The following is a 57671-nucleotide window of genomic DNA, read 5'->3' as shown; positions in this document are numbered from 1 at the left end:
AGTTCAGTTTCTCTTGGGGCAGGCTTTTCATCGAGATCCTGTAATTCTTAAGATTCTAGAAGCGGAAAAACCAAAAGTCCGGTCTGGAGCTCTGAATCCAGGAACCTTGGCAAAGTCCTTGATTCAGATTTTCCTTTCAAAAAAATAAAACAAATGAAGATTCTTTCCTTTGCGATACTGGTAGTGATGATTTCCTGCGCCCAAAAATCCGGAGTCGAAGAAAGCGTAGTCGATCCGACCCTTTCATTTAGGACTGAAACAGTCGTAAGGGAATCCTGTGTTGGAGAAAATTGCGCCAAACTCAGACTCTCTTGGCCGGTTGCCTCAGGGCCGGCAGCGGCTGACAAGATCAATCAATATATCCGGGATCAGATGAGCTTATTCGTGCAAACGGGCGAAGACGCAGCGCTTTTGGATACCATGATAGTAGCGTACTTCAGATCGTTTGATGAGTTTAAAAGTGAATTTCCGGACTCCTATGGAGGATGGGAAATCGAAGTCGAGGCAAAGGTTTCTTACCAGTCTGACAGGACCTTAAGTATTTATTTTTCTCAGTTCAGCTACCTGGGTGGTGCCCATCCCAACAGTGCAGTGTCTTTTTTAAACATTGACCCAAAGTCCGGCGAGGCCTTAAGTCTCGATCAGTTGGTTTTGGATGAAAATAGCCTTTTGAAGCTTTCAGAACAGAAGTTTAGAGCATACCATGAAGTGGAAGAAGGGCTGAGCTTATCGGAGGATGGGCGGTTTTTTCTGCCTGAGACCGGGTTTTTCCTGGCGAATGCGATAGGCTTCAAGGAAGGAAAGTTTTGGGTGATCTATATTCCCTATGAAATCGGGCCGTATGTGATGGGTTCCACGGAATTGGATTTTTCCAAAGAGGAACTTTCAGGTGTGGTGAGATGGTGAGATGGTTTTGGGGACCTTAAAAATTATAAATCATCCGAAATCCTTCTAAATCCAATCGATTTCGGAATTAATCAATCCGCTTTCTTCTATTTAATCTCGAAAGAGACTAAGTTAGAGTATGCGAAAATTGGCTGCCCTTATCCTGCTCTTACCACTTCTGCTGGCTTGTCAAAAGCCCGAATTAGAAAGTTTGAAAAATCGATTTCAGGAGGATTTTTTTATAGGAGCAGCGGTAAATCTGGCTCAAGTCACAGGAAGGGAAGTGGGGGCGGATTCGCTTTTAGAGCTTCATTTCAGCTCCATTACATCAGAAAATGGGTTAAAATGGGGCCCGGTACATCCCAAAGAAGGTGAATACAATTTTGAGTTTGGGGATGCCTATGTTGCAATGGGAGAGAAAATGGGTGCATTCACCATTGGGCACACCTTAGTTTGGCATCAGCAGACTCCTGCTTGGGTTTTTCAAAACGGAGAAGGACAGTTTCTTAATCAAATGGATTTGATCCGGCGGATGGAAGATCATATTGCGACTGTAGTGGGAAGGTATAAGGGAAAAATTGACGGTTGGGATGTGGTGAATGAAGCTTTTGAAGACGATGGAAGCTGGCGTAAGACGCACTGGTATAACATTACCGGAACGGAATTCATCAAGGCTGCTTTTCGCAAAGCAAATGAAATCGATCCGGATGTGGAGTTGTATTACAACGATTACAATGTTTGGAAACCCGAAAAGCGAAAAGCGATTCTAGCCTTGGCAAAAGAGCTCCGTGCCGAAGGGATTCGGATTGACGGGATTGGGATGCAAGGGCACTATCGCTTGAATTCACCGTCGTTGGACCAAATCGAACAAGCAATTGTTGAGATTCATGATGCCGGATTTCAGGTGATGTTCACGGAACTTGATGTGGATGTTTTGCCACGACCCAGCGACAGTGAAGGCGCTGATCTGAATATCAACTATGCCGAGTCTCCGGAGTGGAATCCATATGCCGATAGTCTCCCTCAGGCTGTAGCACAGGAATTGGTAGCTCGATACGTCTCACTTTTTCAGTTGTTCCGCAAGCATTCGGATAAGATCAGCCGGGTGACTTTCTGGGGACTCCACGATGGTCGAAGCTGGCTAAATAACTGGCCTGTCAGAGGACGGACGAACTATGCCTTGATTTTTGATCGGCAAATGAAATTGAAAGCAGGATTTCTCGAGGGGATAGAAAAGCCCTGAGTTATCGATTTTCCAAATTGCCACCTTTGAAAAGCTGCCAAGACGGCTACCTTCTTTGCTTTGTCAAGGCTGTAAATCACACTTTCTACTAGCTTTAAGTAATCAGGAAAAAAAACTCAAATTTCACTTCCATTTTTCCAGCTTTCCGACCTTTTCTTTGAGGTAAAGCATGCTTTCCGGTAGCGTTTCTACACCATGTCCCGCAGGATAAACCTGAATATCTTTCAGATTTTGGATTAAAGCTTTGGCCTTGCTGATACTTTTCCCAAAAGGAAAAAGCAGGTCATGATCTCCTAGTACCAAATAGACGTTTGATTTTACCTTTTTCAATTCTTGGTTCATGAAATAGGGCTTCTGGGTTTTGTCAACATAGCGAGTCAATGCAAACAGTTCGTAGTCCACCAATAGCTTCCAAGCCTTTGGGGAAAGGAAATGGTCTGGTTTGAGGAAAATGGCCTTTTCAAGAAATTGCTCCACATTTTTCCGCTTTGGACTGAAAATAGGCAGAAGGTTGTAATAGAGATTCTTTAGTGAAAGTGAAAATGGCTGCAAACATCCAGGATTATAGAGAAAGGCAACTTTGATTTTTTCAGGATTGGTGATGCTGAGTTTCATGCAAATCGATCCTCCAAAAGAGGCTCCCGCCACGTAGCTGGACTTGAGATCCAACTTATCCATTATATCCGCTGCCCAATGCCCGTAATCCAAGGATTTGATGTCCGGTGTATCGCCATCGCTGAGATTTGGAAGGCCGTTGGTTTCGACCAGGTAAATCCGAAAGCGGTCGAGGAGATGATCCAGATTTCGGTCAAAGTCCCAAATCAAAGCTGTTGTTCGTGCCCCGGGAAAAATCACCAAAGGTTCTAGGGTCTTATCAGAAGTCTGCAATCCGTAGATCATCGTCTTTCCCAAACCGGTTTCTACCTCGATTTTTTCATAAGTTCGGGCATTGATTTCTTCGAGTTGGTCTACCCAATTTTCGAACCATTGCCGGTCTTCGGTGGGGGATTTGAAGGCAGAGGAGAATTTAATTTTCATTGTTGAAAAGGGTGGGGCTTGGAATTGGGTTTTAGGTTTTCGGGAGCAGTTTGGTTGAAGGCGGCTGTGATTAAATCTCTGATTATTTCCTCCTTCAACTCTCCGATTTTGGCTAGGGTCCAACCCTGTTTTCCCCACTTATTCGGAACCGGGAAAACCAGTTTGGAATCGAAAAGTGAAAAGAGATCCTGATCTTTTTCGGAGAGTTTCAGGCAGGCCAATTGGGTCTTGAAATCGAAAGTTGCGAAGATCTTTTTGCGGACCCGAAAGGAGATCTTATCGAAGTGTGGGACTTCCAATGTTTCTGGAAATGAAAGGGCGAAGGAGCGAAAAAAATCAAGCATAGATTCCGGCGATTATTTTTGAAAATAGTCATAATTAATGAAATCAACCAGCTTAAGCTGCGAGGATCAAGCATTCTGAAATTATTCATTTTTGAGGACATTCTCATTTATCCGCAGAAAGAATGTAACCTGTGTATTGGATGTTTTTGGAGGAGATTTGCATCGGAAATTAAAATTTAGACTCATCTAAAAATACAACTTTATTAGCTGGTATTTGAAGAGAATGGTTTTCCTCAGGAAAGAGACTGCAAGTGCAGTAATTCGGGTAAATTTTACGAAACCAAATAATATTCTGCTTTTTGAAACTTCAAAAAACCTGCATCTAATCAGTGAATAGATGCAAATCAAAATATTTAAAATCAGTTGATTATAAGTTGGATTAATTTGAAGAAAAAGGAAAATTCAGGACTTGACTTAAGTGGTTTTTGGGTGAAAAGTGAATTTCCAAAAGCATAAACAGAATCTCGATTCAACGTTAAACAAAACTTAAAAATGATCTTTTCCCGCAATTAAATTGTCAATAATCGTACCTTAATTTTTGACTTTGACTTTGTGGGTTTCATGTAGTTTGTGCTGAAACTAGTAATAGGTGCTTTGCGAAAGAAGAACCTTAAATATCAAACCTAAATTGGGTAGGAAGCAGGGATATCATCCCATGCAGACTTCAATTTTTTGCTGGTGATGAATTTGGACTTTTCTCAAAGTATCTCCTTTTTGGTTTAAAAAAATCAAAGCGAAATCACTCCAAAAAGTCAAGGAACGAAAGCATCGGAAGGCTTTCCCTGTGGAGGATAATTTGATTTATTTTGTGCTTTTTGGAACTAGGCTTTTCCAACGAAGCGAAGCAAATACAAGGTGAAATGGGTTGCTTTATAAATCTATATTCAACTCATCTAACTCGGTAGTTTTGGAACGAATTGGAGTGTGGAATGGAGGTTCTAAATCATCAGGATAAAAGCATGAACTGCCCCTCAATCTGTCGGTCGAATGCCCAGCTTTTCCAGATCTCTGAACTGGCTTATTTGATGAATCCTGCTTCGGAAATCAAGGTCAATAAAGCAAGTTTGATGGCGTCCGTTCCCTTGTCATCCAGCCACCATTCATCGAGTGAGTGAGCTTTGTCGCTCTTCCCGCCCCAACCCAAAGTCACTGCGGGAATGCCTTTTGAAATAGGCCAATTTGCATTGCCCGACATAATAAATAAGGTAGGCTTAATACCGAAAGATTGAATGGATGCCATCGAACGTTGAACGAGGGAAGTTTCGGTAGAAGTTACTCCTGAAGGTCTAAATCCGATTTGATCGATTTTCACGGTTAGTGCTGGGCTTGTCTTTCGGTTGCTGTTGTATTCTTCCAGTCCCTTTTGCATTGAAGCATTGAAAATTGAGTCCATTTTCTTGAGGCTTTCATCGTCTTCCGAACGCATGTCTACCTCCATCCAGGATTCGAATGGAATTGAATTGACCGATGTTCCTCCTCCGATTTTGCCAACATTGAAACTGGTTTTTGTCTTGGCAACAGCAGAAAATTGAGCAGCATTATCAGAAAAGTAATGGATCATTTTCCCAAGAGCATGATGGGGATTTACCAAACCGAAATCACCCCATGAATGTCCACCCGGTCCTAGGACGGTTACTTTATATCGGATAGATCCAGTTCCTTGGTTTGAGATTCCACCGGTACCATCGGAGTCAATGGATAGCGCTTGGGCGAAGGAAATCCGAATTACAAGAAAACAGGCTGCAAACAGAATGAATTTCATGAGTTTATAATTGTTTTTTATTTTATTGGCCACAGGGAATCTTCGCATGGATAATAATCATCCCAGTGTGTGACGTTTTCGTCATGCCTGTCTGCCCCAGGCAGGCCTGCTTATGGCAGACAAGCTCGATTTCATGGTAAATTTGATTTAGGGCTTGATGGGTCAGCCTATTCCGGATTTCGTTTTTAAAGCTAAAGATTTATCAGGTTTTTTTGACAGGAGGCTCTTTTTAAACACCGCACAAGTAAATTGGTTAAATCAAAAAATACAACCATGAAGCAATACCCGATATATAGTCTAATGATCGTGAGTTTTTTGCTTATCTTTTCCTGCCAAGGTCAAAGCAAGCAGAATTCTACTGATTCTCCCTATTCTTCCAAAAAGTCCAGTTACGATGGCATAGGCAAGGTATATATGGGAAGGGAAATATCATTCGTCATGGGATTCGAAGGTAGAGGCTGGTTAGAGCGTCAAAGTCGGGAACAGGAGGAAAGCGTATCACTAGCGATCGAAAACCTTCCCTTAACTACCGCAAGCGTAGTGGCAGATTTAGGTGCCGGTTCTGGCTATTACACATTTAGAATTGCACCAAAAGTCCCGGATGGAAAAGTCTATGCCGTAGAAATTCAGGATGACGCTATTCAATACCTCGAAAACCAAAGTAAAGAACTTGGCTTTGACAATGTAATCCCAGTAAAAGGAACAGAGACCTCTCCTAATCTTCCTGAAAATTCAGTGGATTTGGTCATCCTGGTGGATGTCTACCACGAACTTGAATATCCTGTTGAAATGTTGGCAGCTATTCGGAAATCATTAAAACCGGAGGGGAAAATTCTTTTGATCGAATACCGAGGGGAAGATCCAGCAGTGGCAATCAAACCGCTTCACAAAATGACGGTCAAGCAAGTAGAAAAAGAGTTGGAAGCCAATGGTTTTAAACTGGTTAAAAACGGCCAATTCATGAAAATCCAGCACTTTTTGGTTTTTGAAAAAAGAAATTAGGCGTAAAGTTTTTTTTTAGCCTAGTTAAATCCTCTTCTGTAGTTAAATTAAAGTTTTGTCAGTTTGTTGAAATAAAGAATAAAATTCTTATTATAATTTATTTTTTAATATAAAAGACTGTTTTTATATCTATAAATCAATAATTCGATATAAAATTTTAAATCATCATTTTTTTTGAGCTGTAGTAAATCATGGCCTTTACTGATTTTGATCATCTTTTATACGGGGTTTAGTGTGGACTTTTGACTCATCAAATTACTCCAAAAGATGATGAAACTATCAAAACTTCCCCCGTTTTACCTGCTGGCCTTCCTGCTTTTACTGGTTTCGGTTGACAGTGTTGCACAGACTAAATATGTGATGTCTGGCACTCCCATGTTCAAGGTGGATGGTGGATCATCTCTTCACGATTGGTCCATGACCTCCCAAAACGGAGTGGGTGAAGGGTCCTTTGTGATTGCAGATGGCAAACTTAAAACTGTAAGAGCTCTGACGGTCAATTTTGTCGCAGAAACATTAAAGAGCGGTACAAAAGGACTCGACACCAATGCTTACAAGGCGCTCAACACCGGTAAAAACAAAGAAATCAGATTTGATCTCAAAGAATTTTCAAGTAGTGGTACATCCTACCTTGCTAAAGGCGACCTCACGATTGCCGGAGTAACCAAGGCAGTAAGTTTTCCGGTAAAGCTGACTACCTCAGGAAACAAACTGACTTTTGAGGGAAGCTTTGACACCAAACTGACCACCTTCTCGGTGACTCCCCCCACTGCCCTTTTGGGTACAGTCAAAACTCACGATGACATAAAAATTTCTTTCAAGTCTACATTCCAACCAATCCTCTAACCCCAATAATTATGAAAAATTATCTATTATCCGCAATTCTTGCTGCGGGAATCTCTGCCACAGGTTTGGCACAGGGATTACAGCGAGACGTTCAATATTGGAGACCTTATGACCAAAGAGGTATCAATGTCTTTGAGACAGGCAAAGCCGATACCGTAGCTTTCGAAGGTATGAAAGTAAGAATCGGAGGACACTTTACACAACAATGGCAAAACCTCAGCCATGAAAACACAGCATCACCGGTATTGAATGCGCAAAATGTGAATCTCAATCAACTAATTGAGATTGGCGCAGGTACCAACCTTGCAACTGCCAACCTTAACATTGATGTTGAATTGGCAGATGGTTTAAGATTAAACCTGACGACCTATCTTTCCTCTAGACACCACCCGGAAACTTGGGTAAAAGGTGGATATCTTCAGGTTGACAAGTTGGGCTTCTTGAATTTGGGAAATACAGACTGGTTTGACAAATACCTTACTGTCCGTGTTGGCCACATGGAAATCAACTATGGTGATGCTCACTTTAGAAGATCTGACAACGGTAATGCCATGTACAACCCTTTTGTAGGTAATTATATCATGGATGCATTTACAACTGAAGTTGGTGGTGAAGTCTTCTTCCAAAGCAACGGATGGTTGGCGATGGTGGCTGTCACAGGAGGGGAAATCCAAGGTGGTATTACAAGTCCAGACAATAGAAAACCAAACTTTATCGGAAAATTCGGGTACGACAAAAATCTGTCTGATGATTTGAGAGTGAGGTTGACTGGTTCAGTTTACACAACATCAAGTTCTCAGAGAAATACACTTTGGGGAGGAGACAGAGCCGGTTCAAGATATTATCTGGTCATGGAGAACACGCTCGCTACTACCGCTGCAAACTTTACTTCAGGTAGATTCAATCCTAATCAAACCAATAATATTACAGCGTTTGTCTTCAACCCATTCATCAAATTCCATGGCTTGGAGTTCTTCGGTAACTTTGAAAGATCAACCGGAAAAGCCAGAAATGAAACCGTGGACAGAACTTGGAATCAGACAGGTGCTGACTTGGTCTACAGATTTGGTACCCACGAAAAATTCTACATGGCTGGCAGATACAACAAAGTCAATGGCCCATTGGCCGGTTCTGGACTTGAGGTTAGTCTCGATAGAATCCAAATTGGCGGTGGTTGGTTTGTGACTAAAAATGTGCTGGCCAAATTGGAGTACGTCAGACAAAACTATAACGACTTTGCTGCCGCAGATAGATTCAACGGCGGTAAATTCAACGGATTGATGATTGAAGGAGTCATAGGTTTCTAAATCAACAAAATTATGCAAGTCCTCATCCTAATGATCTTTCTCTTCTTCTCAGCTTTGGCACAGGACAGAAGCGAACTGATCATCACCGACCAAAGAATACAGGTAAGTGGATACACCTCCTTAGGTAAGTTCAACTGTGATTTCTCTCGGGTGGGTATGAAGGATACGCTGAAATTAAATTCCACAGGGGATCTCAGAAAATTGGAGTTTATTATTCCCGTAAAAAGCTTCTCCTGTGGAAATTTCCTCCTCAACAATGACTTTCGGGCTACCCTGAAGGAAAAGGAATATCCAAATGCTTTGGTAACTGTCTCCAATTTTCGACAGAAATCAGGCAAGGTTTATTGTACCATGGTCTTAGACTTGGTGGGGCAAAAGCTGGAGTTCCCGGATATCATTCTTGAGAAAAATAAGGAAGGCCTCAGTGCCAACTTGATTCTCAATTTTGACATGCTCAAGTTAAGTCCACCCAGCAAATTTGGAGGACTGGTCAAGGTAGAAAATCAACTCGATCTCGAGCTTCACTTGGGGATGTAAAGTGAAATTTGCTCTTTGGATTTACAGGAGCAACCTTTTCAGCAAAGATTTTTACCACGGAGAGCTCAGAGAAATTGGTTTTGAGTGGAATAGATTTTTAAAAGAACCACAATTGTTATTGATATTTCAATTCTTTTTCAAGGTCACAGAGGGGAAAAGCTAAAGCTTTTTTTCAGAAACAGTCAGTGTAAAAGTGCCAAAGGCACGTTCCGTAGAAGCCCAGTATGCAATGCTGGGCAAAATGAGAATAATCAAATTTCGAGTGCTGAAGGCACGACCTGTTTTTTAAGCCACAAAGCACGCAAAGGCACGCAAAGGTTTTTAACAAGAAAGGATTTTACCACAGAGTTCTCAGAGGAAAAGAGATTTAGGGAGCAGGCCTTGATTTGGACTTTATAGCTAATTGGCTAGATTGGCCTTTTTCAAGGTCACAGAGGTGAAAAGCTAAAGCTTTTCTTTGTGAATCTTAAAAGTGCCAAAGGCACGTACTGTAAAAGCCCGGTATGCAATTCCGGGATTAGAGGAGATCATCCAGTTTTGAGTGCTGAAGGCACGATCTGTTTTAAAGCCGCAAAGCACGCGAAGTGACGCAAAGATTTTTCACCACAGAGGACACAGAGAATTTGAGTTTAAGTGGTTCAGGATAATAAAAAGAACCTCAATCCTTTTGGCTTTCTGAGAATTTTCTCAAGGTCACAGAGAAAAAGCTGAAGCTTTTTGTAATTACCGCTGAGGCTGTGGAGGTTTTAAACCACATAGAAACTTAGGGACACATAGCTTCCATTTCTCAACGGTTTTATGCTATGGTTTCTATGAGCCTATGTGGTTTTCAATAAAAACTTTTGGCTCAAATAACCTTTTTCAAGACTAAAGAGGTTTATAAGCCTACCAAATTGCTGATTCTCTTATTTTTTGAACTTGTATGCCCGCATCATTTTGTGAAAAATCTCATTGTTTTCATAAAATCCCGCAAATCTCTCAGAACCCGGACCATAGGCAAAAACAGGAATCATCACCCCGGTATGACTGCCCGTGGTGAATTTTCCCTCAACCATGCCAGTTTTGGTATCTCCCTTGTTGATGGAGAATCCCCCCGTCTCATGATCTGCGGTGATGATGACCAGCGTGTTACCGTCTTTCTTCGCAAACTCCAAAACCTTACCGATGGCATTGTCAAAGTCGATCATTTCGTCCACAATGTATTTGGTGTTGTTCGCATGTCCGCCCCAGTCGATTTGAGAGCCTTCGATCATTAGAAACATCCCTTTTTTATTCGTTTTCAGGAGATTCAGCGCCACTTCGGTTGATTTCACCAATTCGTCTCCCCGTCCTTCGGAAAATTTGGCCTGCTGCTCTTCGGCAAGGAAAGCTGCCAATTTTCCTGATTTGATCCGCTGCACCTCTTCGATGGTATTGGCGATTTGATAGCTTCTGTTTTTCAGGGAATCAACCAGATTTAAACCATCGCTTCGATTTGCGAAAAACTTCCTGCCTCCTCCGATAAATACGTCAATATCGGTATTGAGAAAATCCAAGGCGATATTTTCATCCAGAGAGCGGGAAGCTTGGTGGGAGATAAAGCTTGCCGGGGTTGCATGCGTGATCGAACAGGTGGCGACCAAGCCTGTAGCAAGACCATTTTGTTCTGCAATTTCGAGGATCGTAGGAACGGCTTCACCGTTGGCGTCAACTCCGATTGCACCGTTATACGTTTTTACACCGCAGGAAAAAGCCGTGGCACCGGCTGCAGAGTCAGTTACAAAGGCGTTTGAAGCTTGATTTTTGTGAAAACCGATGACGGGAAACTGTTCGAGATGAAGACTGCCGAAGTTGCCAACCATTCCGGCGTAAATCTGGGAGACGCCCATGCCGTCACCGATCATCAGGATGATGTTTTTTGGGTGTTTGGCTTTTTTTTGAGCCCAGACAGGGCTAAAGCAGATTAAAAGACAGAGGACTATCAGTGATTTTTTTATCATGTGATTAGCTGGGTTAAATTATTAGCGAAAAGCTAAAATAGGAGAGATTGCCCGGTTTATAGATTAGCTGCTCCAATTCTTAATCTAAATTTCACTTAATAGTGGCAGTTTGTACCCCATTTTCGGAAATGATCTTTTCACCGGTATTTTTTACTCGAATGGATTTAGACAAAAAATCCAGAACAATAATTTCTGTCATAATTATCAATTCATCAGTTCAGAATGTATCATCCGGAAAGTAAGTTTTCTAAATCCTTGTAAAACTGTATTTCAGGGTAATGGAAACGATTTTTTAAGATTGGGCAGCAGCGTTCCTCATTTTGGATTTTGCTTTTTCCAAGTATTTGCCCGGTGAAAAGGAGCTGTCGTTTTTATTCAGAATGAATAAGTCAATTCAATATTTGCCAAATGCTTTGCTGGCTTGATTACTGCAATTTGAAAATCATGTACTTGATAATCAAAACCAATTAGTCATGAACACTGCAAGCAAAGGATACAACTTGATTGTACCAGTCAATACCATCAATATTTCCTATGATGACCTGGGGGAAGGAAGCGTTCCGATCATTTTTTTGCATGGCTTTCCCTTCGATAAGTCGATGTGGAAAGTGCAGCTTGAGTATTTTTCCTCATCGCAACGTGTAATTGCAGTTGACATCAGAGGTTTCGGAAAATCCACTGATGAAGATTCTGCATTAAGCATTGATCTTTTTGGTAATGATCTGATCCATTTTATGGATGCTTTAGGTTTTGAAAAAGCAATAGTCTGTGGGCTATCTATGGGAGGATATATTGCGCTCAATGCGCATGGACGATTTGCCAATCGATTTGAAGCATTGATTCTGTGCGACACCCAATGCATCAATGATTCCAATGAAGTCACTGCCAAACGCCTGGAGGCAATCACCAAAGTGGAGGCAGAAGGGCCCGGAGAATTTAATGAAGACTTTGTGAAGAAAGTTTTTCACCCGGATTCTTTGACGGAAAAGAAGGAATTGGTAGAAGAATTAAAAGCGGTCGTTTCTGCCAATTCACAGCATATTATCGCAGAGGGATTGAGAGTGCTGTCCGGCCGCTCAGAAACCTGCTCAACGCTGGCTGATATTTCTGTCCCTACGCTTATTATCTGCGGCAGAGAAGATGAGGTGACTCCCCTTGCTCAGTCAGAATCCATGCAGGAAGCCATTAAGGGTGCCGAATTGCAGGTTATCGAAAAAGCAGGGCATGTATCAAATCTTGAGCAGCCCGAAGTATTCAACGGCTATTTACAGGATTTTCTCTTCAGAATTTCCTTGGATTGAATCGGATGATGAATGAGTGAAAAAGCCGCTGAATTCAGAATTTAAAGGGGGTGGAAAAAAAGCCCCGAAGGTTTGATTTACCCTTCTTCAGGTCCTGATTCCTCATCTTCTTCCACCACACTATCCATTGCATCCTCAGCCCACTGCACAATCAGTTGGCGCTGGGCATCGGAGAGTTTGGCTGATGTGTGAATAGCCGTGTAAATGGGCATAGGCATTTCACCTTCCTTCACTTCTATGGAAATATCGTCCAGTTTTTCCAGCTTTTCCATCATGTCGTAATCTTGCCATACAGAGAAATTGAGTTCTTTGCGGGCATCCTTCACGTCTTTTGCAACCAGCCACGAAAAGGGAGCTACATAAGAATACCATGGAAATTTGGTCTCGTTGCTGTGGCAATCGTAGCAGGAGGTTCTCAACAGCCCTGCTACTTCGATACTTACGATTCCACTTTCGATCAGATCTCCAGGATTGTTGATTTCCGTGGAAGGCAGTTCGCTTGGGACTAATTGAATGACTAAAACAATCAAAACAATCCCTGACAAAAGGTATTGCCAGCCCTTCATCAATTTGATTTCTTTTTGCCCGCGCTCCATTCCAACAGCGTTGCCAATTCCGCTTCGGTAAGTTTTCCCTCCGGTTTATTTTCCAGGAATTTAGCGGGGGGCATTTCGCCTGCTTCCAAGGCTTCGGCTATTTTGCCTTTTGTCGCCATTTGCTTTGCCTTTTTAGAAGCTTCGAAGGCATCCCAATCCAGTTTGGCTTTGCCTTTTTCATTTTTAGACTCAGAATTGTGGCAGCCGTAGCATTTTTGGTCGACAATCGCCTTGATATTGGCCGGCATGTCCGGGGAAAAAGCAAGGTGAGAAGAGGTGGTCTTGTCCTCTGGTTTGGTGGTTCCCTGAAAGAATAAGAGGCCGAGAAGTGCGGCCATCGGAAGGAATGTTAAATTTTTCATAGTGAGTGAGTTGTGGGATATATCAGGAATTTCAAAAAGTTTTTAGAAAAGATCAATTTTTTCAAAAAAAATCAATTGAAAATAGGGTTGAAATATCATAAAAAGCGAAAATAGAACAGAAAAATCGCTAAAAACGAAATAATATTTCAAACAGAATCATCTCTGCTTAGGTGTTTTTGGATCAACTCACTCCGAAGACCGTTCGATTAAGAAACTCATTTCTAAACTTGCCCTCTGGATCGTGTTTGCTAAGCAGGGCCTTGAATTCCTCAATTTTTGGATAGCGTGATTGTAAGGTTTCAGATGGAATCGTAAACAACTTGGCCCAATGTGGTCTTGGGTTGAAGCGGTTTAGCCTTCCTTCCATTTGAGGCAAAAAAGCCATCACCTCGGGAATTTCCTGCTTCCAAGTCGTGTGAATCGCAATCGAATCCCGCTGATAGCAGGTGCTCATCCAGAGTTCATCCGCTTTGATACTCCGGATTTCTGAAATGAAAAGATAGGGATTGATTTGTTCAGCCATTTCCGATACGGCAAGAATCGCCTCGTAGCCATTTTCGAGGGGAACAAAAAACTCCGACTGGAGCTCTTTTCCGGCACTGGGCTGGAATTCCATCTTGAAATGTGGTAGTCGATCAAACCAAGGACCCGGTACTCCAAGTTGCTCAGAGCAACTTTCGGGATCTAAGTCTGGAACAGGATGCATTTTTACATCCGCTTTTTTCCCACCAAAGAAATCCTCAGGAAAATCCAGTTCTTCTCCCGGTACCACTTTCTTTTTGACCCATACTTCAGTGATTTTGTCAGTTTTCCAGTCAATAAATAAGCTGACGCTGTAGCCTGCACCCATGATTTCCTTAAAGTTATCTTTCAGGGATTCCATGGGCATGTCGAGGTAGACTACCTGGGCTACTTCAAAAGTCGGAACAAGGTCCAAAGTCACCTTGGTCACGGGGCCTAATCCTCCCAAAGCGACCACAGCGCCGTAAAATTCAGGATCAGATTCTCGGGACAGGTTGACGATTTCCCCGCTTGCATTGACAAATTCAATAGCAGCGACACTGGTGGATAGGTTTCCATTGCCAAGGCCTGAACCGTGAGTGGCCGTGGCTATAGTTCCTGCCACTGAGATATGAGGAAGTGAGGCAAGGTTGTGAAGTGCAAAACCGTTTTCGTGGAGGTAGGCAGAAAGGTCTCCGTATTTTATTCCTCCTTCGACGGTCACCCGACTTTTTTCCCGATCCAAGGAGATTACTTTATTCAGGTGCTGAAAGGAAAGGAGGTTTTCTGTGCTGTCAGCAATCCGGTTGAAGGAGTGACGGGAGCCTAAAACTCTCAGCTGATCGCATTTAATGACAAGGTCTCGAACCTCTTCTACAGTTTTGGGATAATGGACATTTGCCGTGCTGAACTCAAAGTTTTCAGCCCAGTTTTTCAATCGTTCAGGAGTTATAGTTTCCACAGGTTTTTTGGGAGTGCAGGAGAGTATTGGGTGAAGAATAGCGGTTCCAACCAAAAGAGAAGAGTTTTTGATAAAAGTTCTTTTGTCCATGTTGATTGGGGTTGATTTCAAGCGAATTACAAATTCGTTTTGATATAAAGGGGTAGATTATCTTAACTTACTCAACTCCGATCACATTTTGAAACAGGAAGTAATTTTTAAATTGAAAATCAATGCGCTTAAGAACTTTTGAATCATTCTGGCTGGTAAAAAACGGTATTCTTTACAGCTATCCCTCCCTACAATCAGATTCCAAAACTGAGATTCTGGTAATCGGTGGAGGCATCACCGGGGCATTGATCAGTCATGCGCTGATGGAAGCGGGACACAAGGTCATGCTGATCGACCGTCGGGATATCGCCATGGGCAGCAGTTCTGCCACCACCAGCATGCTACAATATGAAATTGACGTGCCGATGTATCTTCTGAGCGAAATGATCGGAGAGGAAGCAGCGGCGATCTGCTATCAGGCCGGAATTGAGGCGATTTTGGAAATGAAAAAGCTGGTGGAAAGCACCAAGATCGACTGCGGATTTGAGATGAAAGAAAGTCTTTACCTCGCCCACAGTAAGAAAGCTTCGGTTTGGCTTAAGCAGGAGTTTGCCATTCGGGATAAGTACAAGCTGGGAGTGAAGTGGCTTAGCGCTTCTGAGGTGAAAGCCAAATACGGGCTGATCTGTCATGGGGCGATTTTGTCGGAAGTGGCGGCAAGTGTGGATGCTTACCAGTTGGCCCATGAACTCATTCAACTGAATGTGAAGCGTGGCATGAAGGTCTACGATCAGACCGACATTGATCAGATTGAGACTTCTGGCAAGAATCCCAAGGTCATCCTCAAAACCGGACATAGCATCGAAGCCAAAAAGATTGTGTGCTGTACCGGTTTTGAAAGTACCAAGTTGCTAAAGGAAAAAATAGCTGATCTGTTCTACACCTATGCGACGGTCAGCGAGCAGGGAATCAAGCTCAACAAAAACATCCAAAACACGCTGATTTGGAACACCGGTGATCCTTACCTCTACATGCGAACCACAGACGACGGACGATTCCTCGTTGGCGGCGAGGATTCCGGGGCCAACTTTCAGTTTTTCCAGCAAAAAATCAAAGAGCGAAAAGCAGAAAAGCTTGTTAAAAAGTTAGAGGAAATCATGCCTGAAGTCAATTTCATCGAGGATTTCAGTTGGGGCGGGACTTTTGGTACGACCAAAGATGGGCTTCCTTATATCGGAAAAAGTCCGGAGTATGAAAACACGCTATTCGTGTTGGGTTTTGGAGGAAATGGAATTACGTTCTCTGTTCAGGGAATGGAGATGATTCAGAATTTTCTTCAGGGGAAAGATCACAAACTTGCCGAGTATTATCGGTTTGGGCGGTGAGTTAGGAGAAAAGGGGAGTAGTGTTAGGGGGATTACACTGAGTATCCCGTCTACTCGACTGACAGCTGAGCATTTTTATTTTAATTAAATCTGCTCTATTGATTTTCGGTACATTCGAAAAAACAGGAAAGGCAGAAATCCGAATGCAATTATTAATGTCCCTATAACAACTAATAAAGAACCGTATTGCATTCCGCTTGTCCGTAATAGGATACCCAAACCAGTTACAATTGCACCACTGAGGCCTAAAATGATTTTAAGATTTTCAGATAAAGCTTTACCCGAGGTCATTTTATAGCTATTAATAGCTAGCATTGGCAAAAAGAGCAGTAAAAAGCAAATCATTCCATAAGTTACCATGTCTCCTCCGCCTTTCCAGTTTAAATACTTAAATAACCACCCAAGGGTAATGCTCATAGAGGCTAAAAGACCAATTAAATACCACTACTGTCCGAGAAACGGTTTTAAAATTTAGGGTAAGCTTCTTAGGAGAAGCCTACCCTTTTTGCTGTATTTTAGGTTTACCACAACTTCAAATTACAGCGGATGAAAAATACACATTTCTTCGGACAGCCGATTTTTTCTCAACTTCTTTCTTTGGTCGATAAGAGTATTGTGTCCAAAGTGGTTTCCAAAAACCAATCAGATCGGTATTACAAAAGCTTTGATACCTGGCAGCATCTGGTCACGATGTTGTACTGTTCTTTCAGTGGAGCCACCTCGCTTAGGGAGCTGTCCACGGGCCTTTTGGCCTGGCAGAACAGGCTCATTCATATCGGAATACCCAAAGCCCCACGTAGGTCCACCATCTCTGACGGGAACAAGCGACGGCCCAGTGAAGTGTTCAGGGCCCTTTATCTGTCACTTTTTGAAAAGTACAGGGGTCTTTTGCCGGACAGCCGACTCAAAATTGAGGTGATTCAGAAGCTGTTTATTGTCGATTCGACAGTCATCAGCCTTTTCAAAGACATCCTCAAGGTAGCTGGAAGACCCCGAAAAGATGGCAGAAGCAAAGGCGGTATCAAAGCTCACGTGATGATTCATGCAGCTGAACTGATGCCCTGTCTAGTTAGATTTACAGAAGGAAGTCGCCACGACCACACCTTCCTCAAGTATCTCAATCTACCTGAAGGTTCTTATCTGGTGATGGACAAGGGATACACAGACTATCACCAGTATGCCCAATGGACAGACAGAGGGATTTTCTTTGTGTCCAGAATGAAGAACAATGCAAAGTTCGAAAGTCTGGAAGAAATAGAACTGCCCGAAGACCGAGATCATGAAATCCTCAAGGACGAAACCATCACTGTCCAGTACAGCGTGGACAAGGAAAAACATCCGCTCAAACTCCGCAGGATTGCCTACTGGGACCAAAAAAACCAAAAGCTGCTCATCTTCCTGACCAACAATCTGGAACTGGAAGCATCCACAGTGGCCGCCATTTACAAGCACCGATGGCAAATCGAGCTACTTTTCAAAAAACTCAAGCAAAACTTCCCACTCAAATACTTCTTGGGAGACAACCAAAACGCCATCGAAATCCAGATCTGGTGTGCCTTGATCTCACTGCTACTGATGGAGGTAGTACGAAAGCAACTCAAAAAGTCCTGGGCTTTTTCCAACATGGTCGCAGTAGTCAGATTCCACCTAACCAGCTACGTTCACCTGACAAACTTCTTAAACAATCCGGAAAAAGAACTCCAAGAAAACCTCGCAAAATCCTCCCAAATGAACATTTTCCCACCATAGGGGGCTTCACTTACCAAATTCTACCTGAAAACCCCCAAATTAGACGAATAGAAAAAGAATTAACCGACTATTATATTTTAGTCGGACAGTAGTGCCCTAAAATACAAAAACTTTCCAAGGGATTTGAAACCCTTGGAGAGTTGCGTAACCAACCAAAAAAAGAGGCCGAAGCCTCTCTTATTTGTTCAATCTGAGTTCTTCCGGCCTTTAAGAAACCGAATAACTAAATAGGTCATATATACCAAAAAAACGAATCCGAAGATCTGCCAAAAGAATAAGCCGAAACCAGGGGAATTTAAATTCATAGTTATCATGTCAAATTATTTATTGTTCAATAAAGTCATAAGTAACTTCTCCAGTGCAGCCAACCACTCTGATATTAACCTTTTTATTTTGATAAGTCCAAACTTCACCAACTCCTCCAAAAAACAGAACTAGTTAAATTGTAAAATGATTAGCTCTTCTGAAAAACGCAGGGAAATCGCTTTTATCACTTTCGATAAAAATGATGTCACCCCTTTGGGGTTATCTTACCTGATAAACACGTCTAAAGCTATAATCCTTTCATCCCTTCGGGATTTAAAAGCCAGTATGGCTGAAATTATTATAAAATAGATTGGGCATGCATGTAATAAAACCCCGCAAGGGGTGATATAGATTTTAAAAGCGATTTCCCTGATATCAAGATAAGAAATTCAATTAACCGTTAGGAAGTAACTAACTTTGAAAATCAATAAATCTGCGGAAAATCAGCGAATTTTTCTGCGTAAATCAGCGGGAGCCCAGCCAAAAAAAAGGCCGAAGCTCTTTCATTTATTTCCACAAATACGAGGGATATTCTCCAGCATCATGGAGCTTTTTCAAGGAATCGATCACCAAAGGCCGATCTTCAGTATAGATCACTCCAATCCAGTCCTTTCTGCCTTCTAAGATTTCAAAAGCTGCCGGAATGGTTTTCTATTTCCTCGGTCTAATTGATTGATACCTTCTTTAATTTCTGCTTTCTCTTCCGGAGTCAATTCATGCCAAAAATCAGCGTTCTCTTTATTGACAAAGTCGATAAGCCTTGAAATGAATTCCTCATCATTACTATTCAGGATAGCTTTGACCAGATGTATTTTTGAAGTTTCAATATGCATGATTTCTGTTTTTAAGGAATCTACAAATAAAAACGCTTTAATCTTCAAAAATGATTCATTCTTCTATCCCCACAATTCCCCAGGATATTCTCCCGCATCGTGCAATTTCTTCAGTGATTCGATCACTACAGGCCGATCCTCGGTGTAGGTGACCCCAAACCAGGTTTTGCCACCAGGCAGAATTTCAAAAGCAGCGTCTCCGGCCTTGATCAGATTATTGGCTACGGTTGGGATATAGAATTCTGATTTAAGGTTATTCAAATTAGCTGGCAAGAATTCATTCCACATTTTCTCAATATCTGAGAAGACATCCTGATGAAAACCCCAGAAATTCATGCTGACAGGCGTGTTTTCAGCGATTTCAAGGATTTCATTTTCACCTTTGCTCAGGATTTTGTCCCCTTCGCGGGCGATGGATGTGCGCTCAACCATTCCGATCAGTTGCCCTTTTTCATTGGTTTCGCAGACTCCCCGGCTGACGGTACCATTTTCAGACAGCACATTCTGGATCGCATAGCCTACCATGGCATGCAAGTCAGGGCGAACTTCCGTCGAAAGGAATTTGCCCAAGACCTCAAACGCCTCTTTGCCATAGAAGTCATCCGCATTGATCACCGCGAAAGGCTCGTGAACGGCATCCTTGGCGCAAAGAACGGCATGGGCAGTACCAAAAGGTTTTACTCGCTCAGCCTGCTTCAATTCTGCAGGCACAAAGCTGTCCAAGGACTGGATGACCCAATCCACTTCAATCTTGCCTTCCAGTTTGGGAAGGAATTTTTCTTTGGCTACCTCCAGGATTTCCTGTCGAACGATAAATACCACTTTGCCAAAACCTGCCCGGATGGCGTCAAAAATCGAGTATTCCAAAATGGTCTCGCCACTGGGGCCAAAACCGTCAATTTGCTTATTTCCTCCGTATCTGCTGCCCATTCCGGCTGCCAATACTAAAAGTGTTGGTTTGTTAGTCATAGTCTTATTTAAAATCGCTGGCAAAATTAAGTTTTTATCCTCCGCTGGCAAATTGCGGATAATGAAACCAACCTCGTTCAATAAAAAGCTTATTTTTTAAATTTTATTACCAAAAAAGTCACACAAGGTTTGTTTTATTTCCAGAAAATCGATTTTGATTAATGTTTTTATTACGAATAGGTATTTTTTTAACCCATTTAATCAGAAAGTTTAATATTTCCCTTACTTTCATGCCATAATTTCAATGAAATCTTAAACCTGTTGTAAAAAATGAAAAAAATAGAAGCGATTATCAGAACCTCTCGCTTTGACCAAATCCACGCTTGCGTTTCCAAGCTTGGGGTCAAGTTTCTCTCGTTTTACGAGATCAAAGGGATGGGTTTTGAGCATGCCCGTCAGGAAATGTACCGCGGCGTCTCTTACGAACCTGCCTACATCCCCCGCACCAAGCTGGAAATCGTTGTGCCTGATGAATTGGCCCCCGGAGTAATCCAATGCATCCTTTCCGAAGGAAAAACAGGGGAAGTTGGCGATGGAAAAATCTTCGTCTACGACGTGCAGGAAGCTTACCGGATCAGAAACAGCGATACCGGAGAGTCAGCGCTTTAAACCTTACACCACACATCACACCTATTCAGACCTATGCAAGAACCTGTACAAGACCTTTTCACGGTCAATAATCTTTGGATGATGATTGCCACCATATTGGTTTTCATCATGCACCTTGGCTTTGCCACACTGGAAGCCGGCCTTACCCGGTCAAAAAACACTGTAAACATCCTCTTTAAAAACACTATTATTCCTGCAATTGGGATTCTAACCTATGCCCTGGTCGGTTTTAACCTGATGTATCCGGGAGCTGATTTTGCAGGAAGCTTTTTCGGCTTCGGCGGATTGGGACTCAGCCTGCCAGAAGGTTGGGACAGCAGCAATTACAATGCTGGCTATACCTATTTCACCGACTTCATCTTCCAGGCCATGTTTGCGGCCACAGCGGCGACCATCGTATCCGGTGCTGTAGCAGAACGCGTAAAATTGGGACCTTTTATCACCTTCTCCATCTTATACGTAGCCTTCATCTATCCCATTGTCGGCATGTGGAAGTGGGGTGGAGGATTCCTGAATACGCTAGAAACTCCCTTTTATGACTTTGCCGGCTCCACGATTGTTCACTCCGTAGGTGGCTGGGGAGCCTTGGTTGGAGCCTATCTATTGGGCCCAAGAATCGGTAAATACACCGCTCAAGGCATGAAAGCCATTCCGGGACATAATATTCCCATGGCCACCATCGGCGTGTTTCTACTTTGGTTTGGTTGGTTTGGCTTTAATGGCGGATCTGTATTGAGCGCTTCTCCAGGCTTGGTTTCCAAAGTTTTTGTCACCACCTCACTGGCGGCAGCTGCGGGAGCTTTTGGAGCCCTGATTGTTTCCTATGTTAAGTTTAAAACCTATGACATCACTATGGTGCTCAATGGGATTCTTGCCGGATTGGTTGGAATCACAGCCGGTGCAGACCAAATGGGCGTGTTGGATTCTGTGATTATTGGCTTTGTAGGTGGGGGATTGGTGGTATTCGGCGTGGTATTATTTGACAAAATAAAAATCGATGATCCTGTTGGAGCTATTTCAGTTCACTTGGTCGGAGGAATTTGGGGAACCTTGGCTGTAGGTCTTTTTGGGGACTTAGCCGGAATGAGCCAAGTGATTTCCCAATTGATCGGAATCGGATCCACTGCAGTATTTTGCTTTGGAACCGCATGGCTGATTTTCTTTACACTAAAGAAAACAATCGGTATCCGTGTCGATGAAAAAGAAGAAGTCGAAGGGCTTGACATCAATGAACACAGCATGCGGGCCTATCCAGACTTCATGACCAAAGATTAATACCAATCAACCAGATTAATGAAAAGCCCCAGAGTGTTAATCTCCGGGGCTTTTTCTCTTTGTGTGAAGTATATTAATAAGCTGGTCTAAAATAACGGTTAAGAATGGGTTGATGACTTCGTCCAAAATTAGCATAACACCAGTCTTTGAACTCCTCAATCTCTGTCGGCATCAAATATTTTATTCCCTTTCTCAATTCTCGCTCAAACAAATAGGCGTTAAAGCTGACTTTTTGCAAAATGGTCTTCACATATTCTAGCATGGCTGTCTTCATTTGGGTTTATTAACTGATTTTAAGGTAGGATACGCAGGCATTTCCAAGGATGTTACGTTATTTTTGAAAGTCCTAAGTATAGAATTATTCCTATTTTCGCATCCATGTTCAAAACGTTACTTTGCCTTTCTTTCGTATGCCTTTCTTTTCTGGTTGTGAACTTTTCACATGCCCAAGAAGTCCAGATAGAATTGGGGGCAGACGAAATCGGGCTAAATGAAACATTTACAATCAAAGTCACTCTGGCTAACGATAAGATCAAATCCTATGATCAGTTTCCGGAAATCCCGGGATTCCAAAAGCAAGGAATTTCTCAGTCATCGTCCATGAATATCATCAATGGACAAATGAGCAGCTCAAACAGCATCATTCAATATTATAAGCCAAGCCGAAAGGGCCAATTTACTTTAGGTAATTTCTCCGTTTTGATCAACGGTGCATTATTTGATTCACCCGGAAAAAGGATAACCGTGACTGACCCTGTCAGTTCCCGGGGATTTGGAGGGAATGTTACAGACCCTTTTGCTGATTACTTCGGAAGGGTAGCTGAGGAACCTGAATTCATCGAACTGGAAGACGATGCGTTTTTCTCAGTTTCGGTGGATAAAAAGGAAATTTTTGCAGGAGAAGGATTAAATCTCAACGTGGCATTTTACATGTCAGAGCAAAATCAGGCCCCATTCCAGTTTTATGAAGCGGGAAGACAGCTGGATGCGATTTTGAAAAAACTCAAACCCAACAGCGTCTGGGAAGTAAATTTCAACATCACCAATATTGAACCTGAGATGGTCAATATTAACGGTAAAAAATGGATTCGGTACAAGGTTTACGAGGCTTCATTTTTCCCTTTTTCCGAAGGAAAAATAGAAATTCCCCGCGTCCCTTGGGAAATGATTAAATACCGAGTTGCAAAAAACCCCAGCTTTTTCGGGGCCAGCCGGCAGGAAGACTTTAAGACATTCTACTCCAGCCCACAAACCATTACTGTCAAGCCACTCCCTCCCCATCCACTCAAAAATGAAGTGAGTGTGGGCGTATTTCAACTGCGGGAAAATATCAGCACGCTTGAGGTGGAAACCGGGCAGGGATTTGAATACAATTTTGGCGTTAATGGAGTTGGAAACATCAATTCGGTCTCTCCACCCAAGCGAATGACAGGCACAAATCTCAATACCTTTGACCCCAATGTCAGGCAACAAATCAACCGTGGTTACGGACGGGTCTCGGGGATCAAAGAGTTTAATTACTACATCACCATCAATGAAGCCGGGAATTATGAACTGGATGATCACTTCCAGTGGATATATTTTGATCCGGTGAGGGCCGTCTATGACACCCTTATGCCAAGTGCAAAAATTATCGTATCCGGCGAAAGCAAAGTAAATCAGGCACTTTCAGGCCAGCGATTGGGGGGAATCTACGATCGGATCGGAACCGAAAGCAATCAGTTTTTAAACGAGCAATATAAATATTACTTTACGACCGTAATTAATCTGCTACTTCTGGGAGCAATTGCCCTTCTCGCGGTCCTGATAATCAAGAAAAAATAATGGGAAATTCATTTGGAAAGCTTTTCAAGCTAACCACTTTTGGTGAATCACACGGAAAAGCTTTAGGTGCGATCGTAGAAGGTTGTCCGGCTGGTTTGGAATTGGATGAGTCCAAAATCCGTCTAGAAATGCAACGCAGAAAACCCGGTCAATCCAAAATCACCACGCAGCGAAAAGAAGAAGATGAAATCGAAATCCTTTCAGGAGTATTCGAAGGAAAAACCACCGGTACCCCTATCGGCATTGTCATTCAAAACGCGGATCAGAAAAGTAAGGATTACTCTCATATCGCTGATAAATTCCGCCCTTCACATGCGGACTATACCTATTTTGAGAAATATGGCATCCGGGATTATCGCGGAGGTGGCCGGTCCAGTGCCCGCGAAACTGCCGCAAGAGTAGCAGGTGGCGCTATTGCAAAGCAATTTTTGGAAGCCAAAGGAATCAGTGTGCAGGCGTTTGTTTCGCAGGTAGGAGATTTGACTTTGAATAAAAACTATTCGGAACTCAACCTGGACCTCGCAGAAGAAAATATCATCCGCTGTCCCGATCCGGAAATGGCAGAAAAGATGATTTCGCTAATCGATCAAGTGCGTCTTGAGCGAGATACGATCGGTGGCGTGGTGACCTGTGTGATCAAAAACACCCCTCCCGGACTCGGAGAGCCTGTTTTCGACAGACTGCATGCAGAACTTGGCAAAGCCATGCTTAGCATCAATGCGGTCAAAGGCTTTGAATATGGGAGCGGCTTTGATGGGGTTAAAATGCGTGGATCACAACACAACGACACTTTTTTCAAAGAAGGCCAAAAAGTACACACCTTAACCAACCATTCAGGCGGAATACAAGGTGGAATCAGCAACGGCGAAGACATCTACTTCCGCGTTGCCTTCAAGCCTGTGGCCACGATCATGCAAGATCAGGAATCTTTAAACGAGGCTGGAGAAACTGTCACGGTCAGCGGAAAAGGGCGACATGACCCCTGTGTGGTTCCCCGCGCGGTACCGATTGTGGAGGCAATGGCTGCATTAGTCATTGCAGATTATCTTTTGTTGGCAAAAAGCAATAAACTGCAGGAAATTTAATCCTAAGAAGATGTTGAAAAAATTACCCCTTCATACCCAAATAATCATTGGACTTGTCTTAGGACTTATTTTTGGATTGGTTTCCATACAGTTTGGTATCCCAAAATGGATCACATTGGACTTCATTAAGCCCGTAGGGACGATATTTATCAATGGACTGAAAATGATTGCCATGCCATTGGTTTTAGCGTCCTTGATTATCGGAGTCTCCAATTTGGGAGATATTTCCAAGTTGAGCAGGATAGGTGGCAAAACACTTTTTGCTTTCCTGATCACAACCATCATCGCAATTTGTACAGGTTTGGGCTTGGTTAATCTCTTTAAACCCGGCGAAGGTCTTCCGGATTCTACACGGGAAAGCTTGATGGCCATGTATGAAGGCGATGCCGGACAGCGTGCCGAAGCTGCCGCAGAACTTCAGGATCAAAGTCCGCTTCAGCCTATAGTAGACATGGTACCTCAAAATTTATTTCAGGCTACCACCGACAATGCCGCAATGCTACAGGTTGTATTCTTCGCGATTTTAGCCGGAATTGCTCTGCTCCAAATTCCAAAAACAAAAGCAGAACCGGTGATCGCTTTCTTTGACGGATTCAATGATTTGATCATCCAAATAGTCAATTACATCATGGTCATCGCACCCTATGGGGTCTTTGCTTTGATGGCTTCCTTGATTGTAGAGATTGCCGGTGACAATCCTCAGTCTGCCGTAACCTTGCTTCTAGCCCTATTAAAATACAGTTTGATTGTATTGGGAGGCCTTTTCTTTATGATGCTTGTCATTTATCCCCTTCTTTTAAAATCTTTCACCAAGGTCAAATATGTTGACTTCTTCAAAGCAATTCGTCCGGCGCAGTTGTTGGCATTTTCTACCAGTTCCAGTTCAGCTACACTGCCTGTAACCATGAAGTTGACAGAGGAGGAATTAGGGGTTTCTGAAAATATCACCAGCTTTGTCCTTCCCCTCGGAGCGACCATCAACATGAACGGGACTAGCCTTTACCAAAGTGTTGCGGCCGTTTTTATCGCGCAAGCCTTGGGAATGGATCTTACTTTTTCCCAGCAAATCATGATCGTGCTAACATCTACTTTAGCAGCAATTGGATCTGCGGGAGTTCCCGGTGCAGGATTGATTATGTTGATCGTAGTCCTGGAGTCCATCGGAGTTCCTGCGGCAGGCATTGCGCTGATCATGGCTCCTGATCGAATCCTTGACATGTTCCGAACAGTGGTAAACGTAACCGGAGATGTAGTAGTCACAACAGTGGTCGCCAGTACAGAAGGCGAACTTCCTGAGGGAATGCTTCGCAAAGGGAATCCATTCACAGCCAACGAAAGCGTCCAGGAAGAAACCCCATAGCAGCAAAGCCCAGAATTGACTCCGGGCTTTTTTTCGTTCAAATCTTGCCCTATCCTTAGCTTCCCGCAGGGCTGATTCCCGTATTTTAAAACTTATAAAGTATTAAAATTCAATTTTCAGTCACTTTCTTTTTCTTCGAGAAAAATTAAACCGGATGTCTGCGGGGTCAAATGAACTGAATCTTCAATTTACTTTTTGCCGAAAAGTGCCTTGATGCCCAAAAAAATCTGTTTGAATCCTTCCTTCATAAATCCTTTAGATTCCTGAATCCTGGGTTCTAATTCTTCTTTTTTCTCCTGGAATTCGCGTTCCAGCATTTCCTTGCCTTTGCGTAGTTCCTCTTCCAAGGAGGTTTTGTTGTCTTTTAGGTCTTTGATCTTTTGCTCAATTTCTTCCTTGACATCCGCGCCTGCTTCAGCACCTTTTTGAATGAGGTCCTCAATTTTGTTTCCTATTTCCTGGAGAACATCTTCAATATCCTGGGTTGTTGATTTCTTATTTTTCATGGCCAAAAGTGTCTAATTAGGTGATCAAGTTAGCGGAAAATATTGAAAACCAGAGACGTTCTAAAAATCAGCCTTCAATCGGCTCACCGGATTGAGTTTGCTTTTCATACAGGTCTGCATAAACTCCCTTTTGACTCATCAGTGAATCATGATCTCCCCGCTCTATGATTTTACCATCATGCAGCACAATGATGTGATCTGCAAGTTTTGCCGAAGAAACCCGATGGGAAATGATCACTGAAGTTCTGTCTTTCATGATCTTCCTTAGCGCAGTCAATATGGAGTTTTCGGTTTTAGTGTCTACTGCAGAAAGACAGTCGTCCAAAATCAGAATTTTTGGTTCTTTTGCAATAGCCCGAGCAATAGAAACCCGCTGTTTTTGTCCCCCTGAAAGCGTTATCCCCCGTTCCCCAAGCATAGTTTTGAATCCCTTTGGAAAGTCGACAATATTTTGATAAACATCGGCGTCTTTCGCTGCTTTTTCAATTACTAGCTCATCTGCATGGTCCAAGCCGAAAGCTATATTATTTGAAATAGTATCCGAAAATAAAAATACATCCTGGGGAACAAATCCGATTTGCTTTCGCAATCCAGATATGTTGTAATTGCGGATGTCCTGACCGTCAATCTTGATACTGCCTGATGTTGGGTCATACATTCTCATCAACAAATTGGCTATTGTGGACTTGCCCGAACCTGTTGTGCCGATTATTCCCAAAGTTTGGCCTGCCTTGATTTCAAAGGAAACCTTATCCAAAGCCCTAATTCCTGATTCAGGATATTGAAAAGACACATTTTCAACTACGATTCCACCGTGGATATCCGCCTCCAGATTCTGAGAGCTCACGATGTCATTTTTGATATCCAGAAACTCATTGATCCTGGTCTGCGAAGCAGCAGCACGCTGCACAATACTGGTCACCCACCCGAGAGAGGTCACCGGCCAAGTCAAAATACTGACGTAAAGAATAAATTCTGCTATAACTCCATACCCTATTTCTCCCTGTATCACTTGGATACCTCCTACATAAACGGTGATGATCGTAGAAATTCCTACCAAAGCCATGATCAAGGGAAAGAATAAGGCATTCACCCGTGTCAACTGTATGGATTTGTGTTTGTATTCCTCACTTGCTATTGCAAATTCTCTCGCAGAATCCTCTTCGCGTACAAAGGCCTTCAAAACCCGAATTCCGGAGAACGCTTCCTGAACAAAAGTGCTCAATTCAGATAAACTGCGTTGGATTTTCTCAGACCGCTCGTTTATCAGATTGTTTACAAAATAGATGCTGATGGACAAAATTGGTAATGGGAGCAAAGAGTAGAGCGTCAATTCAGCATTCACCGATATCATATAAAAAATGACCAAAGGGAAAAGAATCAACAGATTGAGCCCATACATGATTGCCGGCCCCAAATACATTCTCACGCGACTTACATCTTCGGTGATCCTGGCCATAAGGTCTCCGGTACTATTTTTTCTGTAGAAGCTTAAGGGAAGATTTTGGTAGTGATTGAAGATTTCATTCTTCATGTCATATTCCACTTTTCTTGACATGATTATGATGGTCTGCCGGATCAAAAAGAGGAAAAATCCTCGAAGCAAGGCCATTATTATGATTAGAATTCCAAAAATAAAAACGAACTCCAAAAAATTTTCCCGTGCCAGTTCACCCATTCCTCCCTGCATTAATGGACGATAAATCGAGAAACTCTCCACCACATAATCTATGGCTATTCTAACAAGTTGCGCGGGGATGATTACGAAAATGTTGGATATGACGGTAAATAGTATCCCCAACAACAGCAAACCCTTGTATTTATATAAATACTTATTGATTCTCCAAAGTGACTTCACCAAATAAAAATTTTAAAACCGAGGATAAACTTATAGAAACTGCGGATGTAATTCCTTTGTGGGCTGATAAAAGTATTTAATTTTGTACCAGCCTATCACAGTTAGGCAACAACCCAAATATAACATATTCTAAAAAGCTAAGTTCAGATGTTGGAGATTAAAGCAACCGAAAGCGTGCGAGAAGGGTCTATTTTTGGACAAATCAGCACGATGGATCATGAGCAGCTGGTCGTTTGCCACGACCAAGCCACAGGCCTTAAAGCCCTCATTGGAATTCACAATACCGTACTTGGTCCAGCCTTGGGAGGCACCCGGATGTGGCCCTATGCTTCAGAAGCGGAAGCCATCACTGATGTGCTTCGGCTTTCCAGAGGAATGACTTTTAAAAACGCCCTCGCCGGACTTAATCTCGGAGGAGGCAAAGCTGTACTCATCGGTAATCCAAGTTTGAAAAATGAAGCTTTCCTGAGAAGATTCGGCCGATTTGTGGAGAGCCTGGGCGGACGCTATGTCACTGCCGAAGACGTGAACATGAAGACTTCAGACATGGAATATATCGCCATGGAGACCCGTCATGTCACCGGATTGCCACAAATCAAAGGCGGTGCCGGGGATCCTTCACCGGTGACTGCATTCGGAGTGTATATGGGGATGAAGGCCGCTGCGAAAAAAGCGTTTGGAACTGATTCATTAAGCGGCAAGAAAATCGGCGTACAGGGTGTGGGTCAAGTAGGCAAATACCTAATCGAATACCTCGTCAAAGAAGGTGCAGAGATTATCATCACAGACATTTTCGAAGATAAATTAAAGGAAATAGCCAATGCCTCCGGCGCCACCATCGTGGACCCGAATGTAATCTATGACCTCCCGATGGACATTTACGCTCCGTGTGCGCTAGGTGCTACCATCAACGATCAGACCATTGAAAGGCTGAAGTGTGCTGTGATAGCAGGTGGGGCCAACAATCAGTTAAAGGATGAAGACAAGCATGGGAAAATACTGATGGAGAAGGGAATCATCTATGCTCCTGACTTCCTGATCAATGCCGGCGGCGTAATCAACGTTGGCGCCGAGTACTATGGGGATTATCACAAAGAGTCAGTCTTCGCTCAAACAGAAAAGATTTATGATACCTGCCTTGGCATACTGGATAAGGCTGAAAAAGAAAAGATCCCAGCACAACAAGCTGCAATCGAAGCTGCAAAAGCCAGAATTGAAGCCATTGGGAGAGTAAAACTTCCATTCTAAGCTTAAATTCGAAATTCTAAAAAGCCACTGAATTTTATAATTCGGTGGTTTTTTTTGTCCACTACCAGATGGCTATACCCCATGCAAATTCCCTATATTTGCATCACATTACCAATCTCTATGCTAAACAGAAGAATCCTCAGGGTCAAGGCATTTCAAAACCTCTATGCCTTTGAACAATGCAAAGGATCTAATATCAATATTGCCAGAGACTTCATACGGGAGTCATTTTTACCGGATCTCAACAGTATGGAAATTCAGGACAAGCCTGCTTTAATCAAAGATTCGGACGAGGCTGTCAAGCTATTTGACCAAAACCTTGAAAATGAGAGTATCCTAAAGTCCTCCACGGCAAAACCCAAAATCAAGCAAGTAGTGCTCGAGGCGATCAGGCAATTTCACGCAGCAACTGAAAAAGACCGTCAGTTTATGCTAAAGAACATGATCGTATCAGCAGAAAGAATACCTCATCTGTATTTACTGGCCATAGAACTCTTGCAGGCATTTGCAAAGCATGTGGAAAAAGAGATCGAAAAGAAGAAAAAACTGGCTGGCGACAATCCCATTGCTTTTGCAAATGAGATGAACTTGGCCAAAAATCAGGTTTTGAAAAACATCCGGGAATCCGCTACCTATAGGGCAGCGCTCGCACGTAACAACGTCAACTTAGATGATATCGAACTTGAACTTAAAGAATGGTTCCGAGATTACATCAAAACTTCAGAAACCTATCAGGAATATCTGCTCCTGGTCAATCCTTCCATAGATCAGGATTATGAGGCGGCAGATGACCTTCTGAAAAAGGTTATATTTAAAAACGAGGTGTTTTTAAACTTTTTCTCGGAAAAGGATCTGAATTGGACAGAAAACAAATCAGTAGTACGCAGTTTGGCTTCAAAAGTCCTAAAAAATGCGTCCCAGCCTGAGCAGGTAGAATTGGATTCACTGCCCGAAATAGCAATCAACTGGGATGAGGATAAGGAGTTTTTTCAAAATATATTTAACTTCACCATTGAAAATATTGATTCGAGTAAAGCAATGATTGCTCAAAAAACCAAAAACTGGGACATTGAGAGGCTTGCATTTACTGACAAAATCATCATTTCGATGGCCATTGCCGAGATGAAGAATTTCCCGAGCATCCCGGTGAAAGTGAGCATCAATGAGTACATTGATATTTCCAAAACATACAGCACACCAAAAAGTAAGCAATTCGTAAACGGATTGTTGGATGTTTTGGCAAAAGAATTAACCGATAGTGGCCAAATCCGTAAGAGTGGTCGAGGACTTTTAGACAATAAATAAGGAAACCATGAGTAAAAGTACAAATTCACTGATAGCATTTGCAGTAGGCGCAGGAGTAGGTGCGGTATTAGGTATTTTGTTTGCACCTGATACAGGTGTCAACACCCGTGACAAACTTTCTTTCAAACTTTCCAAATACAAGAAAGAATTGGAAGAGCTAATCGGAGACCTGGTCGAAGGAAAAGAACTCCATCTCAATGAGGCTAAAACAGAAGGGAAGAGAGTCATCTCTGAAGCAAAAAATAAAGCAGAAAACCTGCTCAATGATGTCAATAAATTAATCGATCAAATAAACCAAGGAAACAACTAATATGAAAATCAAATTGCTAAGCGTTTTCGCTTTGGTGTTGGTTTTGGCCAGCTCTTGCGAACAAAAGAATGATCAGGCGGCAAAAATTCAAGCATTGGAGGATAAAATAGCCCAACTTGAAAACAACAATACTGCCATAACCCCTGTAAATGCACAGACAACTACTTCTGCAGATCCTAGTACCTTGGGTGCATTCGGTTTTTCTGAAGAAGAGTTTGACTTCGGGACTATCAATGAAGGACAGGTGATTGAACACATTTTCAATTTCACCAATAACGGTCAATCTCCATTGGTGATTTCTAACATTACTGCTTCATGTGGCTGCACAAGTCCGGAGTGGACAAAAACACCGGTAAATCCGGGAGAAAAAGGTTTTGTGAAAGTGGTGTTCAACTCCACCGCAAAGTCAGGTGCACAGGCACCTACGGTGACGATCCAAGCAAACACAAACCCTACGGTAACCCGATTGAGAATGAAGGGTTCTGTTACCCCTAAATTAGTAGGCGCATCAGCTCCAGCTGGTCCATTGAAGCGATAATTATGAACGAATCAATTCTTGGCCAAGTATTTCTTTTTGGATCGATCATTCTGATCATGTATTTCTTCATGATCAGACCCCAGCAAAAGAAACAAAAAGACACTAAAAAATTTATTGACGAAATCAAAAAAGGAGATGATGTCGTAACGATCGGCGGACTTCACGGCAAAGTGTACAGTGTTGACGGGGATACCGTTCAGATTGAACTGGATCGTGGACTTAAAGTGAAAATTGAAAAATCCGCTATCTCACTCGACTTCTCCAAAAAGTCAACCACAACAAAATAAACTGAGCTTTGCCGGAAACAAAAAAATCCTCCGGAAGGATTTCTTCCAGAAAACTCTCTAATCTAAAAGTGGTAGTCCTCTGTATCGCAGCGGCTGCCACTTTTTGGATTTTAAATGCCCTCAATAAGGACAATTACACCACCATTGTAGACTACCCTATCGCTTGGAGTTTTGATGAGGACAAGTATATGGCCGTTCAGCCCCTGCCCGAAAGTTTTCCCATTCAAATCTCTGGAGATGGCTGGGATCTTCTACGCAAATATTTTAAGCTGAATGAACCTCCCTTTGTCATTAATTTGGCTGATCCTGCATCCAGAAGCTACATCCTTACTGCCGACCTGAAGCGGCCATTGGGAGATTTCATCACCCCTACCACCCTGTTGGGAGCTTTGGAAGATTCGATTCATTTTAAAATAGATAAAATTGAAACACGAAGTTTAGACTTGGCAGTAGATTCAACCAGTTTTAGTTTGGCCAAAAACGTGGAAATCGATGGCGAGATTATTTTTTCTCCCAAGAAAATAACACTAACAGGTCCATCCTCCTTATTGGATTCTTTTGAAGGAAAATTTCCTGTTTCTTTAGCTGAAAACCGAATCAGTGAAAACTTCAAAAAAACAGTTCCGGTAGGAATTGACAAAAATCTAGCTGATTTCGTCAGACTAAAAGAGCAAACTGTCGAAGTAAGCTTTTCAATAATCCAATATTTGGAAGGAAATAAGCGGCTCAAAATCACTAAAATCAATTTCCCGAAATCAGTGAGTTTGGAAAGGGAAGACATCACTCCGATGATGACTTATTTGGTCGACGAAAATAAAGTCGCCGATTTAAAAGAATTGGAATTTGAAGCATTTTTGGATTATGGAAAGCGAAACCGCGTGGATAGTACAATTTCCATTGAGGTTAGACCGATTCCAAAATACATTAAAAACATCACGGTGGAACCGGCTATTTTCAAGCTGAAATATGATTAATTCACGGCCATTGTGGGTGGGAATTACAGGTGGAATAGGCTCTGGCAAGTCCACTGTATGTCAACTTTTCAAACTTTTGGGAATTCCGGTTTATTCGGCTGACGACAGGGCAAAGGCGCTCATGGCAGTCGACCCAACTCTAAAATCACAAATTCTTGAAGAATTTGGAGAGGACTCATATCTTCCCAATGGAGGTGTTAATCGGGCCTATTTGGCACAAAAAGTATTTTCTGATCCGGAGAAAGTGAAAAAAATAAATTCCTTTGTCCATCCGGCTGTGGCAAAAGATTTCAAGCAATGGGCAGAAATTCAATCCGCTCCATACCTGATCAAAGAAGCCGCATTACTTTTTGAAACCGGTGCTGCAGAAGAACTGGATCGGGTGATCAATGTCAGCTCCCCGTTAAAAATCAGAATGGCTCGAGTATTGGCCCGGGATCCACACCGAAAGGAAGACCAGGTAAATCAAATCATCAACCAGCAGCTTCCCGATGAACAGAAAAACGAACGGGCTGATTTTGTCATCAAAAATACCGACAATAAACTGCTGATACCCCAGGTGCTCGAGATTCACAAGAAGTTATCAACTTCCGAATAGAAAGGGGGACGGTATTATTCTGACTGGGAAAACGGAAGAACCTGCTTGGAGCAGTGCCTATGACCGAGTTTTGAAAAAAGCGCTGAAAACATTCATGTCATTTTTCTAAAATTTAAATCTGAAACAGGAATTACCTTAGTTCCTCATACCAGGTCTTGTGAACAATTTTCCACTTCCCTTCCACCTTAATCAAAGTCAAAAAGTCATAATAATAAATCCCCGGCCAGTGAAGTTCTGTCTCGACTGAAGCAGTATAGCCCGCTATACGCAAAGACTTTATGGAGTTTAGATATTGGGCAGGATCACGCGGATCACCTTTTACGGTTCCGTTTGCCCAGGTTTCAAATGCAGTCACTGTGAAGTTTTCCCCCCGATACCCAATCAATCTTGCCTCAGGGTGAAACGCTTCTTCTAACATAGTCCGGTCTCGTTGGATCATTCCTTCAAAATAGAGGTTGACAGTTTTGGTGATTGCTTCGATTTCATTTTGCTGTGCAAAACAAAAAATTGGAAAAAAACTGAAAACCGCCAAAAACAGACTTTTCATGTGTTTATAATTTTTTCTTTAAGGCCACATGGAATCTCGCATGGTCGATAATCATCCCAGTGTGTGACTTTTTAGTCATGCCTGTCTGCCGCAGGCAGGCTCGATTTCATGTGTTTATTATTTGATTTTCTATAGCCATCCCAGTGTGTGACTTTTTAATCTTGCCTACATACCTTTCGGCTATCAGGCTCGAATTCATAATGTATGAGGGAATTAAAAAAAGCCGTTGGCAAAACCCCAACGGCTTGAAATTTAAGAATCTTAGATCGATTCAAACCCAAGATAAGCGTGCAGAACTTTTGGCATTTTTATACCTTCCGGCGTCTGATTATTTTCCAGGATTGCAGCTACAATTCTCGGCAATGCCAAAGCACTTCCGTTGAGGGAGTGAGCAAGTTGAGTTTTTTTATCCTCTCCTTTGAATCGGAGTTTGAGCCTGTTGGCCTGATACGTTTCAAAATTGGAAACGGAACTTACCTCCAACCAACGCTCCTGTCCTGCAGAATACACCTCCATGTCATAAGTCAATGCTGAAGTGAAACCCATGTCCCCCCCGCAAAGTCTTAAAACACGATAGGGTAATTCAAGTTTTTGTAAAAGTCCTTGCACATAGCTGCTCATACTTTCCAAAGTCTCGTAAGATTTATCCGGATGCGTGATTTGAACCACCTCCACTTTGTCAAACTGATGAAGTCTGTTCAACCCCCTCACATGCGCACCCCAACTGCCGGCTTCTCTGCGGAAGCAAGGGGTGTAGCCCACGTTTTTTATCGGAAGATCTTCTTCGGACAAAATCACATCCCGGTACAAGTTGGTGATCGGAACCTCCGCTGTTGGAATTAGATAAAGTTGATCTGCTGTCGCAAAATACATCTGCCCTTCCTTATCCGGAAGCTGACCAGTGCCATATCCAGAGTCTTCATTGACCAAAATCGGAGGCTGGATTTCCATATAGCCTGCGGCCAACGCCTCATCCAGAAAGAAGTTAATCAGTGCACGCTGAAGCCGGGCACCTTTTCCTTTATATACCGGAAAACCCGCCCCGGTGATTTTTACTCCTAGATCAAAATCTATGATGTCGTACTTTTTGATCAATTCCCAGTGTGGCAGCTTTCCATCGAATAGTGCTGGAATTGTACCATATTCTAAAACCACTTCATTATCCTCAGCAGATTTTCCGGCAGGAACAGAACTATGCGGCACATTGGGAATAGTGTAAAGCAGAGCCTTTAGATCCTCCTCCGTTTTGGAATACTGCTCTTCCAAATCCTTGATCTGTTCTTTAATTTGGGTAGTCCGCTCACGAATCGCAACGGCCTCCTCAGCCCTGCCTTCTTTCATGAGGATTCCGATTTGTTTGGATATCGTATTGGCTTCGGCTTGGATCTGATCCCGTTGCGCTTGCGTCAATTTCCTCAAATCATCTAATGCGATGACTTGATCAAGAATTGACGGGGCATTGTGAACATTTCTTTTTTGTAAACCGGCAAGAACACCGGCATAATTTTCCCGGATTTGATTAACTAAAAGCATGAATAAATCATTGATTTGGTGTCCAAAGATAAGGACTTATCGGACATAGACCGTCTTGGTCACAGAGGAGAAGGGTCCTTCCAGCTCTTTTCCATCTGCTCGGGATAGTTTTACACTTACACGATAGTCACCTTTGGGTAAGTTGGTAACCCGAACAGGTGCCATGTGATCTATTTCGTAGGCGTATTCATTTATTTTAATTTGGACTTTGAGCCTATCGAGCTTCATATCCCCGCCCAAAACCAAAAAATCAATGATCAATTCTTCACCCGAAACCAGTACTTGTCCATTTCGAGGAAAATTCAAAGCAAGATATGGCTCTGCAGAATAGGGGAAGGGTCTTGAGTCTCCTACAATAAAATCACGATCAACATAATTGCCAAAGCTTTTCAAGACATGACCTTCAGCATCGACCAAGTATCCTACTACTCGATACGTTCCCTCTGTGAGTTCGCGCTGAAATATTGGAGAAAAAAAACCTATCGGATCGCCTCCATTGAATATCAGAAAAAGCTGCGGATTTGAAGGAAGTTGTCTTAAGTCTGGAAAATTCTTGATATTGAATTCAAATGGGACTTTGCCCGGCCTAAATACTTGATTGCCTAAGGGCGTATATAACTCAAGAATGGCGTCAGGAAATGCAGTAGAGTCTTCATATTGGAAAAATGTAACTTTAGGAGTAGTTGAATCAATAGCCAATGAATCTCCTGAATGATCCACTACCGACTCATTTATTTTCCGCTTGCTTTCGGAACAAGACAATGAAATTAAAGCGACAAAAAGACTTAGAAATAGGATTTTCTTCATAATTCAATCCAAATTGAGTTTAAAGATATTTAATTTTGAAGAATTACATTGACAATTCAACTAAACAATAAAATAAATGGACATCCTATTTGATGAAATCCCAAGTCTGGACCTGGCAGATTTTACCGCTGGAACCCCAGAACAAAAAACAGCTTTCGTGAAAAAATTGGGTGAGGCCTATCAGAACATCGGTTTTGTAGCTATAAAAAACCACGGGCTCTCCAAGGATTTGCAAGACAGACTTTATAATTCAATCAAGGCTTTTTTTACACTTCCTGATGAAATAAAAAAGAAGTACGAAAAACCCGAGATCGGGTATCAAAGAGGCTATACCGGCAAGGGAAAAGAACATGCAAAAGGTAGAAATACAGGAGATTTGAAGGAGTTTTATCATGTGGGACAAGAGACAAGTCTTATCCCTGACACGGATTCTGTCAAAAACGAATATCCTGAAAATCTTTGGCCTTCCGAAATTGCGGGATTCCAGAATGATGCAATAGAAGCCTATCAAACCTTGGAAAATGCAGGTAAAGCCATGCTTCGGGCTATCGCCTTGAACCTGGAATTACCAGAAGATTACTTTGAAGATAAAGTAGCCTACGGCAATTCCATCTTGAGACAAATCCATTACTTCCCAATCGAAAATCCGGATGAGGTACCTGCGGATGCGGTCCGTGCGGCAGAACATGGAGATATCAACCTGATCACGCTTTTGATGGGTGCCAGTGCTGATGGATTACAAGTGTTGAGAAAAGACGGCAAATGGATCCCAATCACTGCTCTTCCCGACCAACTAGTCGTAAACGTAGGAGATATGCTGGAGCGTCTGACAAACAAAAAACTGAAATCTACCATCCACCGTGTGGTAAATCCACCACGGGAAATGATGCACACGAGTCGGTATTCCATTCCGTTCTTCATGCACCCAAGATCTGAAATGGATCTCACCTGTCTGGAAAGCTGTATTGACGAAACCCATCCAAAGCAATTTACTGACGCGACTGCAGGTGAGTTTTTGGATGAAAGACTTCGTGAATTGGGTTTGAAAAAATAACATGTCGGTCCGCCAAGTCCGATACTATGTGTTCCTAAAGGACATTCTCACGCTCTCCATCACGGCATTTGGAGGACCACAAGCCTTCTTGGCCATGCTGTTGGAGCGAATGGTGAAAAATCGGGGATACATCACTGAAGAAGAACTTTGGGAATTGAATGCCCTGTGCAATATTCTCCCGGGTCCTTCTTCTACTCAGTTGGTCTCTGCAATTGGATTTCGGGTTGGCGGACCCAATTTAGCCTATTTGGCACTATTGGTTTGGATTCTTCCTGCCACACTCCTCATGATAGCCACGGCTATAGTGATCAACTTTTTACAGGAAAATACTCCCGGTGCATTGGACTTCGCACGGTTTATTCAGCCGATGGCTATCGGATTTATCATTTTTGCTGCGCAAAAAACAATCAGTAAAATGGTTAAAAGTTCCGAAGCGATGATTTTGATGTTGATTTCGGCCTTTGTCTCTTTCTTTTACAGCTCTCCATACATTTTTCCCATAATGCTGATTCTTGGGGGGCTGAGTACTTCCGTCAAATACAAAAACCAACCTAAAGTAGAGGAGGAAAAACCCCTGAAGATTAAATGGGCAAATTTCTACCTCTGGGCAGGAGTTTTGATTTTGGCAGCTGTAGCAGGTGCGATCACAAAGTATCAACCCATCTTACTTTTCGAAAACTTCTACCGAAACGGCAGTTTGATTTTCGGAGGAGGTCAAGTGCTTGTTCCTTATCTGTATACTGAATTTGTGGACTTCAAGCATTTTTTGAGTTCAGAGGAATTCCTGACCGGATATGCCATTTCACAGGGAATTCCTGGCCCTACTTTTTCCATTTCATCGTATGTTGGTGCGCTGTCTATGAGAGAGTTTGGCCTATCGGGATTCCTGATGGGAGGAATGATTGCTGCTGCGGGAATTTTTCTACCCGGAATATTTCTCATATTTTTTGTTATTCGATTTTGGGATCAACTCAAACTTTACAGGCCTGTCCGAGCTGCATTGGAAGGCATCAATGCTGTCTCCTGCGGAATGCTGATTGCTGCTGCATATTTACTATTTGAGCCTCTTGAGGCAAATGGACTCCATATCATGTTTATTTTGGGTACGTACTCAGTACTCCAATTCACCAAAATATCCTCCCCGGTAATCATTCTGACAGGTATTGGGCTGGGTATTTTAGCCAACTATTTTGTACTCTGATTGCTTACAAAAAAGAGCAAGGAAACAAGAATACCTAAGAAAGCGTTTTGTGTTGTGATATCATTTCCTAACTTTCTTACATGCAAGCCTACGAATTCATTAATAGTCTCATTCCGCCCCTCAAACTTTCTGATCGGGCAGGAAAGGCTTTGGCATGGATGGAAGAAATCCGGATCGATGCGCTTCCGGTCACGGATCAAGGGAGATTTCTGGGATTCATCAGTGATGAGGTGATTTTCGAATTGAATGAGCCCGAACAATTGATTGGTGCCATTAGTCTAAAGGGAGGAGCTTGTTGGGTTTATTCTGATAAGCATATTTACGACGTACTTCGGGTTGCCTCTGAAAACCAATCAAATCTCGTAGCAGTGATTGACAGGGAAAACTCCTACTTAGGAGTAATAACAATGGAAGATGCAATTTCTGCCTTCGCAGACAGTCTATCCATCAAGTCTCAAGGGAGTGTATTAATACTTTCCTTAAATATGACCGATTACCATTTGTCTGAAATATCAAGACTGGTGGAGTCCGAAAACACCAAAATTCTCAGCTCATTCATTACGAATGACCCACTGGATGACAGCAAAATCAAATTGACCCTTAAACTCGATAAACCTGAACTCCGGCACGTAAAAGCAACATTGGAACGTTTTGGCTATCGGGTGATTGACCATTACCAAGAAGAGACGGGAGTTGGAAGTGAGGAAGATCGAATCGGTAACTTGCTGAGATTTTTAGATATTTGAGGTATGAAACGCCTATGTGAAAGACTTCTCACAAAAGGAAATGCCCCGATAGCTATCGGGGATTAGGGCATTCCATGTGACCGATAAAAAACAATTTTAACCACATGAAAATCGCCTTGCACGGCCTTGCATTGAAAGCCGAATACATAGCTGACATCGAAATACTCTTTCGGGAACTTAAAAAACATCAGATCGAAATTCTGGTTACGGAACCTTTGGACAGGGCATTGAAAATGTCGGGTAATAGAACCTTGAGCTATTGGCTTATTGAAAATCAGGAAGAACTCAAGGCTGTAGACTTTTTGATTTCGATCGGTGGGGATGGTACATTGTTGGATGCAGTCTGCTTGGTAGGCAGTCTTGAAATCCCCATTTTAGGCCTAAATACCGGCAGAATGGGCTTTCTCGCCACCGTTGCCACAGATCGGATCAGTGAAGCAATCGAACACCTTGCCAACGGCAATTTTCAAATTGAATCACGTTCCCTGATTTCATTACACTCGAGTCGTAAACTTTTCAATGGGTTAAATTTCGCCCTGAATGAATTTACCATTCACAAGCGTGACACCTCTTCGATGATTACAGTCCATACCTATATTGACGGGAAGTACCTCAATTCCTATTGGGCAGACGGCTTGATTGTCTCCACACCTACCGGGTCTACAGGCTATTCCTTGAGTTGTGGGGGACCATTGATCACTCCAGGAGCAAAGAGCTTTGTAATTACCCCTGTGAGTCCACACAATTTGAATGTCCGCCCAATTATTGTGTCAGATGAATCCGAAATCAGTTTTGAGATCGAAGGCCGTACCGAAAAGTTCCTGATTTCATTGGATTCAAGATCCACTTCTATTTCTTCCGAAATAAAACTAAGCGTAAAAAAAGAGCTGTTTTCAGCAAAATTGGTCAAATTGCCGCATTATCATTTCTTTGACACCCTGAGACAAAAACTGAATTGGGGTTTTGACATGAGAAACTGAATTTTAGCCGAATAGAGCTTAACATTAATTAACCCGTCAAATACCATAGGGCGTTTTTTAAACGTTAGGTACTTCATAACTTGCATCGTCTTGAAAAAGATCAACTCAAACATTATCAAAAACTTACTCACTTTAATACTTGTATTGACAGGCTATAGTATTCCCGTCAACGCTCAAAAATATGAGATAGGTGGAGGTCTTGGCGTAGGAACTTACACAGGAGATATAATAAGGAGAATTGATCCCCGTCAAATTGGACTTCAAGGCACGTTGTTTGGCAAGAGAAATTTTGACAATGTGTGGAGCTTACGAGTCGCACTTAGTTCTTCGATACTTCAGGCAGAAGACAGCTTGAGACCACTAGATCCTGCCGCTCGAATAAGAGACGGTCGATTCAGAGGAGGTGTCATCGAAGGCAGTGCCGTGATGGAATTTAATTTCTTGGATTTTCTAAGAAATGATTCCGAATTTAGGTGGTCTCCCTATGCATTCTTTGGATTGGGTTTTTCCCATTTCATAATGAAAGGAAATACATACCAATTTTTGGTTTCAGAACGGTATAACTTAAACTCAGTTGTTATACCATTCGGAGGAGGTGTCAAGTACAGATTGAATGATCGATGGACTTTAGCAGCAGAACTAGGATTTAGGCCTACCATGACAGACTATCTGGATAAAATTGACAGCACACTTCCGGCTATTCCACGCTATCAACAACCTACCGATCCAACAACAGGCCAAACACCACCATATGGGGTAAACTTCGGAAACCCCAACACAAAAGATTGGTACTACTTTCTTGGACTCACATTGAGCTATACTATTGCCAATGTTAAGTGTTATGCCTATTAATTAATTGAGGGCTAGCCCTGATTATTGGAAAAGAAATAGCATTTTTGTACCTCCAAAAATGTAGGTACCCGACCCATTGGAATGAAGGAAAAACTAGACCTAACCAGAATCCCTAGACATCTCGCAATAATCATGGACGGCAATGGCCGTTGGGCCAAAAAAAAAGGTGCCATGAGAATCTTCGGTCATCGTCACGCAATTCAGGCTGTAAAAGATGCGATCGAAGGAGCTGACAACTTAGGGATAAAATACCTCACCCTATTTTCATTCTCCACCGAGAATTGGTCCCGCCCTCAAGATGAGGTAAAGGCACTGATGGAATTGCTGGTGAAAACGATTATCGATGAGGTATCACTCATGATGAAAAACAACATCAGATTGAGATCCATTGGAGATGTGGAAAGTCTACCGAAATCTGCTTACGAAAAACTCATCGAAGCCCAAAGGCAAACAGAATCTAACACCGGCCTCACGGTTATTTTGGCGCTTAGCTATAGTGGACAATGGGAACTCACTCAAGCAACCAAACGCATTGCTCAAAAAGTCTCTGAAGGCAAATTGAAACCAGAGGAAATTACGCAACAAACAGTCGCTGATCATTTGGAAACGGCAGGAATACCGGATCCGGAACTAATGATCCGAACCAGCGGGGAATATCGAATCAGTAATTTTCTCCTTTGGCAATTGGCCTATACCGAACTGTACTTTACACCGGTATTATGGCCTGATTTCAGAATAGAGCACCTTTATGCTGCAGTGGAAGATTATCAAAAGCGTGAAAGAAGATTCGGCAAGACCGGTGAGCAAGTTAAACCTTAAGTAATTGATGAAATCGAGCCTGTCTGCCTCAGCCAGGCTAGTGTGGCCTTTAAGGTCAAAATATAATTATATGAAAAGAAGTTTATTAATCCTGTTGTGTTTGATATGGTCAGCTTCGGCTTATTCCCAAATTCGCTTGGGGCAAAGTCGTTACGCGTCCTCAAAACCTGTTGATATTCTGGAACTGAACTATGCCAAACCCCAGAAATACAGAATAGCAGAAATCAAAGCGATGGGCTTGACCACGCTGGATGAAAATGCAATCATTTCACTGTCAGGACTAAAAGTTGATGACCGAATAGATGTGCCAGGGGATGCTATCTCAAATGCTTTGAAAAAGCTCTGGAGACAGGGAATCATCGGGGATGTGAAAATCTTAGTGACAAAAATTGAAGGTGAAGACATTTATTTATTGCTTGATCTTACTGAAAGGCCGAGATTTTCACGCGTAGAGTTTAATGGCATCAATAAAACTCAAGAGGGGGAACTCCGTGATAAAGTAAATATTAGAGGTCGTGTCGTACGTGATGACGTACTCAATACCGCCAAGAGAAACATCGAAAAATATTACCTCGACAAAGGCTACCTGAATACCGATGTCAAAATCTTCCAAGACCGGGATACTACGCTTCCTAACAGCGTCAAACTTCGATTCGATATCGATATCAATTCCAAAGTAAAAATCAATGAAATCCAATTTTACGGAAATGAGGAAATAGCTGATGGTCCACTGAAGAAAAAATTGAAAAAAACCAAGGAACATGCACGCGTTGCGATTTTCAAGGATATCCATACCAGAATTGTAGAGGCTGATGCTGAAAGCATCAAAAAAACAATTTTTCAAACAGACACCGTATCCAAAGAACAAACTAAAAGCTATATCAACAAAAATCTAAAGCTCAACTTTTTCAGCGGATCAAAATATATTCCCAAAGAATATAGAAATGACAAAGATAATGTGATCAACTTTTACAATAGCCGCGGTTTCCGTGATGCTAAAATTCTGGATGATTCAGTCTACAGTTTCTCAGAAGATAAAATCAACATTGACATCGCGGTTGAAGAAGGCCGAAAATACTATTACCGAAATATTTCATTCACAGGCAATTACATTCATCCTAGCTCAGTTCTACTTGCGAAACTAGGGATTGAAAAGGGAGATGTTTACAATAAAGAAAAACTGGATAAGCGTCTGAATTATGATCCCCAAAAGGGAGATGATGTGAGTTCTCTTTATCAGGATAATGGATACTTGTTTTTCTCCATTGATCCGGTAGAGATTAATGTAGTCGGGGATTCCATTGACCTGGAAATGCGAATCTTTGAAGGGCCTCAGGTGACCGTAAACAGCGTAAACATCAAAGGCAACGACCGAACCTCGGATCACGTGGTCATGCGTGAGATCCGGATTCTACCGGGTCAAAAGTTTAGTAGAAAGGATTTGGTGAGAACCATCCGTGAACTTTCAACGCTGGGATATTTTGACCCTGAGAAAATCAATCCCGATCTCAGACCAAACTTTGAGGCAGCTACGGTGGACATCACCTTCGAACTCGAAGAACGGCCTAATGATCAGATCGAACTCTCCGGCGGTTGGGGTGGATTCTACGGTTTCGTAGGGACAGTAGGTTTGGTATTCAATAACTTCTCAGTTAAAAATATCGGAGATTTCAGTAAGTGGGACCCACTTCCTGTAGGAGATGGACAAAAGCTTTCGCTTCGAGTTCAGGCCAATGGTCAAACTTTCCAAAACTACTCCCTGTCCTTGACTGAGCCTTGGTTTGGCGGCAAAAAACCTAATGCTTTGAGTTTTTCCTTTAACCATTCTATTCAGCGACAAGTCGACTTCTTTAACCGGGATAATTTTGGTAATTCTTTGGGTTTCTTTAAGATTACCGGCGTCACACTTGGACTTGCGAAGCGAGTGACTTGGCCTGATGACTACTTCAGCATCAGCAATTCAGTGCGATTCCAAAACTATGAGTTTGACCAGTTCGGAACATCCTTTGGACTAAGCTATCCTTCAGGAAACTCGAAAAGTGTCACCTTAAACACCACAATAGCAAGAAATAACGTGGACAACACAATCTATCCAAGATTGGGATCCAACATTATGCTTTCTACAGCCTTAACCCCGCCTTATTCTTCGCTCAACAAGAATATCAATGGCGAATCCACAGATCAGCAAAAATACAACTGGCTTGAATACCATAAATGGATGCTTGATGCTTCGTTCTACACCCCGCTCCTGGGATCTACCAAGTGGGTGGCAAGTGCGAGAGCACACATGGGCTTCTTAGGCTCTTATGGTAACAAAATCGGAATCATTCCTTTGGAGCGCTTTGTAATGGGTGGTGACGGGATGACATTCAATAACTTTGCCTTAGGCCAGGAAATCATTGGACTTAGAGGTTATGAGAACCAATCTATCACGCCCGGAAGAGCTACTAGAGGGACGGCCAATCCAGATCCTTATGGCGGGGTAGTCTACAATAAATTCGTAACTGAAATTAGATTCTTGGTGTCTCCAAACCCTTCGGCTACGATATTCTTATTGGCTTTTGCTGAGGCTGGAAACAACTGGGGATCTTACAAAGATTACAACCCCTATGATCTGAAAAAATCAGCAGGAATGGGTGCAAGGATCTTTATGCCGGCCTTTGGACTGCTAGGGGTAGACTGGGGTTATGGATTTGATCGGATTCCGGGATCTTTGGACCGAAGCGGTGCCCAGTTCCACTTTACTATTGGTCAGCAATTCAGATAATCTTGATTTCAGTAGTACGTTTAGTTAATTTATGCAAAAATAAAGCTTGGTATTAACTCAATAAAGACTCACTGAAAACAAGGCGAAGACATGGATAAATCACTGAAAATTGTACTTTTGCTCCTCATTCTGATACAAGGAGGCCCTTTAGCGGCTCAAAAGAGCGGATACATTGACACGGAATACATACTGAATAAGCATCCTGACTATAAAGTCATTCAAGATGAGCTTTTGAAGTTAAGCTCTGATTGGAAGAAAGAGGCACAAAGTTTGGATCAGGAGATAAAAGAAATGACCACTCAGCTGAAGGCAGAGGAGGTATTATTGACAGAAGAAATGTACAAGCAAAGGCTTGAAGAAATCAAAGCGAAGCAAAAGGCCTCGCAAGAGTTCAACAATAGAATCTTTGGAATAAACGGGGTGTATTACCAGAAGCAGGCAGAACTGCTGCAGCCCCTGCAGTCCAAGATTTACGAAGCGATCGAACGCGTTTCGAGGCGGAATAACCTGGGCCTTTTGTTTGACAAGGCAGCAGGCCCTTCGGCCATAATCTATACTGATCCAAGACACGACTACTCTGAGTTTGTCCTGGACGAATTGGGAATTGAAGACAACAATTAAATACAAACACCAAATGATGAAAGTTAAAGTTATCCTATCAGCAGTAGCATTGCTATTCGTAGGATTTGCAGCTCAGGCTCAAGATGTAAAAATCGGCTATACGAGTGTGGAATTTATCATGGACATAATGCCTGAGATGGAACAAATCGGAGCAGATATCCAAGATTACCAGACTCAACTGCAAACCAATATCCAGACTAAAGCGGCTGACTTCCAAAGACAAGTTCAGGCGTATCAGCAAGCAGCACCTACTATGACCGAAGAGGCTAGAGCTGCCAAAGAAGCTGAATTGACGAAGCTTCAGAATGATCTGCAGAAATATGAGCAAGATGCTCAGGTTTCTTATCAGAGAAAACTGGGTGAGCTATTGGAGCCTGTACAGACCAAGGTCATCAATGCGATCAATGCTGTAGCTGCTGAAAACAATTACACGCATATTTTCGCGGAAACTGCCGGTCAGTCTCCAGTCTTGCTTTACACCAAAGAAGAAGACAAATTCACGGAACTAGTTGTAGCCAAGCTTGGCCTTAAAATGCCGACTCCGCCTGCAGGTGCACCTGTCAGAAACTAATCCAAAAAATCTTACTTCCTCCAAAAGGCTGTCTTCAAAAAAGGCGGCCTTTATTTTTTGTTGCTTAATAGTTTTTGGATCGTCCGTCCTACGTCTTATTCCAATATCTTGGATCCTGATTCTTGGATCTTGCATCTTGTGTCTAAAATCTCATCTATGTCCAAAAAGAACCCAAAAGACATCATCTCCAAAAGCCAGGACGCTGTGCTAGTGGATTTCTATGCAGATTGGTGTGGCCCTTGCCAAACGATGACTCCAATCCTTGAGGAGGTTTTGGAAGAACTTGGCGGTAAAATCAAACTACTTAAACTGAATGTGGATAAACATCCCCAACTTACCCAACAGTTTGCAATTCGGTCGATCCCGCATTACATCCTTTTCAAGCGAGGGAAAATCCTTTGGAGAAAAGGAGGAATCATTACCAAACGGGACCTATTGCATGTGTTGAAGGCTTTTTAGAGTTTAGGATTCCCCGTTTTTTTTCAATAGCCACTTTTTGGTATGAAAATGCCTTTAAATTCTTCATTTTGAATTTTCACCTATCAAAAAAGGCCCAAAAGTTGAGCTGATTGAATGGACATATAGGTCTAAGACGGCAATTTCATCGAAAAAATTATTGGTTAACTAACTCAAATCAAGTAATTTAAACCACTCTTAAAATTGATTTAAATAATCCAAACACCAATTTGCCATTGCCTCTCATTGCCGGCAAAATGCCCTACTGGAATTCTTAGAACATTTTAACTGAATAAACCCAAGCATGAGTATTGCCATTACAAAAAGGAATAATGTAAAAATTTTCGGAAAAGGTACCCAAGCAATTGTTTTTGCCCATGGTTATGGTTGTGATCAGAAAATGTGGCGATTTATCACTCCAGCTTTTGAAAAAGATTACCGGATTATTTTGTTTGATCATGTTGGCTCCGGCAACTCAGATCAAAGCGCGTACGATTTTGAAAAATACAGTTCCCTCAAAGGCTACGCTGAGGACCTCAATGAAATTTTAGATTCTCTTGATCTCCAAAAAGCGATTTTTGTGGGACATTCTGTGAGCAGTATGATTGGAGTACTTGCTGCCGCTGACCGGCCCGAACTTTATGAAAAACTGATTTTGATTGGGCCTTCCCCCTGCTACATCAACGATAATGAATATTTCGGTGGCTTCAGCGACAAGGATATAGATGAACTCATAGCAACCTTAGAAAGCAATTATCTGGGCTGGTCAAGCTTTATCACACCGGTGATCATCGGAAATCCGGAATTACCGGAATATTCTGATGAATTGAAGAACAGCTTTTGTGCTATGAACCCGGACATTGCCAAGCACTTCGCTAAGGTGACCTTTCTTGGAGACAACAGGGAGGATTTATCAAGGGTTAGTACCTCGACTTTGATTATCCAATGTCATCCCGATGTGATCGCTCCTGTCCGAGTTGGAGAATTTGTTCATAAAAAAATACCTGATAGTAAATACGTGCTCTTGAATAGCCCCGGTCACTGTCCGCACCTTACCGCTCCCGATCAGGTTATATCCAGTATACATTCTTACCTAACCACCTAGACCTTGAATACTCAGCCATTCTTGGAAAACGCCGAAGATCTTTACCAAAATGCACCTTTTGGCTACATGACCGTACGCGCTGACGGACTCATTGTAAATGTAAATGCCACATTGCTCAAGTGGTTAGATTATGAATGGGAAGAAATCCTCCTCCAAAAATCATTTCAGGATCTACTGGATATGGGAGGGAAAATTTATTTTGAAACTCACATGATGCCCATGCTGCTAATGCAGGGTGAAATCTCAGAAATAAATATCGAACTCAAAGGCAAAGCATCTATCAAGCTCCCGACTTTAGTCAATGCAAGTCGAATTCATGATCAATCAGCCCTTGAAACCTATTTCAGGTTCTCCATTCTGGATATCACGCAGCGAAAAAGCTATGAGTTGGAATTGATCAAAGCAAGGCAAGAAGCCGAACAAACAATCCAACGCCTCAAACAAATCAATTCGGAACTGGAACAATTTGCTTATATCGCCTCTCATGATCTTCAGGCGCCACTTCGTACCATTTCCGGTTTGATCGGTTTGTCGGAAAAAAAAGGACATTTTCCTGCAGACAGTGAGGTGACCAAATATTTTTCACTGATAAAAAGAAATGCGCAACGGATGAAACTGATGATCGGCGACCTTCTTGACTATGCCAAAATCGACAGTGAAGAGTTGCCATTTGAAGAACTCTCCTTAAATGAAGCCTGTGAAATCGGACTGGAGCTGATCGGGGATCAAGTCAAAGAAAACAATGCGGTCATCACCATCCCCGAATTGCCGATGGTAATCGGAAACAAGCTTCAATTGGCTCGTCTTTTTCAGAACCTTTTTGGAAATTCCATCAAATACCGATCGGAAAACGACCCAGTAATACGAGTGGAGTTTGAGGAAAAAAATGATGAAATCAGGGTCTTTGTAAAGGACAATGGGATGGGATTCGAAGAAGATCTAGCCGATCAAGTATTTGGTTTTATGAAACGGCTGCATTCTCATGACAGCATACCCGGAACAGGAATAGGTCTATCTGCCTGCAAGCGGATTCTTGAAATCCACGGGGGGACTATCGGCGCAACATCAGAACCGGGAAAAGGAAGCACCTTCTATTTTACACTTCCCAGGTAATCTCACCTTCATTTTTTTATAAAAAATAAGGGGGTAGGCATAGCGACAACTACCTTGTCTTGTAAATTCAATTTCTCGATTTTTAAACAGCTTTTCTTTTACAATACAATCCATTTTTCTTCTCAAAAGCTCACGAAATTGTACTTAATCAAGAAAAAAAGCCAATTTTTAATAACTCAATATTCCGAAAAATATTATTTAAACAAGTTCAATATCACTTATTAATCCCATTTAAATCGAATTTTAAATATAATACTTTGTAACTATATTTATATTCAATAAGTACAAAGGTTGAAAATCAAAAAAATGCAACCATTTTCAAAATGGTATATCTTTTTTATTTACCTAGCAATTTAGCCATAATAAACACCCAAACTATTTACTATGGAAGCAAACCCGACAGATTACAGCAGCCTTTTTTATTTGAGCCCTCTTCCACAATGGGTATATGATATAAGCACTTTCGAAATTCTGGATGTTAATGAAGCAGCAATCCAGCACTATGGCTATTCCCGGGATGAATTTCTAAAGATGACCATCAAAGATCTCCGGCTTAAGGAAGAAATACCAAAATTGGTAGCAGCGCATATCGATATTGATTCACAGCATGGGAATATTTACTTCGGGGCATTTACACATCAGAAAAAAAACCTCGAAAAAATCAGAATGAAAATCAACGGACATAAAGTTGATTTTCAGGGCAGAAAATGCGTGTTGGTGATTTGTCAGGATGTCTCTGAGGAAGAAATAAAAACTCAATTGATCAAAGAATCAGAAGAAAGACTAAAAGCAGCCTCGGCCATTGCCAAATTAGGCTATTGGAGATTCGAACTAGAATCTCAGTCTATTACATGGACAGATGAAGTTTACAAAATATGGGGAAGACAAAAGGACAATTTTGAAATAAACTTTGAAAATCTTCTCAAAACCATACATCCTGATGATCAAGATGCATTCGACCTAGAAGATCAAACGGTACGCCCAGGGGGAAAAAATGTGGATATTATCCATCGGATAATCCTGCCCGACAAAAGTATTCGCTGGGTACACGCAATTGGGAGGGTGAAACCTTCTGAAGAAGGAAAGCCCGTAATTTTCGAAGGAACTGTCCAAGATGTCACGGCTCAAAAACAGGAAGATCAACGGCTCAAACTCCTCGAAAGTGTCATTACCAATACCTCCGATGCCATTTTGATCACCGAAGCCGAGCCCTTCGATGAACCGGGCCCGCGCATTGTGTATGTCAATGAGGCTTTTACCAAAATGACCGGCTACACCGCCGAGGAAGTGATCGGTAAGACGCCAAGAATTCTTCAGGGCCCAAAATCAGACAAAGCCGAACTGGCAAGACTCAGCAAAGCCCTGCGAAACTGGGAATCCTGCGAAATCACGACCATCAACTACAAAAAAAACGGCGAGGAATTCTGGATCAACTTCACCGTATCCCCTGTGGCCAACGAAAAGGGCTGGTTTACCCATTGGATTGCAGTAGAGCGGGATGTGACGGACAAGAAAAACCGGGAACTGGAGCAGAATCTATTGAGTAAGATCAGTCTGATTTTTAATGAGGAAAAAAAATTGGTCGATGCCACGCAGCGTTTATGCACTGCATTTGCAGACTTTGGGGGTTTTGATTTTGTAGAGGTATGGACACCGAATCTGGAAAATTCGCACATTCAGCTCCTGAATTTCAGCCATCATTCAGAACAAGCAGCCAAATTTTACGCAGACGCTGGTGCAATCAGACAATTCGAGATCGGCGATGGTCTGCCTGGGGTGGTCTATAAGACCAAGAAGCCGATACTTTTAAATCCCCGAGAGTATTCGGAAACGTTTATACGGAGGTTAGCTGCAGTAAACTCGGGAATCTTGGCAGTACTTGGTTTACCATTACTGTTTAATGATACAGTAGTGGGGGTATTGGTAATTGGAGATACAAAAGAATCAAAGTTCATGAAACGCTTTGTGAAACTTTTTCACCGATTGGAGAATTTTATCGGCTCAGAGATCAACCGAAAGTCTCTTGAAACCAACCTCCAAAATCTCTTTGAAGCTATTCCGGATATCGTTTGTCTGGCAGATTTCCAGGGAAGATTTCTCAGAATGAACAAAGCAGGCTGTGAGCTCCTTGGCTATGGCGAGGAAGAGCTTTTGTACCATTCCTTCGATGAGTTTGTACATCCCGAGGACAAAGAAATCTCCGCCAATGAAGTGATGAAACTGAGTGAGGGAGAAACCACCTTCAAATTCGAAAACCGGTACATAACCAAATCCGGGGAGATCGTATGGCTGAGCTGGACCTGCAATTCCGAGGTGGAAGCCGGGGTGATCTATGCTTCTGCAAAAAACATAACCAAAGAGAAAAAACTGAGTGAGCTCAACCGCCTATCCTCCAAACTGGCGAAAATAGGCAGCTGGGAAATCGATGTGGTGGGGAATCGCCTGTTTTGGTCGGATATAGTTTACGAACTGCATGAAACAGATCCGGCAACGTTTTCACCCGATTTGGAAACGGCGATAAATCTATACCGGCCCGATTTCAAAGAATTTGTTCAAAATCAGGTGAATGTCTGTATCACGGAGGGCATCCCCTTTGACTTTGAGGCGGTATTGATCACGTTGAAAAACAATGAACGCTGGGTAAGGGCTATTGGTAATGCGGAGTTTAGGGACGGTGTATGTACCCGGCTCTATGGAAGCTTCCAGGACATTCACGATCGAAAGGAAAGCGAATTGAGACTCAAGTCAATTTCGGATAACCTTCCGGGAGTAGTATTTAGATATATCATCAACCCTGACGGATCTGACGCAATGAAATATGTCAGCCTAGGGGCCAAAGAAATCTGGGGATACTCGGCAGAGGATTCCATTAATGACAATAATCTCATCTGGAACGGAATAAAAGCCGGAGGGGATTTTGAAGAAGTTCAGGTAAGTATCATTGAATCTGTGAAAAACAAGATGAAATGGACGGCCAAATGGAGGTACATGATGCCAAGTGGTGAACTACGATTCCATATCGGCCACGGAACTCCAGAGTACCTCACAGATGGGACTGTGGTTTTCAATTCCTTGATTTTGGATATCACAGAGGAGAAAAAAAATGAAGAATTATTGAATCAGGCTTCGGCGATGGCTCACATAGGCAGCTGGGAGCTCGATTTACTAAATCAGGAAGGAGATTCTATGTTTTGGTCTCCGATGACAAGAAAAATTCTAGGCGTACCAAATGACTATAATCCTACCCTCACCGGAGGCTTTGAATTCTATACCGAGGACAGTAAAGCTCGAATTCAGCATGCGGTAGACTTACTCATCCATGAAGGGAATGAGTTTGACGAGGAACTCCACGTTATCACAGCACGGGGAGATGACCGCTGGATCCGATGCATAGGAAGGGGGAAATGGGCCGGCGGAAAGTGCGTGAAAATATTTGGAAGTTTTCAGGATATCCATGCCACCAAATCCCTGCAACTTCAGCTTAGCGAAATTCTGGGAAGTATTTCCGATGCATTCTATGCGGTGGATAAAAACTGGAACTTCACCTATTTCAACAGGGAGGCGGAGAACCTCCTCCTCAAAAAAGCTGAGGAAGTACTTGGGAACAATATCTGGGAACTTTTCCCGGCGGCGGTTGGCACGTTGATTCAGGAGGTTTATGAGCGGGTGGCATCCACCGAAAAGGCGGAATCCTTTGAAATCCTTTACCCTGGAGACAGCAAGTGGTATGAAATCAATGCCTATCCCTCCAATGGAGGAGTCTCGGCTTATTTTAAAAATATTGAAGAAAGAAAGCAAGCTGATGAAAAATTGGAAAAAGCTTTCAAAGAAAAAAACAATATTTTGGAGCGGGTTGGTGATGCCTTTTTCGCATTAGATAAAGACTGGACAGTAACTTATTGGAATAAGCGGGCAGAAGAAATCATAGGTATCAAACGGGAGGATTTGGTAGGATACAATTTGTGGGAAAAATTCCCTTTGGCCAAGGATCTTGAATTCTTCAAACAATACGAAAGGGCATTTCAAACCCAATCTCCTGTCCACTTTGAAGAGTTTTTTGAACCCTTAAACCAATGGTATGAGGCCAATGGTTACCCTTCTCCTGAGGGGATCAGTGTTTTTTTTAGGGATATCACCGAGAAGAAGCAAATCGCTGAAAAAATCCTCCGCGCCAACGAACGTTTTGAAAAAGTAACCGAGGCGACCAATGATGCAATCTGGGATTGGGACCTAGAAAACAAGACCTTTTTCAGAAGTAATGGGATTGAAAAATTATTTGGAGAAAATGCGTCAAAGTCACTTACAGAAGAAGATTTCTGGGAGGATGCATTTCACCCCGAAGATCTCCCTCAGATCCAAAAAAGTATTAGCGAGGCCATCGAGGATCCGGACATTTCTCGCTGGGAAATGGAGTACCGAATCCTCAAGGAAGATGGAAACATTGGATATGTGGTCGACAAAGGAATAGTCATTAGAAACAAGAAAGGTAAGGCTGTCCGAATGGTCGGTGCAATGACGGATATATCAGAACGAAAGCTCCATGAAGCAGAACTACTCGAACTCAATGAATCCCTGAAAAAACATGCCCATGAGCTCGAACTCACCAACGAACAGCTGGAGCAATTTGCCTTCATCGCCTCCCATGACCTGCAGGAACCGCTGCGGATGATCTCCAGCTTTCTGGATCAACTTAAGCGAAAATATGGCGGACAGCTGGATGACAAAGCACATCAATACATCCATTTCGCCACAGATGGGGCCAAGCGAATGAAGCAGATTATCCTTGATTTGCTCGAATATTCCCGAGCCGGAAAACTTGAAGAAAATAAGGTAAAAATCAACCTTGACCAACTGATAGGAGATTATAAATCCCTGCGGAAGAAAATCATTCACGAAAAAACAGTCGAGATCGACCACCCCCCGCTTCCTGTCATTGATGGATATCTGGCTCCCTTTACGCAGGTCATCCATTGCCTGCTGGACAATGCAACCAAATATTCCAGAGACGGGATAGCGCCCCGGATTGAGCTTGGGGTAGAGGAGACCGAAAGTGAATGGGTGTTTTCGGTTCGGGATAACGGAATTGGAATAGCACCCGAATTCTTCGATAAAATCTTTGTCATTTTCCAGCGCTTGCACAATCGAGACCAATACGGTGGAAGTGGCATCGGCCTGTCGATCGTGAAAAAGCAGGTCGAATCTTGGGGGGGTAAAGTTTGGCTGAGTTCTAAACTTGGAGAAGGTTCTGTATTCTATTTTTCAGTGCCTAAAGTTTAATTTTAGGATAAATTCAAATTGATGGCATAATGGAAGTTACTTCTTCCATGTGTACTAATGGGTAAAATAATAACAATACCCATCAGGAAGAAATTTTCGATGTTTTCAAAAAAATTGACCAAAATATAAACCACAAGGGAATTGGGCTTTAGGCATGTTAAGAATCAATATATTACATGGAAGTCGAATTTGGGTTGAATCAGACGGAGATTCCGGTCCTACCTTTATCTTTACGATCAAACATTAAAAATACATGAAGACAGCGCACATACTCCTGGTAGAGGACAATGAAGGAGACATCATCCTGACACTTGATGCTTTTGAGGAAAGCAAGATCAAAACTAATATCAGTGTGGTGAAAAATGGCCAAGAGGCGTTAGATTTTTTGTTTCGAAGAGGAGAATACACAGAAGTCGAAAAACCGGACCTAGTCCTTTTGGATATAAATATTCCGATATTCAATGGTCACGAAGTATTGAGACAAATCAAAACGACTGATTTTCTTAAGAAAATCCCGGTGATCATGCTAACTACCTCGTCCAGCCAAAAAGACGTGAACCAAGCCTATGAAAACCACAGCAACAGCTATGTGAAAAAACCGCTGGACATGGATGAATTTCTGGAAGCAATCCTCAAAATTGAGGAATTCTGGTTGCAACTTTCCAAGTTGGCAGATTGAGCCGTACGCAAAAAAAAAGGAAAGATCGCTCCTTCCTTTTTTTGGCTAAATGAATGTGATTACCAGATCAGCACCTCGTCTTTTGCGAATTTGCTCTTTATGTTGTCCTTGAACAGGTTCAAGGCTACAGTGAATTCATGGGTGCTGCCCGGAAGCAGGTAGCTCCTGCCCATCGGGAATTCGTAGAGGTAGCCGACACGCATCCGCTTCGTTAAAAAACCCGCCTGCAAGTTGCTCGCATAGTCGATCCGATGACCGGCCCCAACCCATACTTTGTCCATCAACAGCGCTTTGATATTCAGCTCCACCACATTGGGCAGATCTTTCCTGCTTCTGAAGAATGCATTGGTGATGATGGACAGATTGGGGGTGATCGCCTCCCGGAAGCCCGCCTGAATAAACTGCTCGGCCGGGTAGCCTTCCATGAAATTATCTCCACGACTTGCTCCTCCTCCATTGATCCGGTGTACTGCGTACGAAAAGTAGTATTGCCGGTGCGTCAGCGCTATTCCAATATTGGCGTCCAGAAACTGCATGTCCGAGAAGGCACCGTAATACTGTCCCAAAGTCGGATCGTTTTGCTCTTCTGTCGTCATTGCATTCCCGTCCAAACGTACCGTCTGATAATTGACTCCCACTCCCAGTCTCAGGTTGTGGTTTTCGGTCAGTCTAACTCGACTGGCGTAACTGATCATCAGTTCATTGTCCCGAAAGGCTCCGTAGGTGTCGTGAAGCAGGTTGACCGAGATCGCATTCTTGCCCATCAGGGCCGGGTCCATCTCTCCGGCTATCTCCCCAAAGTCAATCTCGGTGCTGAAGAAGTAGGTCTTTGGCGCCCCCTCAAATCCTGACCATTGGTTCCGCACAAAGCCCCGCACCGTCGAACCCTCATAGCCGGTCAAGCCCGGATTGAAGTAGCTCTGAAAGTGGGAAAACTGGGAGATGTTCTTGCGGGTTTGTGCTTCTGAAAGCGAATTCACCAAAAGAAAACAGGCTAGAAATGGGAGATATTTTAAGGTCATAGCGTTTCAGTATTTGAAGATTGGTATAAAAACCCGGGCATTGAGATGCCCGGATTATTTAGCTTTATTTTCTCAGAAGTGTCAAAATACCTCTTCTTACATTTCCGGTTTCGATCACCTCAATGATCCAGAAATAAGTACCGACTGGCATTTCTTTGCCCTTGTAAGTCCCATCCCAACGGGTATCCGCATCTTCGGTATAGAAGAGTCGCTCTCCGTTGCGGTCAAAGACCTGTACCCTCACTCCACGGAAGTAGCGCAGATCCGGCACTCCCCAGGTGTCGTTGATACCATCCCCGTTTGGAGTGAAACTGTTGAACACTTCCAACTCCAGAATGTCGGTTCGTCCTCTGTTGATTGTAAAGGATTTTTCGATCACATTCCCGTCCCGGTCCGTTACCCGAATGACTACCGTAAACTGAGTTCTTCCCGCAACCTCTTCGGCACTGCTCCAGAACAGGATTCCGTTCTTCACCTCAAAGTATTGGTTGTCTCCTGCTCCCGGTACCAGCGTGATCGTATGCACATTGTCAATCGGATCGATCACCGTGAAGTTGCCGATCACCTGGAAGTAATTCTTCGGATCCGGATCAAAGTCATCGTTGCTCAAAATCACATCCTGTGGAGCTGGCTTGGCCAAAACTCTTACTTCCAGCATTGCCCTCAGACCTTCAGGATTCAGAATGCCGTTTGGCAAAGTCACCACTCCGGTCAGGAAGTAAGTGCCCCGCTTGAACAGATTCAATGGAGCAAGATTCCAGCTAACCGAAAGCTGCACCACCTGTCCGTCTGCGGTAACCGCAGTCACTTTTGCAGGCAAGGTCGGACTCACAGACCATGGGGTGGTAATCGGGTCAGGATTGGAAATGGCAATCAATTCGGCCGGGATAATTTCAAACTGTGCGGAAACAAACTCCAGCTGATAGTTCTCAGTAGATTTCAATGTACCCAAGCCGATCGCATACTTTCCTACCTGTTCGCCTGCTGCTCTGACAAGATTTCCCGTCAGTACACTCAGGTTATCCGTGCCCTTGAAGCCTGTAGCCACAAATGTCAGGGCAGGATCTGCAGAACCGAATATTTTGGTCTGTCCATTCGCCTCGATTTTAAGCGTCGCTTTGTTTATCGTCAACGTCCCGTTTACAAGCGTGATCTCGTAGTTTTCGTCTGATCCGCCAGCTAGTGTGATTGGATAAGTTCCCACATTCGAGCTTTGAGTAGCAGTCGTGCTGATGCTTGGCTCGGTCATCACTTTCGTGTCTCCGTTGACCAGACCTGTGTAGCTGAAGGTCAGGGCAGGATTCGTATCGCCGTAAGTTTTCTGCTTGTCATCAGCCCTGATGCTCAAGTCCTTCTTGCCGATGGTCAGCGTTCCGTTCACCAAGGTGATCGTGTAGTTTTCGTCTGATCCTCCGCTTAGGGTGATCGGATAGCTTCCCACGTTCGAGGACTGGGTTGCTGTCGTACTGATCGTTGGCTCGGTTGTCACCTTCGTGTCTCCGTTGACCAGACCTGTGTAGCTGAAGGTCAGAGCAGGATTGGCTTCCCCGTAGGTTTTCTGCTTGTCATCAGCCGTGATGGTCAAGTCCTTCTTGCCGATGGTCAGCGTGCCGCTTACCAGCGTGATGGTGTAGTTCTGATCTTCACCGCCGGTTAACGTGATCGGATACGTGCCTGCGTTCGAACTTTGTATAGCAGTCGTGCTGATGCCTGGCTCGGTGGTCACTTTGGTGTCACCGTTGACTAAGCCGCTGTAGCTGAAAGTCAGGGCAGGATTGGCTTCGCCGTATGTTTTCTGCTTGTCATCA

54 protein-coding genes (1 of these 54 running past the window's edge) are annotated in these 57671 nt (G+C 42.8%); 36 read left to right on the top strand and 18 right to left on the bottom strand.

The features are described 5' to 3' along the window. The 3 genes from meaB to Q8M62_RS09680 form a co-directional block, all read left to right on the top strand. Window positions 1–148, top strand: partial view of a methylmalonyl Co-A mutase-associated GTPase MeaB gene (gene meaB / locus Q8M62_RS09690; RefSeq protein ID WP_304902001.1) — the 3' portion only. Its footprint begins 842 nt before the window's first position; 148 of the gene's 990 nt are visible here — the last part of the coding sequence; the start codon falls outside the window, past its left edge; the stop codon is at window positions 146–148. Between the two features lie 5 nt (window positions 149–153). After that, complete coding sequence (locus Q8M62_RS09685; RefSeq protein WP_304902000.1) at window positions 154–906, top strand: PdaC/SigV domain-containing protein; 753 nt, start codon at window positions 154–156, stop codon at window positions 904–906. A gap of 190 nt (window positions 907–1096) precedes the next feature. Further along, window positions 1097–2128: an endo-1,4-beta-xylanase gene (locus Q8M62_RS09680; RefSeq protein ID WP_304901999.1), complete on the top strand. Its 1032-nt coding sequence runs from the start codon at window positions 1097–1099 to the stop codon at window positions 2126–2128. A gap of 123 nt (window positions 2129–2251) precedes the next feature. On the opposite strand, the gene Q8M62_RS09675 is transcribed toward Q8M62_RS09680, so the two are convergent. The 3 genes from Q8M62_RS09675 to Q8M62_RS09665 form a co-directional block, all read right to left on the bottom strand. Then, complete coding sequence (locus tag Q8M62_RS09675) at window positions 2252–3166, bottom strand: alpha/beta hydrolase (RefSeq protein ID WP_304901998.1); 915 nt, start codon at window positions 3164–3166, stop codon at window positions 2252–2254. Continuing rightward, window positions 3163–3510 carry an MmcQ/YjbR family DNA-binding protein gene (locus Q8M62_RS09670; RefSeq protein WP_304901997.1) on the bottom strand — a complete coding sequence of 116 codons (348 nt, stop codon included), beginning with the start codon at window positions 3508–3510 and terminating at the stop codon, window positions 3163–3165. Before Q8M62_RS09670 ends, Q8M62_RS09675 begins: the two co-directional genes overlap by 4 nt. A gap of 1018 nt (window positions 3511–4528) precedes the next feature. Then, window positions 4529–5272: a peptidase dimerization domain-containing protein gene (locus Q8M62_RS09665; protein ID WP_304901996.1), complete on the bottom strand. Its 744-nt coding sequence runs from the start codon at window positions 5270–5272 to the stop codon at window positions 4529–4531. A 273-nt stretch (window positions 5273–5545) separates the two neighbouring features. Here Q8M62_RS09665 and Q8M62_RS09660 point away from each other — a divergent pair, with 273 nt between their 5' ends. The 4 genes from Q8M62_RS09660 to Q8M62_RS09645 all read left to right on the top strand — a co-directional run bounded on the left by Q8M62_RS09660 (window position 5546) and on the right by Q8M62_RS09645 (window position 8964). Then, window positions 5546–6274, top strand: a complete 729-nt coding sequence (locus Q8M62_RS09660) for a class I SAM-dependent methyltransferase (protein ID WP_304901995.1) — start codon at window positions 5546–5548, stop codon at window positions 6272–6274. Between the two features lie 267 nt (window positions 6275–6541). Then, a complete protein-coding gene (locus tag Q8M62_RS09655) occupies window positions 6542–7120 on the top strand; it encodes a YceI family protein (protein ID WP_304901994.1) in 579 nt (192 codons plus the stop codon). Between the two features lie 11 nt (window positions 7121–7131). Further along, complete coding sequence (locus Q8M62_RS09650; protein ID WP_304901993.1) at window positions 7132–8427, top strand: hypothetical protein; 1296 nt, start codon at window positions 7132–7134, stop codon at window positions 8425–8427. A gap of 12 nt (window positions 8428–8439) precedes the next feature. Continuing rightward, window positions 8440–8964 carry a hypothetical protein gene (locus Q8M62_RS09645; protein WP_304901992.1) on the top strand — a complete coding sequence of 175 codons (525 nt, stop codon included), beginning with the start codon at window positions 8440–8442 and terminating at the stop codon, window positions 8962–8964. 905 nt (window positions 8965–9869) lie between these two features. Here the strand turns inward: Q8M62_RS09645 and Q8M62_RS09640 are convergent. Continuing rightward, window positions 9870–10943, bottom strand: a complete 1074-nt coding sequence (locus Q8M62_RS09640; protein ID WP_304901991.1) for an alkaline phosphatase — start codon at window positions 10941–10943, stop codon at window positions 9870–9872. Window positions 10944–11416: 473 nt separating this feature from the next. Between Q8M62_RS09640 and Q8M62_RS09635 the strand changes: the two genes are divergently transcribed. Further along, a complete protein-coding gene (locus Q8M62_RS09635) occupies window positions 11417–12244 on the top strand; it encodes an alpha/beta fold hydrolase (RefSeq protein ID WP_304901990.1) in 828 nt (275 codons plus the stop codon). Window positions 12245–12321: 77 nt separating this feature from the next. Here the strand turns inward: Q8M62_RS09635 and Q8M62_RS09630 are convergent, their stop codons facing one another. The 3 genes from Q8M62_RS09630 to Q8M62_RS09620 all read right to left on the bottom strand — a co-directional run bounded on the left by Q8M62_RS09630 (window position 12322) and on the right by Q8M62_RS09620 (window position 14754). Next, a complete protein-coding gene (locus tag Q8M62_RS09630; RefSeq protein WP_304901989.1) occupies window positions 12322–12810 on the bottom strand; it encodes a heme-binding domain-containing protein in 489 nt (162 codons plus the stop codon). After that, entirely contained in the window at window positions 12810–13202 is a 393-nt protein-coding gene (locus Q8M62_RS09625) for a heme-binding domain-containing protein (RefSeq protein ID WP_304901988.1), read from the bottom strand. The genes Q8M62_RS09630 and Q8M62_RS09625 overlap by 1 nt, the downstream gene beginning before the upstream one ends. A 181-nt stretch (window positions 13203–13383) precedes the next feature. Then, complete coding sequence (locus Q8M62_RS09620; RefSeq protein WP_304901987.1) at window positions 13384–14754, bottom strand: FAD-binding protein; 1371 nt, start codon at window positions 14752–14754, stop codon at window positions 13384–13386. Between the two features lie 122 nt (window positions 14755–14876). On the opposite strand from Q8M62_RS09620, the gene Q8M62_RS09615 reads away from it, so the two are divergent. Then, entirely contained in the window at window positions 14877–16079 is a 1203-nt protein-coding gene (locus Q8M62_RS09615; RefSeq protein WP_304901986.1) for an FAD-binding oxidoreductase, read from the top strand. An 84-nt stretch (window positions 16080–16163) separates the two neighbouring features. On the opposite strand, the gene Q8M62_RS09610 is transcribed toward Q8M62_RS09615, so the two are convergent. Beyond that, window positions 16164–16496, bottom strand: coding sequence for a hypothetical protein (locus Q8M62_RS09610; protein WP_304901985.1), 333 nt, complete (start codon window positions 16494–16496; stop codon window positions 16164–16166). Between the two features lie 129 nt (window positions 16497–16625). Between Q8M62_RS09610 and Q8M62_RS09605 the strand changes: the two genes are divergently transcribed. Then, window positions 16626–17828 carry an IS4 family transposase gene (locus Q8M62_RS09605; RefSeq protein WP_304901984.1) on the top strand — a complete coding sequence of 401 codons (1203 nt, stop codon included), beginning with the start codon at window positions 16626–16628 and terminating at the stop codon, window positions 17826–17828. Window positions 17829–18754: 926 nt separating this feature from the next. Here Q8M62_RS09605 and Q8M62_RS09600 read toward each other — a convergent pair. Further along, a complete protein-coding gene (locus Q8M62_RS09600) occupies window positions 18755–19015 on the bottom strand; it encodes a hypothetical protein (protein ID WP_304901983.1) in 261 nt (86 codons plus the stop codon). 15 nt (window positions 19016–19030) lie between these two features. After that, entirely contained in the window at window positions 19031–19936 is a 906-nt protein-coding gene (locus Q8M62_RS09595) for a sugar phosphate nucleotidyltransferase (protein WP_304901982.1), read from the bottom strand. A 270-nt stretch (window positions 19937–20206) separates the two neighbouring features. Between Q8M62_RS09595 and Q8M62_RS09590 the strand changes: the two genes are divergently transcribed. Together Q8M62_RS09590 and Q8M62_RS09585 are read left to right on the top strand one after the other, a co-directional pair. Continuing rightward, on the top strand, window positions 20207–20545 hold the full coding sequence (locus Q8M62_RS09590; protein ID WP_092729012.1) for a P-II family nitrogen regulator: 339 nt from the start codon (window positions 20207–20209) through the stop codon (window positions 20543–20545). Between the two features lie 33 nt (window positions 20546–20578). After that, on the top strand, window positions 20579–21820 hold the full coding sequence (locus Q8M62_RS09585) for an ammonium transporter (RefSeq protein WP_304901981.1): 1242 nt from the start codon (window positions 20579–20581) through the stop codon (window positions 21818–21820). A gap of 73 nt (window positions 21821–21893) precedes the next feature. Here the strand turns inward: Q8M62_RS09585 and Q8M62_RS09580 are convergent, their stop codons facing one another. Next, entirely contained in the window at window positions 21894–22082 is a 189-nt protein-coding gene (locus Q8M62_RS09580; RefSeq protein WP_304902116.1) for a hypothetical protein, read from the bottom strand. 116 nt (window positions 22083–22198) lie between these two features. On the opposite strand from Q8M62_RS09580, the gene Q8M62_RS09575 reads away from it, so the two are divergent. From Q8M62_RS09575 to Q8M62_RS09565, 3 genes are read left to right on the top strand one after another with little or no spacing between them, the layout of a single operon-like run. Then, complete coding sequence (locus Q8M62_RS09575; RefSeq protein ID WP_304901980.1) at window positions 22199–23644, top strand: BatD family protein; 1446 nt, start codon at window positions 22199–22201, stop codon at window positions 23642–23644. Beyond that, window positions 23644–24729, top strand: coding sequence for a chorismate synthase (gene aroC, locus Q8M62_RS09570; RefSeq protein WP_304901979.1), 1086 nt, complete (start codon window positions 23644–23646; stop codon window positions 24727–24729). Before Q8M62_RS09575 ends, aroC begins: the two co-directional genes overlap by 1 nt. A gap of 10 nt (window positions 24730–24739) precedes the next feature. Further along, complete coding sequence (locus Q8M62_RS09565) at window positions 24740–26089, top strand: dicarboxylate/amino acid:cation symporter (RefSeq protein ID WP_304901978.1); 1350 nt, start codon at window positions 24740–24742, stop codon at window positions 26087–26089. A 188-nt stretch (window positions 26090–26277) separates the two neighbouring features. On the opposite strand, the gene Q8M62_RS09560 is transcribed toward Q8M62_RS09565, so the two are convergent. Continuing rightward, the gene (locus Q8M62_RS09560) at window positions 26278–26595 is read right to left on the bottom strand and encodes a hypothetical protein (protein WP_304901977.1); all 318 of its coding nucleotides are present in this window, start codon (window positions 26593–26595) and stop codon (window positions 26278–26280) included. 67 nt (window positions 26596–26662) lie between these two features. Then, window positions 26663–28453: an ABC transporter ATP-binding protein gene (locus tag Q8M62_RS09555; protein ID WP_304901976.1), complete on the bottom strand. Its 1791-nt coding sequence runs from the start codon at window positions 28451–28453 to the stop codon at window positions 26663–26665. A 147-nt stretch (window positions 28454–28600) separates the two neighbouring features. On the opposite strand from Q8M62_RS09555, the gene Q8M62_RS09550 reads away from it, so the two are divergent. The 7 genes from Q8M62_RS09550 (at window position 28601) to coaE (ending at window position 33713) form a co-directional block, all read left to right on the top strand. Beyond that, window positions 28601–29701: a Glu/Leu/Phe/Val dehydrogenase dimerization domain-containing protein gene (locus tag Q8M62_RS09550; protein ID WP_304901975.1), complete on the top strand. Its 1101-nt coding sequence runs from the start codon at window positions 28601–28603 to the stop codon at window positions 29699–29701. 120 nt (window positions 29702–29821) lie between these two features. Then, on the top strand, window positions 29822–31006 hold the full coding sequence (nusB, locus tag Q8M62_RS09545; protein WP_304901974.1) for a transcription antitermination factor NusB: 1185 nt from the start codon (window positions 29822–29824) through the stop codon (window positions 31004–31006). 7 nt (window positions 31007–31013) lie between these two features. Continuing rightward, window positions 31014–31316, top strand: coding sequence for a YtxH domain-containing protein (locus tag Q8M62_RS09540; protein ID WP_304901973.1), 303 nt, complete (start codon window positions 31014–31016; stop codon window positions 31314–31316). A 1-nt stretch (window position 31317) separates the two neighbouring features. After that, window positions 31318–31854 carry a DUF1573 domain-containing protein gene (locus Q8M62_RS09535; protein ID WP_304901972.1) on the top strand — a complete coding sequence of 179 codons (537 nt, stop codon included), beginning with the start codon at window positions 31318–31320 and terminating at the stop codon, window positions 31852–31854. A gap of 2 nt (window positions 31855–31856) precedes the next feature. Next, the gene (gene yajC, locus Q8M62_RS09530; RefSeq protein ID WP_092729002.1) at window positions 31857–32141 is read left to right on the top strand and encodes a preprotein translocase subunit YajC; all 285 of its coding nucleotides are present in this window, start codon (window positions 31857–31859) and stop codon (window positions 32139–32141) included. Between the two features lie 8 nt (window positions 32142–32149). Beyond that, window positions 32150–33115: a YbbR-like domain-containing protein gene (locus tag Q8M62_RS09525; RefSeq protein ID WP_304901971.1), complete on the top strand. Its 966-nt coding sequence runs from the start codon at window positions 32150–32152 to the stop codon at window positions 33113–33115. Continuing rightward, entirely contained in the window at window positions 33108–33713 is a 606-nt protein-coding gene (gene coaE / locus Q8M62_RS09520; RefSeq protein WP_304901970.1) for a dephospho-CoA kinase, read from the top strand. The genes Q8M62_RS09525 and coaE overlap by 8 nt, the downstream gene beginning before the upstream one ends. Window positions 33714–33843: 130 nt before the next feature. On the opposite strand, the gene Q8M62_RS09515 is transcribed toward coaE, so the two are convergent. From Q8M62_RS09515 to Q8M62_RS09505, 3 genes are all read right to left on the bottom strand, one after another. Continuing rightward, complete coding sequence (locus tag Q8M62_RS09515; protein ID WP_304901969.1) at window positions 33844–34260, bottom strand: nuclear transport factor 2 family protein; 417 nt, start codon at window positions 34258–34260, stop codon at window positions 33844–33846. Window positions 34261–34521: 261 nt separating this feature from the next. Next, window positions 34522–35793, bottom strand: coding sequence for a serine--tRNA ligase (gene serS / locus Q8M62_RS09510; protein ID WP_304901968.1), 1272 nt, complete (start codon window positions 35791–35793; stop codon window positions 34522–34524). Window positions 35794–35829: 36 nt separating this feature from the next. Further along, complete coding sequence (locus Q8M62_RS09505) at window positions 35830–36600, bottom strand: hypothetical protein (RefSeq protein WP_304901967.1); 771 nt, start codon at window positions 36598–36600, stop codon at window positions 35830–35832. 76 nt (window positions 36601–36676) lie between these two features. Between Q8M62_RS09505 and Q8M62_RS09500 the strand changes: the two genes are divergently transcribed. The 14 genes from Q8M62_RS09500 (at window position 36677) to Q8M62_RS09435 (ending at window position 54841) form a co-directional block, all read left to right on the top strand. Next, complete coding sequence (locus Q8M62_RS09500) at window positions 36677–37654, top strand: isopenicillin N synthase family oxygenase (protein WP_305353348.1); 978 nt, start codon at window positions 36677–36679, stop codon at window positions 37652–37654. A gap of 1 nt (window position 37655) precedes the next feature. Continuing rightward, complete coding sequence (gene chrA, locus Q8M62_RS09495) at window positions 37656–38855, top strand: chromate efflux transporter (protein WP_304898883.1); 1200 nt, start codon at window positions 37656–37658, stop codon at window positions 38853–38855. Window positions 38856–38935: 80 nt separating this feature from the next. Next, window positions 38936–39601, top strand: a complete 666-nt coding sequence (locus Q8M62_RS09490) for a CBS domain-containing protein (protein WP_304898882.1) — start codon at window positions 38936–38938, stop codon at window positions 39599–39601. 104 nt (window positions 39602–39705) lie between these two features. Continuing rightward, entirely contained in the window at window positions 39706–40581 is an 876-nt protein-coding gene (locus tag Q8M62_RS09485; RefSeq protein ID WP_092728993.1) for an NAD kinase, read from the top strand. A 90-nt stretch (window positions 40582–40671) separates the two neighbouring features. After that, window positions 40672–41433, top strand: coding sequence for a DUF6089 family protein (locus Q8M62_RS09480; RefSeq protein WP_304898881.1), 762 nt, complete (start codon window positions 40672–40674; stop codon window positions 41431–41433). Window positions 41434–41514: 81 nt separating this feature from the next. Then, a complete protein-coding gene (locus tag Q8M62_RS09475) occupies window positions 41515–42252 on the top strand; it encodes an isoprenyl transferase (protein ID WP_304898880.1) in 738 nt (245 codons plus the stop codon). A gap of 70 nt (window positions 42253–42322) precedes the next feature. Further along, window positions 42323–45019, top strand: a complete 2697-nt coding sequence (locus tag Q8M62_RS09470; RefSeq protein WP_304898879.1) for an outer membrane protein assembly factor — start codon at window positions 42323–42325, stop codon at window positions 45017–45019. A gap of 90 nt (window positions 45020–45109) precedes the next feature. Then, on the top strand, window positions 45110–45640 hold the full coding sequence (locus tag Q8M62_RS09465; protein ID WP_304898878.1) for an OmpH family outer membrane protein: 531 nt from the start codon (window positions 45110–45112) through the stop codon (window positions 45638–45640). Window positions 45641–45653: 13 nt separating this feature from the next. Next, window positions 45654–46211, top strand: coding sequence for an OmpH family outer membrane protein (locus Q8M62_RS09460; RefSeq protein ID WP_304898877.1), 558 nt, complete (start codon window positions 45654–45656; stop codon window positions 46209–46211). A 156-nt stretch (window positions 46212–46367) separates the two neighbouring features. Next, window positions 46368–46670, top strand: coding sequence for a thioredoxin (gene trxA / locus Q8M62_RS09455; RefSeq protein WP_304898876.1), 303 nt, complete (start codon window positions 46368–46370; stop codon window positions 46668–46670). A gap of 301 nt (window positions 46671–46971) precedes the next feature. Then, window positions 46972–47772, top strand: coding sequence for an alpha/beta fold hydrolase (locus tag Q8M62_RS09450; RefSeq protein ID WP_304898875.1), 801 nt, complete (start codon window positions 46972–46974; stop codon window positions 47770–47772). Window positions 47773–47775: 3 nt separating this feature from the next. Beyond that, window positions 47776–48885, top strand: a complete 1110-nt coding sequence (locus tag Q8M62_RS09445) for an ATP-binding protein (RefSeq protein WP_304898874.1) — start codon at window positions 47776–47778, stop codon at window positions 48883–48885. A gap of 384 nt (window positions 48886–49269) precedes the next feature. Further along, the gene (locus Q8M62_RS09440) at window positions 49270–54162 is read left to right on the top strand and encodes a PAS domain S-box protein (protein WP_304898873.1); all 4893 of its coding nucleotides are present in this window, start codon (window positions 49270–49272) and stop codon (window positions 54160–54162) included. A gap of 253 nt (window positions 54163–54415) precedes the next feature. Next, on the top strand, window positions 54416–54841 hold the full coding sequence (locus Q8M62_RS09435; protein ID WP_304898872.1) for a response regulator: 426 nt from the start codon (window positions 54416–54418) through the stop codon (window positions 54839–54841). A gap of 59 nt (window positions 54842–54900) precedes the next feature. Here the strand turns inward: Q8M62_RS09435 and Q8M62_RS09430 are convergent, their stop codons facing one another. Beyond that, on the bottom strand, window positions 54901–55863 hold the full coding sequence (locus Q8M62_RS09430) for a type IX secretion system membrane protein PorP/SprF (protein ID WP_304898871.1): 963 nt from the start codon (window positions 55861–55863) through the stop codon (window positions 54901–54903). Window positions 55864–55927: 64 nt separating this feature from the next. After that, window positions 55928–57671, bottom strand: a 1744-nt coding sequence (locus Q8M62_RS09425; protein WP_305668079.1) for an MBG domain-containing protein, incomplete at its 5' end; no start/stop codon positions are given.

Source organism: Algoriphagus sp. (genome assembly GCF_030694375.1).
Taxonomy (GTDB): domain Bacteria; phylum Bacteroidota; class Bacteroidia; order Cytophagales; family Cyclobacteriaceae; genus Algoriphagus.
This window is presented reverse-complemented; position numbering and strand designations above follow the sequence as displayed.

Coding starts and splice junctions, on each gene's coding strand:
- serS (WP_304901968.1), bottom strand. CDS start 35,793: ATGCTTTTAGTTAATCAAATCCGGGAAAATTATGCCGGTGTTCTTGCC.
- Q8M62_RS09460 (WP_304898877.1), top strand. CDS start 45,654: ATGATGAAAGTTAAAGTTATCCTATCAGCAGTAGCATTGCTATTCGTA.
- Q8M62_RS09430 (WP_304898871.1), bottom strand. CDS start 55,863: ATGACCTTAAAATATCTCCCATTTCTAGCCTGTTTTCTTTTGGTGAAT.
- Q8M62_RS09645 (WP_304901992.1), top strand. CDS start 8,440: ATGCAAGTCCTCATCCTAATGATCTTTCTCTTCTTCTCAGCTTTGGCA.
- Q8M62_RS09610 (WP_304901985.1), bottom strand. CDS start 16,496: ATGAGCATTACCCTTGGGTGGTTATTTAAGTATTTAAACTGGAAAGGC.
- coaE (WP_304901970.1), top strand. CDS start 33,108: ATGATTAATTCACGGCCATTGTGGGTGGGAATTACAGGTGGAATAGGC.
- Q8M62_RS09465 (WP_304898878.1), top strand. CDS start 45,110: ATGGATAAATCACTGAAAATTGTACTTTTGCTCCTCATTCTGATACAA.
- Q8M62_RS09675 (WP_304901998.1), bottom strand. CDS start 3,166: ATGAAAATTAAATTCTCCTCTGCCTTCAAATCCCCCACCGAAGACCGG.
- Q8M62_RS09660 (WP_304901995.1), top strand. CDS start 5,546: ATGAAGCAATACCCGATATATAGTCTAATGATCGTGAGTTTTTTGCTT.
- Q8M62_RS09505 (WP_304901967.1), bottom strand. CDS start 36,600: ATGAAGAAAATCCTATTTCTAAGTCTTTTTGTCGCTTTAATTTCATTG.
- Q8M62_RS09620 (WP_304901987.1), bottom strand. CDS start 14,754: ATGGACAAAAGAACTTTTATCAAAAACTCTTCTCTTTTGGTTGGAACC.
- Q8M62_RS09615 (WP_304901986.1), top strand. CDS start 14,877: ATGCGCTTAAGAACTTTTGAATCATTCTGGCTGGTAAAAAACGGTATT.
- Q8M62_RS09535 (WP_304901972.1), top strand. CDS start 31,318: ATGAAAATCAAATTGCTAAGCGTTTTCGCTTTGGTGTTGGTTTTGGCC.
- Q8M62_RS09685 (WP_304902000.1), top strand. CDS start 154: ATGAAGATTCTTTCCTTTGCGATACTGGTAGTGATGATTTCCTGCGCC.
- Q8M62_RS09515 (WP_304901969.1), bottom strand. CDS start 34,260: ATGAAAAGTCTGTTTTTGGCGGTTTTCAGTTTTTTTCCAATTTTTTGT.
- Q8M62_RS09630 (WP_304901989.1), bottom strand. CDS start 12,810: ATGAAGGGCTGGCAATACCTTTTGTCAGGGATTGTTTTGATTGTTTTA.
- Q8M62_RS09670 (WP_304901997.1), bottom strand. CDS start 3,510: ATGCTTGATTTTTTTCGCTCCTTCGCCCTTTCATTTCCAGAAACATTG.
- Q8M62_RS09560 (WP_304901977.1), bottom strand. CDS start 26,595: ATGAAAAATAAGAAATCAACAACCCAGGATATTGAAGATGTTCTCCAG.
- Q8M62_RS09650 (WP_304901993.1), top strand. CDS start 7,132: ATGAAAAATTATCTATTATCCGCAATTCTTGCTGCGGGAATCTCTGCC.
- Q8M62_RS09640 (WP_304901991.1), bottom strand. CDS start 10,943: ATGATAAAAAAATCACTGATAGTCCTCTGTCTTTTAATCTGCTTTAGC.
- Q8M62_RS09575 (WP_304901980.1), top strand. CDS start 22,199: ATGTTCAAAACGTTACTTTGCCTTTCTTTCGTATGCCTTTCTTTTCTG.
- yajC (WP_092729002.1), top strand. CDS start 31,857: ATGAACGAATCAATTCTTGGCCAAGTATTTCTTTTTGGATCGATCATT.
- trxA (WP_304898876.1), top strand. CDS start 46,368: ATGTCCAAAAAGAACCCAAAAGACATCATCTCCAAAAGCCAGGACGCT.
- Q8M62_RS09440 (WP_304898873.1), top strand. CDS start 49,270: ATGGAAGCAAACCCGACAGATTACAGCAGCCTTTTTTATTTGAGCCCT.
- Q8M62_RS09580 (WP_304902116.1), bottom strand. CDS start 22,082: ATGCTAGAATATGTGAAGACCATTTTGCAAAAAGTCAGCTTTAACGCC.
- Q8M62_RS09485 (WP_092728993.1), top strand. CDS start 39,706: ATGAAAATCGCCTTGCACGGCCTTGCATTGAAAGCCGAATACATAGCT.
- Q8M62_RS09625 (WP_304901988.1), bottom strand. CDS start 13,202: ATGAAAAATTTAACATTCCTTCCGATGGCCGCACTTCTCGGCCTCTTA.
- chrA (WP_304898883.1), top strand. CDS start 37,656: ATGTCGGTCCGCCAAGTCCGATACTATGTGTTCCTAAAGGACATTCTC.
- Q8M62_RS09470 (WP_304898879.1), top strand. CDS start 42,323: ATGAAAAGAAGTTTATTAATCCTGTTGTGTTTGATATGGTCAGCTTCG.
- Q8M62_RS09590 (WP_092729012.1), top strand. CDS start 20,207: ATGAAAAAAATAGAAGCGATTATCAGAACCTCTCGCTTTGACCAAATC.
- aroC (WP_304901979.1), top strand. CDS start 23,644: ATGGGAAATTCATTTGGAAAGCTTTTCAAGCTAACCACTTTTGGTGAA.
- Q8M62_RS09540 (WP_304901973.1), top strand. CDS start 31,014: ATGAGTAAAAGTACAAATTCACTGATAGCATTTGCAGTAGGCGCAGGA.
- Q8M62_RS09500 (WP_305353348.1), top strand. CDS start 36,677: ATGGACATCCTATTTGATGAAATCCCAAGTCTGGACCTGGCAGATTTT.
- Q8M62_RS09585 (WP_304901981.1), top strand. CDS start 20,579: ATGCAAGAACCTGTACAAGACCTTTTCACGGTCAATAATCTTTGGATG.
- Q8M62_RS09490 (WP_304898882.1), top strand. CDS start 38,936: ATGCAAGCCTACGAATTCATTAATAGTCTCATTCCGCCCCTCAAACTT.
- Q8M62_RS09635 (WP_304901990.1), top strand. CDS start 11,417: ATGAACACTGCAAGCAAAGGATACAACTTGATTGTACCAGTCAATACC.
- Q8M62_RS09450 (WP_304898875.1), top strand. CDS start 46,972: ATGAGTATTGCCATTACAAAAAGGAATAATGTAAAAATTTTCGGAAAA.
- Q8M62_RS09435 (WP_304898872.1), top strand. CDS start 54,416: ATGAAGACAGCGCACATACTCCTGGTAGAGGACAATGAAGGAGACATC.
- Q8M62_RS09475 (WP_304898880.1), top strand. CDS start 41,515: ATGAAGGAAAAACTAGACCTAACCAGAATCCCTAGACATCTCGCAATA.
- Q8M62_RS09665 (WP_304901996.1), bottom strand. CDS start 5,272: ATGAAATTCATTCTGTTTGCAGCCTGTTTTCTTGTAATTCGGATTTCC.
- Q8M62_RS09595 (WP_304901982.1), bottom strand. CDS start 19,936: ATGACTAACAAACCAACACTTTTAGTATTGGCAGCCGGAATGGGCAGC.
- Q8M62_RS09565 (WP_304901978.1), top strand. CDS start 24,740: ATGTTGAAAAAATTACCCCTTCATACCCAAATAATCATTGGACTTGTC.
- Q8M62_RS09550 (WP_304901975.1), top strand. CDS start 28,601: ATGTTGGAGATTAAAGCAACCGAAAGCGTGCGAGAAGGGTCTATTTTT.
- Q8M62_RS09655 (WP_304901994.1), top strand. CDS start 6,542: ATGATGAAACTATCAAAACTTCCCCCGTTTTACCTGCTGGCCTTCCTG.
- nusB (WP_304901974.1), top strand. CDS start 29,822: ATGCTAAACAGAAGAATCCTCAGGGTCAAGGCATTTCAAAACCTCTAT.
- Q8M62_RS09605 (WP_304901984.1), top strand. CDS start 16,626: ATGAAAAATACACATTTCTTCGGACAGCCGATTTTTTCTCAACTTCTT.